Annotated in this window: 51 protein-coding genes (1 of these 51 running past the window's edge); 27 read left to right on the plus strand and 24 right to left on the minus strand. The window is 52.0% G+C overall.

Annotation, left to right across the window (positions count from 1 at the left end):
- Nucleotides 1-369: 369 nt before the first annotated feature.
- From BN348_RS02830 to BN348_RS02855, 5 genes are all read right to left on the minus strand, one after another.
- Complete coding sequence (locus tag BN348_RS02830; RefSeq protein ID WP_040196056.1) at nucleotides 370-1,731, minus strand: sodium-dependent transporter; 1,362 nt, start codon at nucleotides 1,729-1,731, stop codon at nucleotides 370-372.
- A gap of 299 nt (nucleotides 1,732-2,030) precedes the next feature.
- The gene (locus BN348_RS02840) at nucleotides 2,031-2,780 is read right to left on the minus strand and encodes a tRNA threonylcarbamoyladenosine dehydratase (protein ID WP_040196060.1); all 750 of its coding nucleotides are present in this window, start codon (nucleotides 2,778-2,780) and stop codon (nucleotides 2,031-2,033) included.
- A gap of 208 nt (nucleotides 2,781-2,988) precedes the next feature.
- Complete coding sequence (locus BN348_RS02845) at nucleotides 2,989-3,858, minus strand: hypothetical protein (protein WP_040196061.1); 870 nt, start codon at nucleotides 3,856-3,858, stop codon at nucleotides 2,989-2,991.
- Between the two features lie 15 nt (nucleotides 3,859-3,873).
- Nucleotides 3,874-4,581 (minus strand): class D sortase, encoded by a 708-nt coding sequence (locus BN348_RS02850; protein ID WP_052446656.1) that lies wholly within the window; start codon nucleotides 4,579-4,581, stop codon nucleotides 3,874-3,876.
- Nucleotides 4,582-4,704: 123 nt separating this feature from the next.
- Nucleotides 4,705-5,301 (minus strand): hypothetical protein, encoded by a 597-nt coding sequence (locus BN348_RS02855; RefSeq protein ID WP_040196062.1) that lies wholly within the window; start codon nucleotides 5,299-5,301, stop codon nucleotides 4,705-4,707.
- Nucleotides 5,302-5,524: 223 nt separating this feature from the next.
- On the opposite strand from BN348_RS02855, the gene BN348_RS14410 reads away from it, so the two are divergent.
- From BN348_RS14410 to BN348_RS02870, 3 genes are read left to right on the plus strand one after another with little or no spacing between them, the layout of a single operon-like run.
- A complete protein-coding gene (locus BN348_RS14410; protein WP_082020752.1) occupies nucleotides 5,525-5,800 on the plus strand; it encodes a YlcI/YnfO family protein in 276 nt (91 codons plus the stop codon).
- A 3-nt stretch (nucleotides 5,801-5,803) separates the two neighbouring features.
- Entirely contained in the window at nucleotides 5,804-6,517 is a 714-nt protein-coding gene (locus BN348_RS02865) for a YveK family protein (RefSeq protein WP_040196064.1), read from the plus strand.
- A gap of 4 nt (nucleotides 6,518-6,521) precedes the next feature.
- Nucleotides 6,522-7,340, plus strand: coding sequence for a P-loop NTPase family protein (locus BN348_RS02870; protein WP_040196066.1), 819 nt, complete (start codon nucleotides 6,522-6,524; stop codon nucleotides 7,338-7,340).
- Between the two features lie 665 nt (nucleotides 7,341-8,005).
- Here BN348_RS02870 and trpS read toward each other — a convergent pair.
- The 3 genes from trpS to BN348_RS02890 all read right to left on the minus strand — a co-directional run bounded on the left by trpS (nucleotide 8,006) and on the right by BN348_RS02890 (nucleotide 11,956).
- On the minus strand, nucleotides 8,006-9,037 hold the full coding sequence (gene trpS, locus BN348_RS02880; protein WP_040196069.1) for a tryptophan--tRNA ligase: 1,032 nt from the start codon (nucleotides 9,035-9,037) through the stop codon (nucleotides 8,006-8,008).
- On the minus strand, nucleotides 9,037-10,224 hold the full coding sequence (locus BN348_RS02885) for an aminotransferase-like domain-containing protein (protein WP_040196070.1): 1,188 nt from the start codon (nucleotides 10,222-10,224) through the stop codon (nucleotides 9,037-9,039). The genes trpS and BN348_RS02885 overlap by 1 nt, the downstream gene beginning before the upstream one ends.
- Nucleotides 10,225-11,065: 841 nt before the next feature.
- Nucleotides 11,066-11,956: a MerR family transcriptional regulator gene (locus BN348_RS02890; RefSeq protein WP_040196072.1), complete on the minus strand. Its 891-nt coding sequence runs from the start codon at nucleotides 11,954-11,956 to the stop codon at nucleotides 11,066-11,068.
- 317 nt (nucleotides 11,957-12,273) lie between these two features.
- On the opposite strand from BN348_RS02890, the gene BN348_RS02895 reads away from it, so the two are divergent.
- Nucleotides 12,274-14,598, plus strand: a complete 2,325-nt coding sequence (locus BN348_RS02895) for a SpoIIE family protein phosphatase (protein ID WP_040196074.1) — start codon at nucleotides 12,274-12,276, stop codon at nucleotides 14,596-14,598.
- 603 nt (nucleotides 14,599-15,201) lie between these two features.
- Here BN348_RS02895 and BN348_RS02900 read toward each other — a convergent pair.
- Together BN348_RS02900 and BN348_RS02905 are read right to left on the minus strand one after the other, a co-directional pair.
- Entirely contained in the window at nucleotides 15,202-16,053 is an 852-nt protein-coding gene (locus BN348_RS02900; protein ID WP_040196075.1) for a class II fructose-1,6-bisphosphate aldolase, read from the minus strand.
- Nucleotides 16,054-16,237: 184 nt separating this feature from the next.
- Nucleotides 16,238-17,089, minus strand: coding sequence for a DNA-3-methyladenine glycosylase family protein (locus BN348_RS02905; RefSeq protein WP_052446657.1), 852 nt, complete (start codon nucleotides 17,087-17,089; stop codon nucleotides 16,238-16,240).
- Between the two features lie 461 nt (nucleotides 17,090-17,550).
- On the opposite strand from BN348_RS02905, the gene BN348_RS02910 reads away from it, so the two are divergent.
- A complete protein-coding gene (locus tag BN348_RS02910; RefSeq protein ID WP_040196077.1) occupies nucleotides 17,551-17,832 on the plus strand; it encodes a hypothetical protein in 282 nt (93 codons plus the stop codon).
- 258 nt (nucleotides 17,833-18,090) lie between these two features.
- On the opposite strand, the gene BN348_RS02915 is transcribed toward BN348_RS02910, so the two are convergent.
- Complete coding sequence (locus tag BN348_RS02915) at nucleotides 18,091-18,675, minus strand: DnaJ-like cysteine-rich domain-containing protein (protein ID WP_040196080.1); 585 nt, start codon at nucleotides 18,673-18,675, stop codon at nucleotides 18,091-18,093.
- 316 nt (nucleotides 18,676-18,991) lie between these two features.
- Here BN348_RS02915 and rplU point away from each other — a divergent pair, with 316 nt between their 5' ends.
- From rplU to BN348_RS02940, 5 genes are all read left to right on the plus strand, one after another.
- Nucleotides 18,992-19,303, plus strand: a complete 312-nt coding sequence (rplU, locus tag BN348_RS02920) for a 50S ribosomal protein L21 (RefSeq protein WP_040196081.1) — start codon at nucleotides 18,992-18,994, stop codon at nucleotides 19,301-19,303.
- A 3-nt stretch (nucleotides 19,304-19,306) separates the two neighbouring features.
- Nucleotides 19,307-19,624, plus strand: coding sequence for a ribosomal-processing cysteine protease Prp (locus BN348_RS02925; protein ID WP_040196082.1), 318 nt, complete (start codon nucleotides 19,307-19,309; stop codon nucleotides 19,622-19,624).
- A gap of 4 nt (nucleotides 19,625-19,628) precedes the next feature.
- On the plus strand, nucleotides 19,629-19,910 hold the full coding sequence (gene rpmA / locus BN348_RS02930) for a 50S ribosomal protein L27 (RefSeq protein ID WP_040196083.1): 282 nt from the start codon (nucleotides 19,629-19,631) through the stop codon (nucleotides 19,908-19,910).
- A gap of 650 nt (nucleotides 19,911-20,560) precedes the next feature.
- Entirely contained in the window at nucleotides 20,561-21,832 is a 1,272-nt protein-coding gene (gene obgE / locus BN348_RS02935) for a GTPase ObgE (RefSeq protein WP_040196084.1), read from the plus strand.
- A gap of 27 nt (nucleotides 21,833-21,859) precedes the next feature.
- Nucleotides 21,860-22,255, plus strand: a complete 396-nt coding sequence (locus BN348_RS02940; RefSeq protein ID WP_040196085.1) for a Mini-ribonuclease 3 — start codon at nucleotides 21,860-21,862, stop codon at nucleotides 22,253-22,255.
- Nucleotides 22,256-22,505: 250 nt separating this feature from the next.
- On the opposite strand, the gene BN348_RS02945 is transcribed toward BN348_RS02940, so the two are convergent.
- Nucleotides 22,506-22,712 carry a hypothetical protein gene (locus BN348_RS02945; protein ID WP_040196086.1) on the minus strand — a complete coding sequence of 69 codons (207 nt, stop codon included), beginning with the start codon at nucleotides 22,710-22,712 and terminating at the stop codon, nucleotides 22,506-22,508.
- Nucleotides 22,713-22,889: 177 nt separating this feature from the next.
- On the opposite strand from BN348_RS02945, the gene BN348_RS02950 reads away from it, so the two are divergent.
- From BN348_RS02950 to BN348_RS12910, 3 genes are all read left to right on the plus strand, one after another.
- Entirely contained in the window at nucleotides 22,890-24,248 is a 1,359-nt protein-coding gene (locus BN348_RS02950; RefSeq protein WP_040196087.1) for an RsmB/NOP family class I SAM-dependent RNA methyltransferase, read from the plus strand.
- Between the two features lie 16 nt (nucleotides 24,249-24,264).
- Entirely contained in the window at nucleotides 24,265-24,735 is a 471-nt protein-coding gene (locus tag BN348_RS02955; RefSeq protein ID WP_040196198.1) for a glyoxalase/bleomycin resistance/dioxygenase family protein, read from the plus strand.
- Nucleotides 24,736-25,272: 537 nt separating this feature from the next.
- Nucleotides 25,273-27,387: a tetratricopeptide repeat protein gene (locus BN348_RS12910; protein WP_197068269.1), complete on the plus strand. Its 2,115-nt coding sequence runs from the start codon at nucleotides 25,273-25,275 to the stop codon at nucleotides 27,385-27,387.
- Nucleotides 27,388-27,464: 77 nt separating this feature from the next.
- On the opposite strand, the gene BN348_RS02965 is transcribed toward BN348_RS12910, so the two are convergent.
- The 6 genes from BN348_RS02965 to BN348_RS02990 form a co-directional block, all read right to left on the minus strand.
- Nucleotides 27,465-29,558, minus strand: coding sequence for a bifunctional 4-hydroxy-3-methylbut-2-enyl diphosphate reductase/30S ribosomal protein S1 (locus BN348_RS02965; RefSeq protein WP_320408659.1), 2,094 nt, complete (start codon nucleotides 29,556-29,558; stop codon nucleotides 27,465-27,467).
- Nucleotides 29,555-30,145, minus strand: coding sequence for a lysophospholipid acyltransferase family protein (locus BN348_RS02970; RefSeq protein WP_052446660.1), 591 nt, complete (start codon nucleotides 30,143-30,145; stop codon nucleotides 29,555-29,557). Before BN348_RS02970 ends, BN348_RS02965 begins: the two co-directional genes overlap by 4 nt.
- Nucleotides 30,145-30,807, minus strand: coding sequence for a (d)CMP kinase (gene cmk, locus BN348_RS02975; protein ID WP_040196088.1), 663 nt, complete (start codon nucleotides 30,805-30,807; stop codon nucleotides 30,145-30,147). Before cmk ends, BN348_RS02970 begins: the two co-directional genes overlap by 1 nt.
- 323 nt (nucleotides 30,808-31,130) lie before the next feature.
- Nucleotides 31,131-32,135, minus strand: coding sequence for an aldo/keto reductase (locus BN348_RS02980; RefSeq protein WP_040196089.1), 1,005 nt, complete (start codon nucleotides 32,133-32,135; stop codon nucleotides 31,131-31,133).
- Between the two features lie 106 nt (nucleotides 32,136-32,241).
- A complete protein-coding gene (locus tag BN348_RS02985; protein ID WP_040196090.1) occupies nucleotides 32,242-33,483 on the minus strand; it encodes a BaiN/RdsA family NAD(P)/FAD-dependent oxidoreductase in 1,242 nt (413 codons plus the stop codon).
- The gene (locus tag BN348_RS02990; protein WP_040196091.1) at nucleotides 33,470-34,354 is read right to left on the minus strand and encodes a MurR/RpiR family transcriptional regulator; all 885 of its coding nucleotides are present in this window, start codon (nucleotides 34,352-34,354) and stop codon (nucleotides 33,470-33,472) included. The genes BN348_RS02985 and BN348_RS02990 overlap by 14 nt, the downstream gene beginning before the upstream one ends.
- Nucleotides 34,355-34,454: 100 nt before the next feature.
- On the opposite strand from BN348_RS02990, the gene BN348_RS13815 reads away from it, so the two are divergent.
- The gene (locus tag BN348_RS13815; RefSeq protein ID WP_156136395.1) at nucleotides 34,455-34,784 is read left to right on the plus strand and encodes a hypothetical protein; all 330 of its coding nucleotides are present in this window, start codon (nucleotides 34,455-34,457) and stop codon (nucleotides 34,782-34,784) included.
- Between the two features lie 200 nt (nucleotides 34,785-34,984).
- Here BN348_RS13815 and BN348_RS02995 read toward each other — a convergent pair whose 3' ends face one another.
- Both BN348_RS02995 and dpsA read right to left on the minus strand, forming a co-directional pair.
- Nucleotides 34,985-35,560 carry a dipicolinate synthase subunit B gene (locus BN348_RS02995; protein WP_278247734.1) on the minus strand — a complete coding sequence of 192 codons (576 nt, stop codon included), beginning with the start codon at nucleotides 35,558-35,560 and terminating at the stop codon, nucleotides 34,985-34,987.
- Nucleotides 35,553-36,443: a dipicolinate synthase subunit DpsA gene (gene dpsA, locus BN348_RS03000; RefSeq protein ID WP_040196092.1), complete on the minus strand. Its 891-nt coding sequence runs from the start codon at nucleotides 36,441-36,443 to the stop codon at nucleotides 35,553-35,555. The genes BN348_RS02995 and dpsA overlap by 8 nt, the downstream gene beginning before the upstream one ends.
- Before the next feature lie 511 nt (nucleotides 36,444-36,954).
- Here dpsA and BN348_RS03005 point away from each other — a divergent pair.
- Nucleotides 36,955-38,961 (plus strand): CotH kinase family protein, encoded by a 2,007-nt coding sequence (locus BN348_RS03005; protein ID WP_040196093.1) that lies wholly within the window; start codon nucleotides 36,955-36,957, stop codon nucleotides 38,959-38,961.
- 227 nt (nucleotides 38,962-39,188) lie between these two features.
- Here the strand turns inward: BN348_RS03005 and BN348_RS03010 are convergent, their stop codons facing one another.
- Nucleotides 39,189-41,264, minus strand: coding sequence for an elongation factor G (locus BN348_RS03010; RefSeq protein ID WP_040196096.1), 2,076 nt, complete (start codon nucleotides 41,262-41,264; stop codon nucleotides 39,189-39,191).
- A 662-nt stretch (nucleotides 41,265-41,926) separates the two neighbouring features.
- The gene (locus tag BN348_RS03015; protein ID WP_040196097.1) at nucleotides 41,927-43,183 is read right to left on the minus strand and encodes an Ig-like domain-containing protein; all 1,257 of its coding nucleotides are present in this window, start codon (nucleotides 43,181-43,183) and stop codon (nucleotides 41,927-41,929) included.
- 400 nt (nucleotides 43,184-43,583) lie between these two features.
- Here BN348_RS03015 and guaA point away from each other — a divergent pair, with 400 nt between their 5' ends.
- On the plus strand, nucleotides 43,584-45,116 hold the full coding sequence (guaA, locus tag BN348_RS03025) for a glutamine-hydrolyzing GMP synthase (RefSeq protein ID WP_040196099.1): 1,533 nt from the start codon (nucleotides 43,584-43,586) through the stop codon (nucleotides 45,114-45,116).
- Nucleotides 45,117-45,315: 199 nt separating this feature from the next.
- On the opposite strand, the gene BN348_RS03030 is transcribed toward guaA, so the two are convergent.
- The gene (locus BN348_RS03030) at nucleotides 45,316-45,843 is read right to left on the minus strand and encodes a helix-turn-helix domain-containing protein (RefSeq protein WP_040196202.1); all 528 of its coding nucleotides are present in this window, start codon (nucleotides 45,841-45,843) and stop codon (nucleotides 45,316-45,318) included.
- Nucleotides 45,844-46,200: 357 nt separating this feature from the next.
- On the opposite strand from BN348_RS03030, the gene BN348_RS03035 reads away from it, so the two are divergent.
- The 11 genes from BN348_RS03035 to BN348_RS03090 all read left to right on the plus strand — a co-directional run bounded on the left by BN348_RS03035 (nucleotide 46,201) and on the right by BN348_RS03090 (nucleotide 55,312).
- Nucleotides 46,201-46,401 (plus strand): MerR family transcriptional regulator, encoded by a 201-nt coding sequence (locus BN348_RS03035; protein WP_040196204.1) that lies wholly within the window; start codon nucleotides 46,201-46,203, stop codon nucleotides 46,399-46,401.
- 1 nt (nucleotide 46,402) lies between these two features.
- The gene (locus tag BN348_RS03040) at nucleotides 46,403-47,479 is read left to right on the plus strand and encodes a site-specific integrase (RefSeq protein ID WP_040196100.1); all 1,077 of its coding nucleotides are present in this window, start codon (nucleotides 46,403-46,405) and stop codon (nucleotides 47,477-47,479) included.
- Between the two features lie 2 nt (nucleotides 47,480-47,481).
- On the plus strand, nucleotides 47,482-47,808 hold the full coding sequence (locus BN348_RS03045) for a plasmid mobilization protein (RefSeq protein WP_040196101.1): 327 nt from the start codon (nucleotides 47,482-47,484) through the stop codon (nucleotides 47,806-47,808).
- Nucleotides 47,808-48,959 (plus strand): helicase RepA family protein, encoded by a 1,152-nt coding sequence (locus BN348_RS03050; protein WP_478209977.1) that lies wholly within the window; start codon nucleotides 47,808-47,810, stop codon nucleotides 48,957-48,959. The genes BN348_RS03045 and BN348_RS03050 overlap by 1 nt, the downstream gene beginning before the upstream one ends.
- Nucleotides 48,960-49,250: 291 nt before the next feature.
- A complete protein-coding gene (locus BN348_RS03060) occupies nucleotides 49,251-50,357 on the plus strand; it encodes a plasmid recombination protein (protein ID WP_420885250.1) in 1,107 nt (368 codons plus the stop codon).
- Nucleotides 50,358-50,698: 341 nt separating this feature from the next.
- Nucleotides 50,699-51,016, plus strand: coding sequence for an ArsR/SmtB family transcription factor (locus tag BN348_RS03065; protein WP_040196107.1), 318 nt, complete (start codon nucleotides 50,699-50,701; stop codon nucleotides 51,014-51,016).
- A 130-nt stretch (nucleotides 51,017-51,146) separates the two neighbouring features.
- Entirely contained in the window at nucleotides 51,147-52,109 is a 963-nt protein-coding gene (locus tag BN348_RS03070) for a permease (protein WP_052446673.1), read from the plus strand.
- Between the two features lie 17 nt (nucleotides 52,110-52,126).
- Nucleotides 52,127-52,471: a thioredoxin family protein gene (locus BN348_RS03075; RefSeq protein WP_040196110.1), complete on the plus strand. Its 345-nt coding sequence runs from the start codon at nucleotides 52,127-52,129 to the stop codon at nucleotides 52,469-52,471.
- 290 nt (nucleotides 52,472-52,761) lie between these two features.
- On the plus strand, nucleotides 52,762-53,853 hold the full coding sequence (locus BN348_RS03080; RefSeq protein ID WP_040196111.1) for a DUF262 domain-containing protein: 1,092 nt from the start codon (nucleotides 52,762-52,764) through the stop codon (nucleotides 53,851-53,853).
- On the plus strand, nucleotides 53,840-54,523 hold the full coding sequence (locus BN348_RS03085; RefSeq protein WP_040196112.1) for an MAE_28990/MAE_18760 family HEPN-like nuclease: 684 nt from the start codon (nucleotides 53,840-53,842) through the stop codon (nucleotides 54,521-54,523). Before BN348_RS03080 ends, BN348_RS03085 begins: the two co-directional genes overlap by 14 nt.
- Before the next feature lie 513 nt (nucleotides 54,524-55,036).
- Nucleotides 55,037-55,312 (plus strand): hypothetical protein, encoded by a 276-nt coding sequence (locus tag BN348_RS03090; protein ID WP_040196113.1) that lies wholly within the window; start codon nucleotides 55,037-55,039, stop codon nucleotides 55,310-55,312.
- A gap of 263 nt (nucleotides 55,313-55,575) precedes the next feature.
- On the opposite strand, the gene BN348_RS03095 is transcribed toward BN348_RS03090, so the two are convergent.
- Nucleotides 55,576-57,671 carry the 3' portion of an ATP-binding protein gene (locus BN348_RS03095; RefSeq protein WP_052446661.1) on the minus strand. The gene runs 688 nt beyond the window's last position, so only the last 2,096 of its 2,784 coding nucleotides appear in the window; its start codon lies off the right edge, out of view; it ends in the stop codon at nucleotides 55,576-55,578.

A 57,671-nucleotide genomic window follows, 5' to 3' on the forward strand; every position in this document is an offset into this window, starting at 1 on the left:
AGGCGGCCGAAGGGGAAAGCGGGATATCAGAGGGGATTTTCAAGGGGGCCATCTGGCTAGGAGCGGCACAGTGTATGGCCCCCTTGAACGGCCTTTCTTGGTTACTTCTTTGGCCGCGCAAAGAAGTAACGACCACACAGCCAAGTGGCTCTTGGCAAACAACGTGAACCCGCTGAGATACAGTGGTACAACAACCACCTTGCCAAGGTGGCATGGCAACCTCAGCGAGATCACTGCGCCACAGTGGTACAACAACCATCCAACCAAAAGCGCACCAAGAAAAAAGCAAACATACTCCACGAAGATGTCAAAATAAAAAAGCGATGAACGAAGAATCGTTCATCGCTTTTGCTGTGCCGATATAAACCCTTACAGGGTAATAATCCCCAGATTGGACAGAATCGAAGACACCAGAACCGCGAGGATCGCGATCGGCGCCACATATTTGACCATGACGTTGAACAGCTTTTCCCTTCTGAATTTGGAGGAAAGCTTGACCTCGTCGGAAATCGACTTGACGCCGATGACCCAGCCGATAAACAGGCAGGTCGCAATGGCGCCCAGCGGCATCAATACCGCGTTGGTGAGGAAGTCGCAGAAGGTCAGGAAGTCCATGCCGAAGATCGTAAAGGACGACCAGATTCCATTTCCAAGCGAGGATGGAATGCCGATGACAAACACGATGAGTCCAAGAATCAGACATGCCTTGACACGGCTCACCTTAAACCGGTCGCAGACGCTGGCCACAATGACCTCCAGCAGGGACATGGCGGAGGTAAGCGCCGCAAACAATACCATCAGGAAGAACAGCGCGCCGATCAGATCGCCCATCGGCATGCTGTCGAAAACCTTCGGCAGGGTGTTGAACATCAGTCCAGGACCCTGGCCAAGCTCGGTCTGAGAGCCGCCGGAGAACGCAAAGACAGCCGGAATGATCATCAGGCCTGCCAGGAGCGCAACGCCGGTGTCGAAGATCTCGATATGGGAAACAGCCTTTTCCATATCCTCTTCCTTTTTGACATAGGAACCGTAGGTGATCATGATGCCCATCGCCAGCGACAGGGAATAGAAGACCTGTCCCAGCGCGGCCAGCACGCCTTCGACGGAGAATTTCGAGAAGTCCGGGATCAGGAAGTATTTTACGCCTTCCATCGCGCCCGGCTGCGTCATGGTATAGACGGCAATGACAATCGAAAGGATGATCAATGTCGGCATCAGCACCTTGTTGACGCGCTCAATGCCCTTTTTGACGCCGTTCAGGACAACGGCCAGAATCGCGATGATAAACAGCGCCTGCCAGATCAGCGGTTCAAACGGCTGGCCGATAAACCCGCTGAAGAACCCGTCGGTCGCCGCGCCCGCTCCGTTTCCGGTTGCGAAGGTGAACAGGTACTTGGCGACCCATCCGCCGATAACGTTGTAGTAGCCGACAATGATGGTGGCCACAGCCACGGCCACAATGCCAATGATGGTGTACTTTTTGTTGAGCTTCTTGAATGCAAAGATCGGGCTAAGCTGTGTCTTGCGTCCGATGGCGATCTCCGCCATCATGATGGTGAATCCCAAGGTTACCACAAAGATGATGTAGGTCAGCAGGAAAGCGCCGCCGCCGTATTTTGCAGCAAGGTACGGGAAGCGCCAGATATTTCCAAGTCCGACCGCCGAGCCGGCTGCCGCAAGGACAAAGCCCAGCTTGCTTGAGAATACACCTCGTTTTTCTTGAGTGCTCATGAAATCTCCCCTTCGTATAAAGTTCGCCTTTTTATTCATACATTATATCAAATATGATGCAGGAAATCAATCACAAAAACGAGTTTATTCCGGGAAATCTGTGGAATTTGGCGGATATTTGAGAAATTATGGCGTGTAAATAAGGATAACTTTTGAAGCTTGTGAAAGAAAAGACGATAGAAACGGCATACTCCTCTCTGGTATTGGCGAAAAAGACGGAGATTATGCAGGTTCCGGATTCGGCGGAATGCACCGATATCCGGCAGCAGCCTGTCCCGCGCTTTGCGATTTTGTACCGTTCAGCGGATGCCGGCCAGATCCTTCACCACCTCAGAGGCGGCGATCAGTCCCGCGACTGAGGGGACGAACGCGCAGCTTCCCGGAATCTGGCGTTTCCGCTGCCCGAAAGCGGCGCTGCCGGAAGCATCCGTACCGCTGGACAGCTCTTCGGAGGCGGCAGGCTTGAGCGCCTCTTCTTTGGAATAAACCACCTTTACGTGCTGGATGCCGCGTTTTTTGAGTTCCCGCCGCATCACCCGCGCCAATGGACAGACGCTGGTTTTTGAAATATCCGTCACCTCAAAGGCGGTCGGGTCCAGTTTGTTCCCGGCTCCCATGCAGCTGATGACCGGCACGCCGTACTTCTTTGCCTGTTCAATTAACAGCAGCTTCGAGGATACCGTGTCGATGGCATCCACAATGTAGTCAAGCTGGGAAAAGTCGACGAGCTCCTTGTTGTCGTTCAGATAGAAACAGGGATACACATCCACCTGCGCGCGCGGATTGATGTCATAGATGCGCTGCTTCATAACATCGACCTTCTTCCTGCCGATGGTGGAATGCAGCGCAATCAGCTGCCGGTTTAAATTGGTCATCGATACCACATCGTTGTCAATCAGATGAAACTGTCCGACCCCGCTGCGTGCGAGCGCTTCGGCCGTAAACGATCCCACGCCGCCGATGCCGAAGACGGCCACACGGCTTTTTTGCAGCCGCGTCAGCGCCTCTTCGCCCATCAGCAGGCCGGTTCTGGAGAATTCATGGAACATGGCGGTCATCCTTTCTGATAGTTCCTGTGCAGCAGAATACTTTTCTTATCTTGGTAACCGAAGCAAAAAGCGCTCTGTTTTTGCTCCGGTTATGGATCATCGTCTGCCTGTATAATAGGCAGATAACAGGAATTTCACCGAAAAAAACAGGTGCAGGATTACCTGTACCTGTTTTATAATTGGCAGAACATACACCTGCATACATCCGTCAGTTGTCGTCGGTTTTGAAATAGACCGGCAGCAGGATGGCAAGCGACAGCACCGTGATGACGATGCCGGTGACCAGCAGAGCGGTAAAGATCGTGCCGAAAACCGCCGCCAGATAGGTGTACAGCGGTTCAAACCGAATCGGGATGCGGTAGATCATATCGTTTGCAAAGACAAAGGCGGAGATCAGGATGCAGCTTCCGCCGCCGGCTGTCAGCGCGAACAGGTCATATCGAATCGACCGATGTGCTGAACGGTTCACGACGTGGATCAGCACGATAAACAGGATGAACAGCAGCAGCAGTACGCTTCCGCCGATATAAAGCGGCGTCTCGAACTTCGGCAGAGTACGGTAGACCTTCAGCATCGCGGAGGGCTGCAGGGAATCCACAAATTTCCGGCCGTATTGCTCGACGATCTCTTCCAGATTCTGTTGGACATCGGCTGTGATGGGAATCCCTTTTGCCGTAAGCTCTTCCTTGGCCGCCTCGGTCAGAGCGGACTTGAAGGCGTCGATATCGGCGTCATACACCTCGCCGTGCAGCGTCGCTTCAATCGACGCGTCGATGTCCTTGCTGACCGTTTCATTGCGCAGGGTGGTTTTGACGGTCTCTTCGTCAATGCCCAGCCCCAGCCCAATCTCGTTGAGCCCGGAGATGATGGCATTTTTAAAATTTTCGGTGTAATGGGTACCGTCCATGACCGATTCATGGAAGCTGGTGTTGGCAGCCAGAGAAGCCCCCAGCAGGCAGAGGATCGCGCCTGTCAGGCACAGATAGGCGAGGAATGAGAAGATACCGGAAACTATCCCCTTGGACCTGGAAACGGGCTTTGCCATAAACGGCGCATTGGTATAAGATCGCTGCAGCATGTGCGGCACCTCCTTTTAGGACTGCTGCGCGGCCGCCTTGATACGGGGGCCGGACAGATAGTCAGCATAGACAAAATATCGGTTCGAAACGGTGCCCAGCGCATCAAACGGATAGCAGGTGTACAGGATCAGCTGTTCCCGGTCTCTGCTCAGCGGATAGGCGTCGGAATCGTTCTTGTCATGGATGGAAACCGAGGATACCTGATACGCATATTGACCATAGGATGTGTCGATCCGGATGACGTCCCCTTCCGTGATGTTCTGCAGGCAGTTGAAATAGGTGTTGTTGTGCCCGCCTGCCAGAATGGTTCCGCCATATCCCGGGATAAAGCTGGCGGTGCTCTGCGCGGCCCCCTCATCGAGCGCGTTCATCGAATCCCCGAAGATCAGCGGCGCGTCCAGCCCGATGCGCGCGCAGGTGATCTGTCCGTAAATTGTCTCATAGGACGGAAACTGGATGGAGGACAGCTCCACCGTACCGCTGTCCGTAAGGGCGGTGTTGGCGCTGGAAACGACGCCGGACGCGCTGCCTTCACCACCATAGATATCATCGAGCCGGCCGCTGAAGTCCGGCCGCTGTTCGAGCAGGTAGGTATCCGCCAGCTCCAGCGGGTCGCCGATGGTCCATGTGCAGCCCAGATAGAACAGAGCCCCGCCCAGCAGGATAAAGATCACCGGCGTGAGGATGGACAGCACGATGTTCAGGATTGGATTGCGGTTCATGACATACACCTCCGTAAAACCGGCGGGCAGATGCTGGATGCCGCCGTGACGCAGTCAAAATGGTTCAGAATAAAATACCAGCCCGGTAAACATTCTACCGGGCAGTGTTTTGGGAAGATACGCTTAGGAATGAGAAGCCGCCCGTTTCTTTGCGATCAAGCAGACGCCGCCGGCAAGGAGCAGAACGCCGGCGATGCCGGTATACAGCATCCATGCATGCGAGGAGGCCTGTGTTTCGGAAAGGCCGGTGCTTTTAATGACCTCCCCGGCGGAAAACAGCTCTTTTCCGTTCGCGTCGGTGACCGAAATGTTCTGATCATCCACAGCCAGCTTGAAGCCAAGCGCCTTGAGGGCACGCTGTGCGCTTGCAAAAAGCGCGTCCTGATCATCCTTCGGCATGTCGGTCAAGCCTTCAAAATAGAAATCCCCGTCTTTAACAAGGTACTGCGCGTTGCGCGACAGGATTTCCTTCATGATGTCCAGTTCGGCCAAAACGGTATCCGCCTGTGCTTCGCTGATGTCGTTGGCCAGAAAGAAGTTTTCGGCCGTGTTTCGGTATGTCTGATCGATGGATACGGTGATGCTGCCGATGGTATAGGGTGCGTCCAATTGATCGAGTATGCGCTGTTCAGCGCTGTTGATACCGGCCGCAAAAACGGTGCCGGCACAGGATGCCGTCACCATTCCTGCCGATAACAACCCAATGAGGAATTTTTTCATAGATTTTACCATCTCCCATCCAATTCGTTTAGATAATATGTCGAATCTTTTCCTATCTTATCACAGATATCGGCACAAGTAAAGCTGAAATTATGAGTCTTTTATCACGGAACTTGAAATTCTGCAGGATGAAAGAAAAGTTTGTCTTTCAAAATGAAATACATATATCGTCTGCGATTGATGCAATAATAATTATATTACTATTGCATTGCGGGGTGATATGATGAGAAAATTTAGAATTCCTGCAATCCCTTCTACGACCAGTAAGTCCATTCGTTTTCCCAACAGCTTAATTGAAGAGGTGGAAGCTGCCATTGTGGGCAAGGACAGTACCTTTTCGGCGTTTGTGATTGGTGCAACGAGATGGGCGTTGGATAATTTGGACGATGGAGAAACCATGCCGTTTTATGAAAAGGGCCGGTCGCGTCACAATCCTGAGCAGGCCGGTCAAGGACTGTCAGACATCAAAGAAGAGGAACCTGGACAAAAGGAGCTGTAACGGATGGAACGGATGAATCTGGACAGGGTGGTCCGCCTGCTGATAGGAAAGGCATGGCTGATCTTCGTCTGCAGCGCGGTCTGCGCCGCGCTTGGATTTACGGCGGCCAGGCTGATACCCGCGCAGTATACCGCATCGATGACCATGTATGTCGCGGCGGGCGCGGATGCGCTCGAGGGCCACAAGGCCGGCGACCTGTCACTGTCCCAAAGGCTGATGGATTCCTGCATGGTGGTCATGCGGAGCCGGTCGGTTATGGAAGAGGTCGCGCAGGATTCCCATCTCGGCTACACAGCCGATGAGGTCCGCTCGATGACGCGGTTTGTCCCGGTACAGGACACCGAGTTCTTCACCGTGTCGGTAACCGGGCAGGATCCGCAGGATGTGCGTGCCATCGCGGATGCGTTCGGCGCCGTACTGCCCGAAGAGGTGATGCGGATTTACGCCGACGGCACCGTCAAGGTGCTCGAGGACGCGGCGACACCGGCACAGCCCTCGTTCCCGGACCAGAAAAGCTTTGCGCTGCTGGGCTTTGTGGCGGGATTTGTGCTGTCGGTGCTCGGTGTTCTGCTGGCGGGCAGGTTCCAGCGGTTTCTTCGCGAGCCGCAGGAGCTGGAACAGCAGTTTGAACTGGAGCTGGTCGCAGTTGTTGAAAATCCGCCGGCATCCAAAACGGACAGCCACGGTATGGAGCAAAGCGGCCGGGAAAGGCGGTGACGGAATGCTGACGGAAAAAGACAGACAGGCCTCCATGAAGGCTGGTTCCCGGATTCAGCAGGATGATGGGACCATCGGTGCAGAACGCGGTAATGCACAGCGGGATGATGGGGATGCCGGTGCGGAACGCGGCAATATACAGCAGAAAGAGAGATGGCGTTCTTTCCGAGAACAGCTTCGGAATGCCGAAAAGCATCAGGCGTCTGAGAACAGCGAAGCAAAGCATCAACTTGAATCGGTGCCGGCATCCATCCAAGGAGAGCGAAAAGAGGATGCATGGCCCGATGAATGGTTACAGGCATACAGACAGGCAGCAGACCGCCTGATTCCGAGGATGCTGAAAAGAAAAACACTGTTTCTCTGCCATATATCCAAAGATGACCGGGATGTATCCTGCTTAGCCGCCGCGCTTGCCCAAGCGGGTCTGCGGATGCTGTTGGTAGAAGCCAATATCCTGCGTGAAGCGGATGACCCGGTTGCCGCCCGATATCATCATACGGGGAATGGACAGGATACCTGCCAGACAGAGCACGAAGGCCTGGATATCGCTGTATTGCCAAGTGTGCGGGAGTCCCTGCAGGCATATACCCGTTTGTACAGCCTGGCAGACGATCTCGAAGGCTGGGAGCAGAGGTATGATGGGATCCTGATTCAGCTGCCCGCATCGGATGCGTTGGCGGAGATGCCATCCTTTTTGTCAGGACGGGACGTGCTGTTCGCTGTGAGGAAGGGAAAGACACGCTGCCGAGCGTTAAAGCAGGCCGTACAGCGTGTGCGGGAAGCCGGTGCCGCCTGGATGGGCGCGCTGTTTTTGACCCAGTAGAGCGGTTAAACTTGAACATTCCGGATTTTGGATGTTGAAAAGTGGATAGATAGGGGCAAATTGGGCCAAAATCGTAGAATTTTTCTATAAAGTCCGTAGAATATTACATGTACATCTCTTTGCATCTGTGATACAATTTAAACATCAGATCAGGGAAGAACAGACACAGAAAACCGCGTGACAGGCGGTGCGGCGTGGATAAGCCCCGATCGTCAAAATCGAGTAAAAGTACATATATAGATGATCCTTTTTTTCATTTTTTCCTAATTTCTGGTTTTTACAAGGTAACCGAGACAAAAGGAGGTACATCGATGTACCTCCTTTTGTCTCGTCTGAATTAAACTTGATTTGGTTTATTGATTTTTACGGATTATAGAAAACAATTCTCCGTATATGATATGAAGGAAAAAAGCGGCATAGATCCAGATGTCAGTTTGTTGTGACATGAAACGCATCTTCCTTCTGGAGTCTTCCATGCCGGTCCGAGCTTCTGTCAGGGCGGGAAAAAGAAAGTGTTCGCGGCCTGTTAAAGAAAGGGTATTTTCACGTTCGTGAAAATACCCTTTCATATGATTAAGGCGATAGATTTATTTAAAGAAATCCCTGCCTGAGGGAAGATGGGCGGTTCAACGCCTGCTTCATACCCTTGGGAGAGGTCCCGCAGTCTATTTGTTCGGCAGGAAGCCGACCTTTTTATAAACCTTTTCCAGTGTTCTGGATGAGATCATCAGCGCGCGTTCGGCGCCCTTCTGATAGCATTCCTTCAGATAGGCTTTGTCGTTCACATAGCGGTCGAAGTTCTCCCGCACCGGCCGCAGATGCTCCGCGACCACCTCGCCGACGGCGGTTTTGAAGTCGCCGTAGCCCTTGCCGGCAAAATCGTTGGCGATCTTCTCATAGCTGTCGCCGGTAATCGTTGAATAGATGGTCATCAGATTGTTGATGCCGTCCTTGCCCTCACGGAACACCACCTCAGTTTCAGAATCGGTGACCGCGCGCTTGAACTTCTTGACAATGGTTTCCGGTTTGTCAAGAATCGAGATGAACGCGTTGACATTTTCATCCGATTTGGACATCTTTTTGTCCGGCTCCTGCAGCGACATGATTCTCGCACCCAGCTTCGGGATGTAGGGATCCGGCATTTTAAAGGTGTTCGAGAACAGCGAATTGAACCGTCCTGCAATGTCGCGGGAAAGTTCAAGATGCTGCTTCTGATCCGCGCCGACCGGAACCAGATCGGCCTGGTATAACAGGATATCCGCCGCCATCAGCACCGGATAGGTGAACAGGCCGACATTGATGTTGTCGGGATGCTTCGCGGATTTGTCCTTGAACTGGGTCATGCGGGAAAGCTCGCCGAATTGAGTAAAGCAGGAGAGTACCCAGGTAAGCTCCGCATGGGTGCGGACATGGCTCTGAATGAAGCAGATGCACTTTTCCGGATCGACGCCGCAGGCCAGCAGCAGCGCAAAGGCTTCCATGGTGTTTTTACGCAGCGCCGCCGGGTCCTGCCGCACCGTGATGGCATGCATGTTGACGATCGAGTAGATGCAGTTGTATTCCTCCTGCAGTGTCACCCAGTTTTTGATGGCGCCGAGATAATTTCCAAGCGTCATCACGCCGGTCGGCTGGATGCCGCTGAAAATGACCTTTTTGCGTTCCGGGGCCACCGCAGTGTTGTTTTCAGCTGTCGTCATTAGAATCGCTCCTTTATGAGTTTTCCAAGGATCTCCACACCCTTGATGATGTTCTCATCCGACGGGGTGGAGAAGTTCATGCGGAAAGAGGTGGTCGGGTCGTCTTCACGCATCGTGAACGCATTGCCCGGCACAACCGCGACGTTCTGCAGCACCGCATCCTTGCAGAACTGCATCATATCGCTGCCCGCAGGCAGGGTGCACCAGATGAATAATCCGCCCTCAGGACGGGTATAGGTGACCTTGCCTTCAAACTGTGCGTCCATCTGTGACAGCATCAGCTGGCATTTGGCGCGGTAGATTTCACGCAGCTTGTCAAAGTGTTCATCCAGATCGCATTCTGTCAGGAATTTGTAGGAAATCAGCTGGGACAGAATGGAAGTATGTACATCGGCAACCTGTTTGGCGACAATGATCTTTGAAAGCGGCTGTTTGTTGGCCACCACAAAGCCCACGCGCAGACCCGGCGATAAAATCTTCGAGAAGCTGCCGCAGTAGATGACGATTCCGTCGGTGTCCATCGACTTGATGCTGGGAATATCCTCGCCGCTGTAGCGCAGGTCCCCGTATGGATTGTCTTCGAGAATCATGACGCCGTACTGTTTTGCCAGCGCGTAGACGGCCTTCCTCTTTTCAAGGCTCATCGTGATGCCGGATGGATTCTGGAAGTTCGGGATCAGATATAGGAATTTGGTATTGGGGTTCTCCTTGAGCGCCTGTTCGAGCTTGCCAACGTGAATGCCATCGTCCTCCATTTCCACGCCGACCAGATTGACATTGTAGGAGCGGAATGAATTCAGCGATCCGATGAAGGTCGGGCTTTCGCAGATGACGGTGTCTCCTTCGTTGCACAGGCATTTGGTAGTCAGGTCGACGCCCTGCTGTGCGCCGGAAACGATGATCAGGTCGTCGTCATCGGTGCCGACCTGATAGCGGGTGCGCATCAAATCCTTCAGCTTGTCGCGCAGCGGCGTGTAACCCTCGGTCACCGAATACTGCAGCGCGGTGATCGGGTCATTTTTGAGGATGTCAGCGGTGATGTCTGCGACCTTGGTGACCGGAAACGCCTGTGCGGATGGGTTTCCGCCTGCAAATGCGATGACGTTCGGGTCGGCCGTGAATTTTAAAATCTCCCGGATGACAGAAGGCTGCAGCGAGGAGATGCGGTTGGAAAACTGGTATTGCATGGTACATTCAGTCCTTTCTATTGACAGGTCCCGCAAAAAAGCGGGACAATCCATTTAACCAAGTAAAGTTTGATATTTTCTATTCTACCACAAAACGCTGAAATTTCAAATAGTGAATTTACGTATGATCACTGCAAACACATGATCGTGTTGAGATGAAAAAGGGGTATCCCTGCGATCAACAGGAAAAATGAGCATGAAAAAAAACCGTACAATTATGTATGCCGTCCGCACCACCTGCGGTGGGGCAGTCGCCTATGGCATTCTTCGATCGAGAAATCATTTACACAGTGGCTGCGGAAATCGGGATACCCGCAAAACCTGCCGTAGGGAACATAAACATCCGCTGCCAACCATTCAGGCACCCTGCCTTCTGGATGCCGTCCGCAGACGGCCGAAGCAGATAACGGTATAACATAGGGGGATTTTCAAGGGGGGCCATCTGGCCCTAAGCGGCACTGTGCATGGCCCCCCTTGAACGGCCTTTCTTGGTTACTTCTTTGGCCGGCAAAGAAGTAACTGCCACTACGCCAAGTGACACTTGGCAAACACAGTAAGACTGCTGTGCCACAGCGGTACAATAACCATCCGTTCAAGTGACACTTGACGGACATGGTGAATCCGCTGCAGTACAGTGGCGCACAGCCAAATGTATTGTTGATCGGCAAGGATGGGATGCGTATCGCTTTTTAAACAGGCAAGACCGCACGTTACGTGCGGTCTTGCCTGACATTTTATATAAAGACAGCCTATCGTGATGATATAAACAGCAGTGAAACCATATGATTAATCAACCTGTTTTATCAAATAGAATGAAGCAACGCATGCCGGTGAGACGGCATCATTCATAAATCTCCCTTGCCTGCGGGAACGCGTCGTAAAAGCGTTCATTGGTATGTTCAAGCTGCTGAACATAATCCTTATAGGACGGGCTGAGAATTTTCAGGTTGGTTAAAAAGCATTCCTGATAGCCGCTGCATCTTTGAAAGGAAAGCAGCATCTGTTCCAGCCGATATGCAGGGGAAGCCCTGTAAGCATCGGACAGCTTGTAGTCCAGATATGCCGCAATCTCATCGTGATGCTGTTCAAGATAACTGTCCGGGTCCTGCATCACCTGCGCCATCCCCTCGTGATGCTGCTGTTCAAGCGCAGCAGTACCGATCCCTCTGCCTGCTGTGAAGAGCGATTCCATAAATTCGCTCAACTCAGGCTCCAGATGAAATTCAACCGAATCGAGATAGCGAAGGATGCTGTGATACGCTTCCCGTTTCTCCCGGGTGTCGATGGGTTCATCCAGAAAGCGTCCGAAATGAAGAGCCAGAAACAAACCGTAATTGCCGGGAAACGACAGCACCAGCCGTTCCTTCATGGTAAACAGGTCCTCTTCATGCTGCTCCAGATAATCAAATTCGCGTTCTATATCGTAATCCTGCATGAGATGCTCCATACAGCCCTGCAGCGTCTGCTGCCGTTTGATCTTCAGATCGGCAAGATACCGGCAGCGTTCCAGCGCCGCGGGCTTGTCGGCGCTGTTTAAAATTTTATGGATATCCGGTATGCCGACCCCGCATCTGCGCAGGACGGATATTTCCTTCAGGACAAACAGGTCCTGTCCGCTGTAATCCCGGTATCCGTTCTCCAGAACGGCGGGGGAGATCAGCCCCTTTTCCTCATAATACTCGACCGCCTTTTTTGTGAGACGGCACCGTTTACAAACCTCTTTGATATACATCTTAAAACCCCCAATCGAATCTTCAGTCAATAAGACTATGATAAACCATCCCCCAGGGGGGAAGTCAAGTATCAATAGAAAATGATCGGTATCCAGCGGGACAAAAGCCGGTTTGTCTTCTTCCGATACGGAGAAGAATCGCAAGCTGTTTGGACGTAAGCAATAAAAAGTGGGGATATAGAAACAAAAACGCCTATTATGACATAATTTTCCTGATTCGATTCATATAATGGTAGGTAATGAAAAGATTTTATGGGTTGGCGGTAAAAATCGGACAACCCGCAGTGTAATAAAATGTCAGACGGGATGGTTGTGCGATGAAAAAGACACAGACAGTATCAGCCGGCGTCTTTGAGAGAGGCGCGGCATTTTTAAAGACCAGGGCGAAAACGATAGAGGCTCTGTTAAACGGCGTCATCGGCTTCATCATGGCCGGGTCGACGATGATCGGGAGTCTGGCGCCGTTCGGCGTCGCCTACTGTGCGGCATCCTCGGCGGCGGGCGGTGCGCCGGCCATTATAGGCGCACTTTTGGGATACATATTGTTTTCGGGCGCGGCGACCATGAAGTATGTCGCGGCGGCGGCGCTGGTCTTTATTCTGAAGCTGGTGTTTAAAAATGACCGGTCCCAGTCCAGCCCGGTCCTGCCGCCGGTGCTGTCGTTTATTTCCCTGCTGAGCGTGAGCATCGCCATCGCGTCGTTCGGCCAGATGAGCTTCTATAACACGATGCTGGACGCGGGCGAAGCATTCCTTGCGGCCGGCAGCTCCTATTTCTTTTACCGGACAAACCGGCTGCTGCAGAGCAATCAGTCCTTACACGCGCTGCCGACCGGAGATTTGTGTTGCCTGATCGTGACGGTCGGCGTCATGATCTGTTCGATGGTCTCCCTGCGGGTCGGGGGCTTCTCGGTCGGCCGGTCGGTCGCGGTGCTGCTGGTGCTGCTGTGCGCGCGGTATCTGCACGAATCCGGCGGCGCCATCAGCGGCATCATCATGGGCCTTACCGTTCTGCTGGCAAGCTCGGACAGCCGTTATCTGTTCGCATCCTACGCGCTGGGCGGACTGAGCGCCGGTATCTTCAGCCGGTTCGGACGCATCGGCTCGGCTTCGGCCTTTATCATCTCGAACGGGCTGGTCTTCGTATTCTCAAACGCCGTCACCGGCGGCTTCTCCCCGCTGTTTGAGATGTTCGCGGCCTCGGTCGTCTTCATGGTCCTCCCGTCGAAATGGACCGCCAAGCTGCGTCTTCCCGTTCGGAATGAAGCGGTGCTGGACACCGGAAACGTCAAGAACCTGGTACTGATGCGGCTGGCGTTTGTCTCCAACGCCCTCAAAGGGATTGCCGATACGACCCGGCAGGTCGCCGACAAGCTCTCGGACATCAACAGCCAGAATATCGGCGACGTCTACCAGAGGACGACGAACGTCTGCTGCAAGCAGTGCGGCCTGCGCTCCTATTGCTGGGACAAAGCGCACACCTCCATGGAGACCGCGTTTGACGACATCACCAGAATCCTGCGCCGGAACGGCCGGGTGGACCGCGAAAATGTGCCGGGATTTTTCAGCGAACGCTGCTGCAAGATCAACGAGCTGCTCGAGCTTCTCAACCGGAATTATACCGATTTCCTGAGCTCTGAGACCGCGCGGCACCGGGTTTCTCAGATCCGGTCGGTCATCACCGACCAATTCGAGGGGATGGGCGTCATGCTCTCCCAGCTGGCGGGGCAGTTCTATGAGATCAAAAAATTTGATCAGAAGACCGGGCTCGCCGCTGCTGACATCTTCCAGAAATATGGCTATGAGCTGTCGGGCATCAGCTGCTTTGAGGACGATTATGGACGGATGACCGTTGAAGCCGCCGTGCTGGCGCTTGATGAGAACAGCGAGGATATCTCCAACATCACGCTGGACCTGTCCGACATCAGCAACCGCATCTTCGACTATCCGTCCATCATGCCGGCGGACGGCTGCTGCAAGCTGACCTTCATTGAGAAGACCACCTTTGTTATGGAATTCGGTATGAAGCAGTCGGTGCATGAGGGGTACCAGCTCTGCGGCGACGCGTTTGAATGCTTCACCGATTCGACCGGCAAGGCGTATTGCATCATCAGCGACGGCATGGGCAGCGGCGGGCAGGCGGCCGTGGACGGCCAGATGACCGTGGGGCTGCTGTCCAACCTGCTGAAGGTCGGCTTCGAATTCGACGCGGCGCTCAAAATGGTCAACTCCGCGCTGCTGGTCAAGAGCGAGGAGGAGAGCCTCGCAACCATCGACATCACGGAGATTGACCTGTATACCGGGAAGACCCAGTTTCTGAAAGCGGGCGCCGCGCCGACCTTTGTGCGCAAGGGCGGCCGCAGCAAAAAGGTGCAGGCCAGCAGCCTGCCCGCCGGCATCCTGCGCGGCGTGTCGTTTGAACGCGAGACGATGGAGATCGGCGACAGCGACATCATCGTGATGGTGTCGGACGGCGTGATCGAATGCGGGGAGGACTGGATTCTGGCCGAGCTGGATCTCGATTACCACTGTACGGCCCAGGAGCTTGCGGACAAGCTGTCCGAGCAGTGCAAAAAGCGCCGCATCGACGGCCACGACGACGACGCGACGGTGGTCGTCATCAAGATCGAAAGGGGGATATAGATGCTCACCAGCTCATTTTCCCAGCTGTTTCTCCAATTGGACGTTGATGTCCGAGTGGTCTGGGCGTTTTTAAGGTCCCGCCTTGGCGGTATCCTGAGCGGCAGGGGCGCACGGTCCACGCGAAAAGGAATTCCGAAGAAGGACATCTTTCTAAATTGGCCGAACAGCGCATAGATTTTATAGAACCGCATCGGTACAGTTTTCTTGAAAAAACCAACCGTCACGCTGACGATGTGGTCCATTTTATGAAAATGCATGATATCTCCTATATAAAAGCATATTTATGGGGATACGGATGATACAGTCCGTTCCGGATTTGGAGATCAAGCGCCGGGGCCGCATAAAGGGCGGGATAAAACCTGTGAATCAGCGGGTTCCCAATGCCAACGAGGACGCCTGAACCGACTGCAGATGGCCGCTGTGCACGGGCATGAAAAGCCCCGCCTTTACAGATTGTCACAATGCCATTTGAGGGTCACACCACAACTGACTATTCCGCATGACAGATACCTCCTATATATGTTTGCCGCTTACATAAACGGCGATGCAAACAAAAAATCCTCCCTGTGAAAACAGGGAGGATTGCTGTCAAAACTAATCCGCTTACGCTTTGTTTGCGGAACCGAACATCTGAATTTTGCCGACAACGACAGCCTTCATGGCATCGCGGGCCGGGCCGCAGATCTTTCTCGGGTCGAACTGGCCGGGATCCTTCTCAAAGACAGCCTTGATGCCGTCGGTGAACGCCTGACGGACATCGGTGTCGATGTTGATCTTGTTGACGCCCAGGGAAACAGCCTTACGGATGCTGTCTTCCGGTACGCCGGAGGAACCGTGCAGGACGATCGGCATGTCGAGCAGCTTCTTGATCTCGGAGAGACGGTCGAAGTCGAGCTTCGGCTCGCCTTTGTATTTGCCGTGCGCGGTGCCGATGGCGATCGCCAGGGAATCGACGCCGGTTTCCTTGACAAAGCGGACCGCTTCATCCGGATCGGTGTAAAGGGCGTCCTTCTCGCTGACAGCGATCTGATCCTCTACGCCGGACAGACGGCCGAGCTCCGCTTCAACGGAAACGCCGCAGGCATGCGCAACCTTGACGATCTCTTTGGTTGCGGCGATATTTTCTTCCAGTGCAAAGTGGGAACCGTCGATCATGACCGAGGTCCAGCCGTTCGCGATGCACTGCATGATGGTTTCATAGGTGGTGCCATGGTCCAGATGCAGGACGACCGGCACAGAAGCTTCCTTCGCTGCCAGATGTACCATGCTGGACAGATATTTGATACCTGCATATTTGATTGCGCCCTCGGAGGTCTGCACGATAACCGGAGCCTTCTCCTGCTCGGCAGCTGCGATGACAGCCTGCAGAATTTCCATGTTGTTGACGTTGAAAGCGCCGACTGCGTAACCGCCCTGATTCGCCTGGTCCAATACCTGTTTACCTGTAACTAACATTTAATATTGTCCTCCTTCAGCAGATCACTCTGCGTCGATATTTTTGGCTGCTTTTAAGGAAAGCGGCAGTTTCCGGTGCCTGTCCGATACGGATCAGGCAAACGTTAAAAAATCCACAATCCTCAAACTACTATCTATTATAGCTTACGAATTGGCAAAAATCAAATAAAAACGAGAATATTTCTTATTTTTTCATAGATTCGAATCCTTTTCTTTCCGGGCTGGTCCGGATGTAATGAAACAAATACTGCTGCGCGATTCCGGCATGGGTTTTGCAGCAGCCGGGCAGGCCGCCCGGATACCACTCGGACAGCACCCGCTTGATCCAGACATCCTTCGGAAAGGCCTCCATCCGGTAATAGCCGTACAGCAGCACACAGTCCGCAACCTTGTCCCCGACGCCCCGGATGCTCATCAGCTGCTCCTTCGCCTCCTCGTAAGGAAGCGCCCGGAGCCTGTCGAGGTCGACGGCCCCGTCCGCCACCTTCTGTGCGGCGTCTAGGATGTACTTGGCCCGAAAGCCGCTGCGAAGCTCGCCGAGCTGCTCGAGCGTGAGGCCTGCCAGAGTCTGTGGCGCGGGGAAGGCATGGTCCTTTTCGCCGATCCGATCGCCGAACTGTGCGCACAGTCGCGCGATGATCCCTTTGATGCGTCCGATGTTGTTGTTCTGGCTGATGATGAAGGAGATCAGCACCTCCCACGGGTCCTGCCGCAGGACGCGCATGCCCGGGCAGTAAGCGCAGGCAAGGCGCAAGCGCTCATCCTCGGAAAGCTGCCGCTTGATCGCCGCGTAATCGGTATCCAGATCAAAATAACCGCGCCAGAAGCCTTCATATTCCTCCTTGGTGACGCCGTAAAGGATCAGCGTGTCCCCGTCTTTGCTCAGATGCACCGCCCGGTTCTGCACAATGCCCCGATAGCTTGCATCCTCAAGCCTTTCAAATCGGAAGCACTGCCCGCAGTCCAGCGTCTCATCCAGATCGAAATCCGAAACGGGGGAGATGCAGAGCTTCTTATCGGTTTCCAAATATTTCATATTTATAAACTGCTCCAAACTTGTATATTTTACAGTTAGTAATTATATCATCTTTGCGGAAAAAAAGCATGCCATAAATCCTCCCAACTTTCGACCGGCTTTTCGGTCAGTTTTGTAAGGGTTGGACAAAGAATTTGAAGCATTTTTGACAGGTAAATTCCTCCTGGAGTTTACATAAACCATATGGAAATCCCCCTGTTGAATTCCATATTCGGAAAATCAACATTTCAAACCGGCATAAACGCGAAGTTTTCCACTTTCTCCACAGAGTTTTCAACTGCTTCAACCGGGTTTTCCACAAATATTATGTAAACCTGGTGCAATACCGAGCGTATAGGAAAATTTTTGCAGGTTTTTTGCGGTTATTTTTGCATAGCCGCCGTCAAAGCTGTTCAAGATAGCATTGTAATGGATGAACGGTCCGATCGAGAGCAGTGATACTTTTGAAAGGGTGAACGTGCATGATAAAAGGCGTCAACAAGAATATGATTGAGATATCCAACACCGAAAACGAGTATTTCGAGCGCGCGATTCTGATTGTGCGCGAGGATAAGAAGTGTCTGGACAAAGAACTGCTGACCAGGCAGGCGAACGACTATCTGGCGGATATGTCCTACCGCAGGGACTGCGGTCTCAAAGAGAAAAAGAGACTGCGCGGGATCTGGGTGAAGGCCGCGCTGTTTTCAGTGCTCGGCGCCGGCGTAGTCTACGCCGTTGTGCGCCTCGTGTCAATGATGGCGTGAGTTTGTCCCGCAGCAGGCGGAGCCTTATCACAAACCCTGCTTTGCAGCGGGTTTTTCGATTCTTCGGAAGATCGGCTGCAGCGCAGGGCTGTTTTTGAAGATGCCCGGTCGTTTCGGGAACGTTATATCAAATAAAGCGAAACCAAGGGGAACGGATGTTCCGTCAAAAAGACCGGCCGTCTTTGCTTGTGTCACAAAACAAAGATGACCGGTCTTAGTATGTTATGCAGTTGTCAGAGTATCCGGCGGGCGGTTTTGTTACCTTCCGGTCCCGCCGCAGGCGTAGCAGATCTTTTCCCCATTTACGCAAAGCGGACAGGGTTCCTCAACTTCATACGTTCCGCCGCCACCGCCGCCGTAGTCCGGCGCAAATTCTATTTTTTTGACGGTTCCGGTCCCGCTGCAGTTGACGCAGTACCCCAGGCTTCCGGTTCCGCCGCATACCCCGCAGCTTCCCGTATTGCCTGATGGATAGCTGGTTTGGCCGCCGTTGTCATCTTTGCCTTTATCCAAAGTACCGCTGCCGCCGCAAACAAAGCAGCTGATTTTTCCAGGGCCTTGACAGCGCGGGCAGATGCCGCCCTGTACGTGGTTGATGCCGTCCCCCATACAGAAACCGCATTGGATCAGCCCTTCTCCGTCACAATAAAAGCACGGTTCGGCGACGGAGGAGTCCTCATCCTGATTCTCAGAAATATCAACCGGTATTTCCGATTCTGTAATGGAGCTTGCCGGTTCGGATGGGTATTCCCGGCTGTCGGAAAGGGACGCGCTTTTTGAACTGCAGCCCGGCAGCAGGGCAAGAGTCAGCAGGATAAGACCGAAGAAACAGACTTTCTTCATTGCTTTCACCTCCCAAAATTTTCACAGTTGTCTCTAATAAACGGTTCAAAAATATTATATCTTAGATAAAATTTCCGGTCAACGCCATGGATACTCAAAAAATATAGGGAGGCCGCGCTTTCAAATGGATGGAGCGGCGTGAATTTTGACAGGCGGTCTTGCATGCCCTTTAAAACAGCAGAGATACAGGGAAATGCTTGACAAAATACATCCCGTTATGATAAAATATATAAGCCGCATATTCAGGGCTCAATGAAAGAAAGCAATATGCTTCGCCCCGCAATAGCGAGATTAAGAAAGAGGCAGGTGCCTTACAATGTATGCAGTGATTGAAACCGGCGGTAAGCAGTATCGCGTCAGCGAAGGCGATATTCTGTACATCGAGAAGCTTCCGTTTGCAGAGAACGACACGATTGAATTTGACTCCGTTGTCATGGTCGGCAAGGATGACGAGATTATGCTCGGCAACCCGACGGTGAACGGCGCGAAGGTTTCCGCAAAGGTTCTTAAAAACGGCAAGGCGAAGAAGATCACCGTTTTTACTTACAAATCCAAGAAAAACTCTAAGCGTAAAATGGGTCACAGACAGCCTTACACCAAGGTTCAGATCGATTCCATCCAGGCATAAGCAATGATCCTGGCCAAGTTTCAAAAGAGGCAGGGCAGTTTGTACGCGTTTTCGGTTTCCGGCCATGCCGGCTATGCCGAAGCGGGCGGCGATATCGTCTGTGCAAGCGTATCTTCGGCCGTGCAGCTGACCGCGAATGCCGTCACCGAAATCGTGAAGGCGCGCGCAAAGGTTCAGGCGGAAGGCGATACCGTATCGCTGACGCTGTGCGAACCGATCAATCATGAGGCGGTCCATCTGCTGGACGCCCTGCGGCTGCATCTGCAGCTGCTGATGGAAGATTATCAAGATTATATGAAAGTAACAGTTTCGGAGGTGTAGTATTATGCTTAGAATCAATATGCAGTTTTTTGCACATAAAAAAGGTGTCGGTTCCACCAAGAACGGACGTGATTCCGAATCCAAACGCCTGGGCGTAAAACGTGCGGACGGACAGACCGTACTGGCTGGAAACATCCTTGTGCGTCAGCGCGGAACCCATATCCATCCGGGCGAAAACGTCGGCCGCGGATCGGATGATACCCTGTTTGCGCTGATTGACGGCAAGGTGCGTTTCGAGCGCGTTGGCCGTGACCGCAAAAAGGTCAGCATCGTCCCGGTTCAGTAAGGGACAAAGCAAGGGCATGAAACAAAAGGGGTTGTGTCAAGTGGACGGCGTCTGCCGCCAGTTCGGTTGACATGACCTTTTCTTTTTTGAAAGGCATCCATGGCAATGCTTTTGCGGGATGCAGAGATCGAGAGACTTTTAAAAGTCACGTTTTTGAAAAGCATCCGTATGGATCGTTTTATGGCAGTGTCGATCAGGGTGCTTTTATAAGCTGCGTTTTCGAAAGGCATCCGTATCATTGCATCATGCATGCAGCGGTCAAAATACTTTTAAAAATTATGTCTTTGAAAGGCATCGAGGTTTACTGTTTTTCGGCGCGGCTAAAATATTTGTATGCGGGATCAGCTGTGCTGTAAAGATGGTGTTGAAAGATACCGGCTGGCATCTCGGAAAGGAAACCATTCTTGCCGTATGCGTTTACATGGGCGTTTATGCGCCTGTCTGTCAGTGCCGGCAGCGGTATTGGAGAATACAAACACAGCGCTGAATGGCTGCCTTTCAAACACACAGGCCGAAGACCGGCAGGATAAAAAGGGGACAGACATTGTCTCCGGGTATAAGCGCCGGTATTTTTCGAACACTAACAAAAGACGGCGGCTCGCGGAGATGCTCCGTATGCTGTCGGTTCAGTGAAAAATGGCGGTGAAAATATGTTTGTAGATATCGTAAAAATCAGGGTGCAGGCCGGCAAAGGCGGGGACGGCGCGGTCAGCTTCCACCGGGAAAAGTATGTTTCGGCGGGCGGTCCGGACGGCGGAGACGGCGGTAAGGGCGGAAACGTCGTACTGCGGGTCGACACCAACCTCTCGACGCTGGTCGACTTCAAATACCGGAAGAACTATGCGGCCGAAGACGGCCAGAACGGCCGGGCGAACAGATGCTTTGGCAAATCGGCGGACGACCTTATCATCCGCGTGCCGAAAGGCACTCTGGTCAAGGAGGCCGGAACCGGCCGCATCGTGGCGGATATGTCCTCTGAAGAGGATGTCGTCATAGCAAAAGGCGGCCGCGGCGGCTGGGGCAACGCGCATTTTGCGACCCCGACCAGACAGGTGCCGCGCTTTGCGAAGCCGGGACTGCCGGGCGAACAGTTCGATCTGGTGCTTGAACTGAAGCTGCTGGCGGATGTCGGGCTGATCGGCTTCCCGAACGTCGGCAAATCGACGCTGATCTCGGTGGTCAGCGAGGCCAAGCCGAAGATCGCCAACTACCACTTCACAACGCTGGTCCCGACGCTCGGCGTTGTGCGTGTCGGACAGGACCGGTCGTTTGTCATGGCGGACATCCCGGGCCTGATTGAAGGCGCGAGCGAGGGCGTCGGGCTTGGACACGAATTTTTGCGCCATGTGGACCGCTGCCGGATGCTGCTGCACATCGTGGACGTCTCCGGCATGGAGGGACGCGACCCGATCGAGGATTTTGAGAAGATCAACCTTGAGCTGAAAAACTTTAACGAGGAGCTGGCTGAACGCCCGCAGATGGTTGCGGCCAACAAATCCGATCTGGCGGCCAAAGAGCAGATCGATGCTTTCCGCGCCTATATTGAGGAAAAGGGCATGGCGTTCTACGAGATTTCCGCTGCGACCAGGCAGGGAACCGAAGCGCTGGTCTATGCGATTTCCAGAGAGCTGGAGAAGCTGCCCCCCATCAAGCAGTATGAGGCCGAAGCGGTTCCGGAAAGCGAACTGCCGCAGAAGGGCGAGCGCGCTTTTACCATCAGGCGGGAGAACGAAACCTATGTTGTGGAAGCGCCGTGGCTGACGCAGGCGCTGAGCTTTGTCAATATGGACGACTACGAATCCTTGCAGTATTTCCAGCGTGTGCTGCGCGACAGCGGCATCATCGACAAGCTCGAAGAGATGGGCATCAAAGAGGGAGATACCGTCGACATCCTCGGATTCGAGTTCGACTATGTACGATAGAAAGGTGAGATCCATACGCAAGCTTTATTGAAAAATACCGAAAAGCCGTCGCAGATGAGCCCGCTCACACTGGCGTTCATCGGGGACGCCGTATACGAGCTGCTGGTCCGCGAGCGGATTGTCGGGGATGGAAGCATGCCGGTCGGCAGGCTGCACAGCATGGCGGTTGGAAAGGTCTGCTGTACCTTTCAGGCCAAAGCCTACGAGCTGCTGTCAGAGCGGCTGACAGAAGAGGAATATGCGGTCATGAAGCGCGGCCGGAACGCGAACGGCGCAAAGGTGCCGAAGAATTCCAGCCCCGCCGATTACCGCCGCGCGACCGGTGTGGAAACGCTGTTCGGCTATTTATATATGATGGGACGGCTTGAGCGCATCAATGAATTGTTCGAATTGATCGTGCAGAATATCCCGGAGCTGCTGTGACGGTGTGAAAAAACTCCCGCTTGTTCGATAACGGCGGGGAGCCGGGTTGATGAAGCGGCTCCGGTTATCCTGTATGCCGTGCATGGAAAGAGGGATGACACGGTGACGCGGATCACCGGAAAGAAGCAAACAGGGATTCACAGCAGATCGATTCAGAGGGCTAAACAAAGCAGCTTTAAAAAAAGCCGGTTTGGATATGGGAATTTCCATATCCAAACCGGCTGCTGTCCCCATGTGGAACAAATGCTGATTAATAGTTGCTGTTCTCGTTCTGCGAGTTCTGGTTGTTGCTGTTGCTGTAGTTGCTCTGGTTGTTCTTGTTGCTCGAGTTCTGGTTGTTGTTGCTGTAGTTGCTCTGGTTGTTCTTGTTGCTCGAATTCTGGTTGTTGTTGCTGTTGCTGTAGTTGCTCTGGTTGTTTTTGTTGCTCGAGTTCTGGTTCTGTTTGTTCTTAGCCATAATAAAAAACCTTCCTTTACTGTACAAGTCCGTTTGTTTGATACAATCATCATGCCGGTGACGAAAAGCTTTGCTTTTCACCGGGCATTTATAGTATTTGCAGACGGCTTGTTGTTATACCACTGGAAAGATTTTTGCATGGATTCACGCCATGGACAAAAGAAGGATGTGAATGCCTTGAGAGAATATCCCGCGGAATTTTTAAGCCGGATGCAGGCGCTGCTGAAAGAGGATTTCCCACGGTTTATACAGACCATGGACGAAGAGCCGTTTCGTGCGCTGCGGGTCAACACGTTGAAGTGTGATGTGGAAAAATTTTCAAAATTATCGCCGTTCGCTCTGCGTCCAACGCCGTTTTGTAAAGAGAGCTTTTATCTGGAGCCCGGGGCTTCGGATGTTGGACGGCATCCGTACCATCATGCCGGCGCCTATTATGTGCAGGAACCGTCCGCCTCGTCGGCGGCCGGGCTGCTCGAAGTACAGCCCGGCCAGAAGGTATTGGATTTGTGCGCGGCGCCGGGCGGGAAGTCCACGCAGCTTGCGGCGAAGCTGCAAAGAACCGGCCTTCTCTGGTCAAACGAGCTGGTCGCAGGCCGCGCGAAGATTCTGCTGTCCAACATCGAGCGGATGGGCATCCCGAACGCCGTCGTTTCCTCCATGCATCCGGATAAGCTGTGCGAGAGACTGCCGGGCTTTTTTGACAGGGTGCTGGTGGATGCGCCGTGCTCCGGCGAAGGCATGTTCCGCAAGGAGCCGGCCGCCATCGAAAACTGGAACGCTGAGAACGTCGGCATGTGCGCGGTGCGGCAGGGGAAGATCCTTGACAGCGCAGCCATGGCGCTGAGAGCGGGCGGGCTGATGGTCTATTCAACCTGCACCTTCTCGCTCGAAGAGAATGAGCAGACGATTGACAGCTTTTTAAAGAGTCATCCGTCGTTCGAGCTGGTCAACATCGATGCGGCGTTCGGCCGTCCGTCCGATGCATCCTGGATGGATTCCAAGCAGGATTTGTCCAGAATGCGGCGTATCTTTCCATCGGACGGCGGCGAGGGGCACTTTATGGCCAAGCTGCGCCGCAAGGATGGTGAGGAAGCGGGCTGTGCGCCGTATATCCTGCCAAAGCTTCAGGATGAGACGCTTGTGCTGGAATTCCTGCGGGACAACTTCCCGGAGATGGATACTGCAAGGATGGTAAACCTGTCCGGGATGGTTTACAGCCTTCCCGAAATGCTGCCCAACCTGTCCGGCATGAACATTCTGCGGGCGGGTATGCTCTGCGGGCGCATCAAGCCCGGACGGTTTGAGCCTGCGCATCACCTGTACACCGCATCGACGAAGGAACAGGCGCGGCAGGTGCTGGATCTGCATGCAGACGATCCAGATATCCGGCGGTATCTGCATGGCGAGGTGCTGAAGGCTCCCTTGCAGAAGGGCTACGCCATGGTCTGCGTGGATGGCATGAGCCTTGGATTCGGCAAGGTGAGCGGCGGTGTGATGAAAAACCATTATCCAAAGGGCCTGAGAATCCTTGGATAGAAAGGAGCATAAGATGATAAACTTTCAGTTGGCACTGCTTGCAGTGCGGGATGTCGAGGTATCCAAAAAGTTTTACCAGGACCTGTTCGATCAGGAGGTAGAGCTGGATTTAGGCAGAAATGTGACCTTCAGCGGCGGATTTGCCGTCCAGCAGGATTTCGAATGGCTGACCGGCATTGAGCAGGGAACGGCCGTTCAGCGTTCCCACAACATGGAGCTGTACTTTGAGGTGGATGATTTCGATGCCTTTATGCAAAGGCTGGAAGCTTATGGCGGCGTCGGGTATGTGCATCCGCCCAAAACGTACGAGTGGAAGCAGCGGGTGGTGCGCATCTATGATCCGGATTTCCACATCATCGAAATCGGGGAATCGATGGGGGTGATTGCGCGGCGGTATCTCGGACAGGGGCTTTCTGTGGAGGAGGTTTCCGCGCTGATTCAGCATCCGCCCGAATTTGTGCAGGCAGCTGCCCGGGGAGATGTCTAAGACGGATGCGGTTGATGCAATCGGCTCAATCAGCATGAAAAAGCTATCGATCAGGATAGGAAGAAGGGCCGGCACGGATGTGCCGGCCCTTTTGTTGTAAGCGAAAACCCCCGGCAATGCCGGGGGTTCCGAAAAAGCTTTAGCGGTGAGTAGAAAAAGTAGAGACTTAAAATAGGCAAAGCGAGAGCAATTATGCAAAATAAAAACGGCTATAGCAAAAGTATACGTTAGGGAGGTGTGACAGAGGCTAACATTAGGACGTGAACCGCGCTAACTAATATAAAAAGTCTGCCCGTCTGCAATTGTCTACCGGATATGAACCTTTGCGAGCGTCGTTCGTAATATGCGTCTTGAGACGCTGCCAGTATCATAGGGCTTTGCCCACATATGTAGAACCACCAGCTTAGCTGGTGGGTTCCTATTGACGTCAGGTTATCAACCGATGGGCGGCTCATGTGGTATAAGGAAATACCATTGACAAGGATTGTCAGGAATGATAAGATAAAGTGGAAACGGCGCGAAGCGGGGGAGTATGTCATGACAGAAAAAACAGAAGATATCCAACAGGTTTCTCTGAAAAGCCTGCTGCATACATTCAAGACCAGCGGCGACCGGTACTGCTTTATATTGGGATCCGGCGCATCGGTGGAATCGGGAATCCCAACCGGTCAGCAGCTTGCAAAAAAGTGGTATCAGGAGCTGCAGGAAAGATATACCGAGCAGGAGATCGCTCAATGGCAGGAAAAAATCGGTTTTACTGGCGGAAGTAAGGCGGCATACAGCAAGCACTACTTTGACATCTATCAGTTCCGGTTCCAAAACAGCAAGAGAGAGGGAAACCGGGCACTGATCGAAAGTATGGAGGACGCACATCCGAGCAGCGGATACTACCCACTGACAAGGCTGATGTCTGAAACCCGGCACAATCTGGTCATCACCACGAACTTTGACAGCATGACCGAGGATGCCCTGTTTATCTACACCGGCAAAAAGCCGATGCTGGTGGGCCATGAGGCGTTGGCACAATATCTGGAACCGACGATCAACCGCCCCACCGTTTTAAAAATTCATCACGACCTCTTTTTGGATCCGCAGAACACCAGAGAACAGATTGAGCAGGAACTGTGCGGCGAGTGGCGGGAAGCTTTGATACAGGCATTCAGATTCTTTACGCCGATTGTCATCGGCTATGCGGGCGGCGACCACACCTTAATGGGTCTGTTAAGGGATCCGTCTGTCTCTATCGAAAACATCTTTTGGTGTTACCGGGATGCCGATGAGTTGACCGAGAATGAAGACATCCGATCGATTGTGAAGCAGAGAGACGGAAAGTTTGTTCAAATCAGAGGTTTTGACGACATGATGTTCCGTCTTGGCATGCTGTATGAATATGAAAATCCCGGTGAGCGCCTTCGTAACGAAGCAGAGAACCGTTGTAACATGTATAATGCTCAAATTGCAGAATTTGAGCAGGAATTGAACGAGCGAATTGAATTAGATAAAGATGATCTTGACGCTCACAGTTCCAAGGCATATATTCTTTTACAGGATGGTAAGTACGAAGAAGCCGTTCAGGCTTATACGGAGATTATTGAGCAGAATCCTAATTATGTAGTGGCTTATTTTTATCGAGGAAATGCTTATTGCAATATTGAACAGCATAACAAAGCGATAGAAGATTACAGCAAAGCGATAGCATTGGATCCGCAAAATGCAGTCGCATTTAATAATCGAGGAAATGCTTATTGCAATATTGAACAGCATAACAAAGCGATCGAGGATTACAGCAAAGCGATAGCATTGGATCCGCAAAATGCAGTCGCATTTAATAATCGAGGAAATGCTTATTGCAATATTGAACAGCATAACAAAGCGATAGAAGATTACAGCAAAGCGATAGCATTGGATCCGCAATATGTAGCCGCATTTAATAATCGAGGAGTTGCCTATCGCAATATTGAACAATATGACAAAGCGGTCGAGGATTACAGTAAAGCGATAGAATTGGATCCGCAAAATGCAGCCGCATTTTATAATCGAGGAATTGCTTATGATGAAATGAAACAGTATAATAAAGCGGTCGAGAATTACAGCAAAGCGATTACATTGGATCCGCAAAATGCAGTCGCATATTATAACCGAGGAAATATCTATTGCAATATTGAACAGTATAACAAAGCGATCGAGGATTACAACAAGGCGATAGAATTGGATCCGCAAAATGCAGCCGTATTTAATAATCGAGGAAATGCTTATTGCAATATTGAGCAATATGACAAAGCAATAGAGGATTACAGCAAAGCGATAGCATTGGATCCGCAAGATGCAGCCGTATTTAATAATCGAGGAGTTGCTTATTGCAATATTGAGCAATATGACAAAGCAATAGAGGATTACAGCAAAGCGATAGCATTGGATCCGCAAGATGCAGCCGTATTTAATAATCGAGGAGTTGCCTATTGCAATATTGAGCAATATGACAAAGCGATTGAGGATTACAGCAAAGCAATCGAACTTGATCCACAAAATGCAGGCGCATTTTATAATCGTGGAGTTACCTATAAAAAAATAGGGAAACGCAAAAAAGCTAAAATGGACTTTGCTATGGCGAAAAAGCTTGAGCAACAAGATATAACTTACAAACAGAATTAAAAGAAGCCGTACAGTCTCACAAATGTGAAACTGTACGGCTTTTCGATATCTGTTTCCAGATTCTCCTTTAAAAGGGATTATTCCTCGCCCGGAACCTCTTCGATGGCAACAGCGTCTTCTTCAATGGCGTCCTGCGCCGCTTCCTGATCAGAGACGTCCTCTGCCTGCTGTTCCTCCATCTCCTTGTCCTCGATCAGCGCTTTGATCGACAGGCTGATGCGCTTCTTCTCAAGATCGATGTCGGTGATCTTGACCTCAACCTTTTCACCGATGGACAGGACATCCTTCGGCTGGTTGATCCGCTCGGTGGAAATCTGGGAGATGTGGATGAGTCCGTCAACGCCCGGCAGGATTTCAGCGAACGCGCCGAAGCTGGTGAGGGAGACGATCTTCGCCACGACGACGGAACCAACCGCATAGTCGCGTTTGAAGATTTCCCACGGATTGTCTTCGCTCTTCTTGTAGCCCAGCGAGATCTTTTTCTTCTCGGCGTCGATGCCCTTGACATACACCTCAACGGTGTCGCCGACATTGATCACCTCAGACGGATGCTTGATGCGGTTCCAGGACAGCTCGGAGATGTGGATCATGCCGTCCACGCCGCCGAGATCGACAAACGCGCCATAGGAGGTCAAAGATTTCACGGTGCCGGTGTAGACTTTGCCTTCTTCGACTTCTTCCCAGAATTTATCTTCCAGTACTTTTCTCTCTTCCTTGATGACCTGACGGATGGAACCGATTGCTCTTCTGCGGTTTTCATTGACCTCAAGGATCTTGAAGCGCACATTCTGCTTGAGCAGTCCTTCCAGCGGTTCAGACTTGGAAGCGGTGGCCTGGGATGCGGGGATAAAGATCCGCACGCCGTTTGTGACAGCAATAACGCCGCCCTTTACGACATCGACGACGACGCCTTCCAGAATTTCGCCGGTTTCAGCGGCTTTCATGACCTGTTCAAATCCTTCGATAGCGTCAACGCGTTTTTTCGAGAGCACCAGGATGCCTTCGACATCATTGACTCTCAAAACGATCAAATCCAGTTTGTCACCGACTTTTACGAGATCTTCGATTTTAGCGTTCGGATCCGCTGTCAACTCGGACAGTGGAACGTATCCGGCGTGTTTCGTGCCGATATCAATCTGCACTTCGGTTGGTGTGAGGCCAACTACTTCGCCGACAACCCTTTCTCCCGTATATGTACTTTTGAAAGATTTTTCCAGCTCTTTCTCAAAGTTAAAGTCTTCATCGAGATTTTTCAGATTTTCACTCATGTTTATTTGTACCTCCTTAATTATACAAGCCGGAGTGGAAGCCCCGGCAGTAAGACCAATTGACCGGACATTGTCGAAATCAATCTGTGTCAGTTCATCCGCCGTCTCGATCAAAACTGTCCGGCAGTTTTTTTCGCAGACTTCTTTTAATTTCGCCGTGTTCGAGCTGTGACGGCCGCCCACAACGATCATCAGATCGGATGTGAGCGATAGGCGGATCGCTTCGTTTTGACGTTTGGTTGTAGCACTACATATTGTATCAAAAATTGTGAGGTTTGTACATAGTTTTTTTGCAAAATCCGAACATTTTTCCCATTCCAGTGTGTTAAATGTTGTTTGGGAGACCATACACACATTTTTTTGTGCAATTTGTCGTTCGGAGTTCAGCAATTTTTCCAGTTCATCCTGATTTTTGAAGACGTGATATTCCCCTTTGCAGTGTCCGGCAATGCCGATGACCTCAGGATGGTTGCGGTCGCCGGCAATGAAGATGGTATCTCCCATAGCCGAACGCTCTTCAACAATGCGGTGGATCTTGGAGACAAACGGGCAGGTCGCATCGGCGGATTCGATTCCTCGTTTCTGCAGCTGGTCATAGATATCCCGGCCGACGCCGTGTGAACGGATGACGACCACGCTGCCCTCAGGCGCGTCTTCGACCTTTTCGATGATGTGTACGCCCTTGCTGGTCAGATCCTTGACCAGCTGCTGATTGTGGATGATCGGACCAAGCGTACAGACCTGCTTTCCCTGTTCCACGAGCTTGTAGACAAGATCTACAGCACGGTTGACGCCGAAGCAGAAGCCGGCGGTTTTTGCGGTGGTGATGTTCAGAAGAATCCCTCCCAGACGATTTGTATGGATATTGGAAGTCCGGCGCATCGGTCCGGCGGGAGCCGTCACATGTGCAGCAGGCCGAGCATCGTTTCTGTCAGCAGCTTGTTGGCCTGCCGAAGCTGTTTCGGGGAGGCCTCTGTCAGGCCGAGCTTCTCATGCGATATCATATCGCCGTACCGGATCACGACCCGGGTGCGGAACCGAAGCTTGCCCTGGAAGTTGACGGTGACCGGCAGGATATCCGCGCCGGTCTGCGCGGCGACCACCAGCGCGCCGGAACGCAGCCGCAGCAGCTCGCCGGTTTTCGAGCGGGTGCCCTCCGGAAAGATGGCAAACACCTTTTTGTCACGGATGACCGCTTCCGCCTTCTCAATCGCTTCGCCGCCGTCCTTGCCCTTTTCGACGGGGAAGGCGCCGAGCTTGGAGATCAGTGCGCCGAAAAATCTGTTGCGGAACAGCTCCTTTTTCGCCATAAAGTGCAGCCGCTGCCTGAGCCGGATGCCCACAAACACGGGATCGAGATAGCTGCGGTGGTTCGAACAGAGCACATACCCGCCGTCCGCCGGAATGTTCTCCAGCCCTTCAAAGGTGATATGGTACGCAACCTTGCAGAATCCGCGGGTCACGCCGCGTGCAAATTCATAAAAGCCCATTACAATCGTTCCTTCACTATCTTGGTCAATATTTCAATGGATTCCTCCAGATTGTTTTCGGTCGTATCGACCAGCAGCGCGTCGTCCGCCTGCCTGAGCGGCGCGATGTCCCGGTGCATGTCGTTGTAATCGCGCTGCTTCATCTCCTCCAGCACATCTTCATACCGGACCGATTCATCCTTTTCTGCAAGCTCTTTGTATCTGCGGCGCGCACGTTCCTCAACCGATGCGGTCAGGAAGATTTTGATATCCGCGTCGGGCAGGACTACGGTGCCGATGTCGCGGCCGTCCATGATGACATTCTGGGTCTTCGCCAGATTCCGCTGCAGGTCAAACAGGAATTCGCGGACCTTTGGAATCGCTGAGACATTTGAAGCATACATCGAAAGCTGCGGTGTACGGATCTTTTCGCTGACATCCTCGCCGTTCAGATAGACCTTCTGAACGCCGTTTTCATATTTGAGTTCGATCTTGATGCCGTCCAGCAGCGGCACAACCTGTTCGGGATCCTTGGGATCCTTTCCGTTGAGCTGGACGAAATAGCCAATCGAGCGGTAGAGCGCGCCGGTATCGACATAGATAAAGCCGATATTTTTGGCGACGCCCTTTGCAATGGTGCTTTTTCCGGCGCCTGCCGGTCCGTCAATGGCAATGGATTTCATGTGGATTCCTCCTCTGTATCTGAAATAGGCGCTGCTGCGTTAATATGTGAAAAAGCTCTGAAGAGGCGCTTGTTTCATAGGATATCGGTCTTCAGGGCGTTTCTCTCCGCCTAGGGGGGAAGGAACGCGCTGCAACCTGTGTTTTCATGTTAACTTGACAAAGCCTTGAAATATGCGGAGATTGACGCTGTTCTGCACAGAACAGCCGTTTTACGGCATCTTTTACTGTGAAAACAAAAAGCTGCCGCTGCTGAATTCGTAGATGAAGTCATGCGGCGGTTTGTTCCGGATATCGAAAGATTCAGGAAGACGCATCTGGATGATCAGGACAAGCTGATCTCATCGATGGCCTGCAGCTCCTCGTCTGTGAAATCGAGATGGCCGATGATGGCGAGGTTGTCGAGAATCTGCTGCGCTTTCGACGCGCCGATCAGCACGCTGGTGATCTCCTCGTCGCGCATCACCCAGGAAAGCGCCATCTGTGCGAGCGTCTGTCCGCGGCTTTCGGCAATCTCGTGGAGCATGCGGATCTGCTTCATGCGCGTATCGGTCAGCTGTTCAGGCTTCAGGAAGCCGCCGCCCTTGCTGCCTTTTGCGATCCGGCTGTCCGCAGGGATCCCGTTCAGATACCGGTCGGTCAGCAGCCCCTGCGCGAGCGGGCTGAACGCAATGATGCCGCAGCCGTTTTCCGCCGCAAAATGCTTGAGCCCGTCAAACTCAATATGCCGGTCGAAGATCGAATAACGGCTCTGGTTGATGACGAACGGGCAGCGAAGCTCCTTGAGAATCTTCATCGCCTGTGCGGTGTGCTCCCGGTCGTAGTTCGAGATGCCGGCATACAGCGCCTTGCCGCTCTTGACCGCGGTGTCCAGCGCCATCATGCTTTCTTCCAGCGGCGTATTCGGGTCCATGCGGTGGTGGTAGAAGATGTCCACATACGGAATACCCATACGCTTAAGACTCTGGTCCAGGCTGGACAGCAGGTATTTACGGCTGCCGCCGTCTCCGTATGGGCCGTCCCACATGATGTATCCGGCCTTGGTGCTGATGATCAGCTCGTCGCGGTAGGGCTTTAAGTCCCCGGCCAGAATCCGGCCGAAGTTCTCCTCCGCGCTGCCGCGCTCGGGCCCGTAGTTGTTGGCGAGGTCGAAGTGCGTGATGCCATGGTCAAAGGCCGTCAGGCACAGTTTCCTCATATTGCCGAAGTTTTCATAGGTGCCGAAGTTGTGCCACATTCCCAGAGATACCAGCGGCAGCTTGAGGCCGCTGTTCCCGCTGCGGCGGTAGAGCATGGTTTGGTAACGCCGGTCGTCCGCGGTGTACGGCATCACAATCCCTCCTTTAATCCTGATATAATTTATATTGATTTATGCTGAGAACGTTTGAAACCGCTCCGGTTTATTGAAACGATGAATCCGCCCGATGGCGGGCAGGTCAGTCCTGCAGCACCGATTCCCCGGCCAGAAAGCCGGTGGAGAACGCAATCTGCAGGTTGTAGCCGCCAGTATAGGCGTCCACATCCAGCACCTCGCCGGCGAAAAAAAGCCCGGGCGTCAACTTGGATTCCATCGTTTTGGGATTCACCTCGGAAACCTTGACGCCGCCGCTCGTGACGATTGCCTCCTCGATGGGGCGCAGCGCCGCGGGCGTCAGCGGGAAGTGCTTGATCAGGGACACAAGCGCCCTGCGCTGTTCCCGCGTGACCTGATGCACCTTGGTTTCAGCATCGATTCCACTTTCCTTCACTATAACCGGAATCGCCTTGCGGGGCAATAAATCCGACAAAGAATTCATAAAATCTTTATTCTTGTATTTCTCGAAATCCCGCAGCAGACGCGCGTCCAGCTTCTCTTCATCGAGCGCGGGCTTGAAGTCCACCGTGATGCGGTAGTCGGCGATGCGTCCCGCGTCCATATGGGAGCTTGCGCTGAGGATCAGCGGCCCGGAAACGCCGAAATGCGTAAAGAGCATCTCGCCAAGCTCCTCGTAGACGGGCTTCTTCTTTTTGGGGTCGACGACCCGCACCGTCACGTTTTTCAAGGAAAGCCCCTGCATCTTCCTGCAGTAATCCTCCTTAGTCACGATCGGGACCAGGGAGGGCTGTGCCGGGATCAGCGTATGCCCAGCCTGCGCGGCAAAACGATAGCCGTCGCCGGTCGAGCCGGTCAGGGGATAAGAGACGCCGCCGGTCGCGATGATAACCGATTTTGCGGCAATTCTGCGGCCGTCCGCAAGGATGACGCCGCAAAGATCACCATCCTCAAGCCAGAGCTCTTTTACCGTTTCCGTCCGTGTCAGAACGCCCTGCCGGCGCGTCCAGGAAGACAGCTTCTCCACCACGTCCGACGCCCTGTCCGAAACCGGGAAGACCCGGCGGCCGCGTTCGACCTTCAGGGGCAGCGGCAGGGCTTCGAAGAAGTCCATCACGTCCTTCGGCGAAAAGCGGGAAAGCGCGCTGTACAGGAAGCGGCTGTTGGTACGGACGCTGCGTAGAAATTCCTCCACATCGCAGTCGTTGGTCAGGTTGCAGCGCCCCTTGCCGGTGATCAGCAGCTTTTTGCCGGCCAAGCGGTTCTTCTCCAGCAGCAGCGTGGAAAGCTTTCTGGAGGCGGCGCGCCCGGCTGCGAGCATGCCGGCGGCGCCTGCGCCGACGACGATGACGTCAAATGATTCCATCCGATTGATTCCCCTCTATCTTTTCATATACGTCGTAGTCTTCCCAGATCTGTTCCAGTTTTGCGAAGGATTCGGAAATCTCCTCGCGTTTGGACAGGCCGACCGCCACGATCAGCGCGTTGATCAGGCTGAGCGGGGCCGCCAGCGAGTCGACGAAGGAGACCATATCACTTCTTGCGAGCAGCACGCTGTCCGCCTTCTCCACGAGCGGGGAGGTGCGGCTGTCGGTGACCGCGACGACCTTCGCCTTTTTCCTGGAGGCATACTGCGTCGCCTGCACGGTGCGCCGCGAATAGCGCGGAAAGCTGATGGCGACCAGCACGTCGTTTTCATCAATGCGCAGAATCTGTTCGAACATCTCGCTGACGCTCGAGGTGCTGACCAGCCGCACATCCCGTAGAATCAGGTTGCAGTAGAAGCTCATAAACTGCGCGAGCGCGGCGGCCGAACGCACGCCGATGATGTAGACCTTCCTGGCCCGCGTGATCGCCTCGACGGCGCTGTCAAAGTCGGCGGCCGAGGTTTCCTCCAGCGTGCGGCGGATCTTCTCGATATCGAGGTTCAGCACCTTCTGCAGCACGTCCTCGTTTCCAATCTGTTCATTGGTGATCTCCATGCGCTGCACGGCGGTCAGCTTGTTCTGAATCAGCTCCTGCAAAGCGCGCTGCAGCTGCGGGTAGCCCTCGAAGCCGACTTCCGAAGCGAAGCGCACAACGGTGGATTCGCTGACGCCGACCGCCTCCCCGAGCTTGGCCGCGGTCATGAAGGCCGCCTTGTCATAATGGTCCACGATGTATCTGCCAATCAGCTTCTGTCCCTTCGAAAAGCCGTTCATCTGGCTTTCTATATATGCAAGCAAATCTCTTGCCATGCCGTTTTATTCCCTCCGTTATTCCTGCGGTTCCGCCGCCGGGTGCCGTGCGGTCCCGCCATTCTGCTTATATATATCCCTCTGCCGGGGTCTGATCCTATTGTATAAAAAAATCGGTGAAAATGCAAGTCATATTTCTAAAACTTGCATTTTCACCATGATAAATATATATGAAGAAAAAGGAGAGAAGACAATTTACGGAATAACCGTCTACTATGATAGATTATCCGTCAAAAAAGTGGAATTACAAAAGAGACGATCGGCCGCTGTAATCGGCTATCCATCAAAAAGTGGAATTCCAGAAGATACAATTGGCCGCTGTAAACAGTTATCTATCAAAAAAGTGGAATTCCAAGAGAGTCAAACGGCTGTTGTGACCTGCTATCCATCAAAGAAGTGGAATTACAAAAGAAACAACCGGTTGCTGTGATTGATTATTCATCAAAAAATGGAATCCCAAAGGAGTCAACCAGCCGGTGTGACCAATTATCTGTGAAGAAAGGGAATTACTAAAAAGACAACCGGCCGCGTCTGCCGGATGTCCGTGAAAAAATAACAGCACCGGCCGCGTGCCGGAGGACTGTTCAAAAGCTTTCAGTTGGATGGACTGCCGGAGCAGCTGTAAAGATGTCAGCAGTAAACTGGCTGCAGCTGCGCGCCCTGCAGGGCGGATTCGACGGCCGGCAGAATCTGCGTGAAGTCAGCGACGACCGAAGCGGGCTTTTTGATGGGATCGTCCTGGCACATCGGAACGAAATAGACGTTGCGCGCGTTCATCAGCTGTCCGATGTTGCGCGCTGAATTTGAAAGCGCGTCGTTGGTCGACACCGCGATCAGCAGCGGGCGCAGGTTGCGCAGATGCGCCTTTGCAGCCATCGTGACCGCCGTATCGTTGATGCCGTTTGCCATCTTGCCCAGCGTGCTGCCGGTACAGGGGGCGATCAGCATCAGATCGAAGAGCTTTTTCGGGCCGATCGGCTCCGCGTCCACGATCGTGTTGATGATGTTATGGCCGCAGATCGATTCGATCCGCTCCACGAAGTCGGCCGCTTTGCCGAAACGGGTATCGGTTGTGCTGCTGTATTCGGACATAACCGGCATCACATCATAGCCGGCGTCGACCAGCACCTGCATCTGCGGGATGACCTTGGAGAAGGTGCAGAAGGAGCCGCACATGGCAAAACCGAGTTTGATCTTATCACTCAATGATCAGTTCACCTCTTTCCTCGATGACGTTCATAATGGTGTCTTTGATGATCTCGCCCGAGGTGATCGGAGCGGTTTTGCCCGGCAGGGACAATGCCCAGATTGTCTTGATGCTCAGGTTCTTTGCCTTTTCAAAATCCACGCCGCCCGGTTTGGACGCGAGGTCGATGACCAGGCACTCGCGCTTGAGCCTGGAGAGGATGTATTCATCCAGGATCATGGCCGGGACGGTGTTGAAGAGGATATCAAATTTATGGGCGTGATGCTTGAGCTGAGAGATGTGGATGGCTTCACAGCCGAAGACCTTGATCCAGGCAAGGTCGCCGTATTTCCGGGCCGCGACCGTGATGTTCGCGCCAAGCCCCGAAAGGATCTTGACCAGCGCCTTGGAAATCCTGCCGTATCCGGTGATCAGGCAGTTGGAGCCGTAGATGGTGGTCGGAAGCTCCTGCATCGCGATGCCGACGGCGCCCTCGGCCGTCGGGACCGCGTTCATAACGGCGAACTCCTCGCGTTTCAGGTAATCGAAGTATTCAATGCCGCGGACCTGGCAGAAATCTTCCATCTGCGGAGTCAGCCCGCCCGAAAACAGCAGGCTTTTCGGCTGGATGTGTTCGAAGATTTCCTTTATGTACACCTTCCGGTCTGACAGCGGCGTGTTGATGGTCAGGTTGTCGAGCGTGGACAGCAGCGGCAGCACGACGATCTCGCTGTCCGCAATCGCGGGGGAGATGTCATTCGTTCGGATGACGCGGTCCGACATATCGATGTCCCGGTCAAAGAACATTCCGTATACATGGTATCCTTCGCTTGCCAGTGAGGAGGCAAGGCTGGCCTGCCGCAGGTCACCGCCCACCACGGCAAAGCTTCTGATTGTTTTCATTAGCACCATTCCTCTTTCCGAAATCTTTACCGCTCTCCCGGCGACGATGTCTGCGGGTGCGTTCTTTATGAAATGACTGGTTTTCATGCCTCTATATCCTATGAATCTCGGATAATTCTCGTTCATGCCCGCAGTCCCAAACAGAATGGCGCTTTTATTGGATTGCATGTGTATTTTGAAGATATCGGCGGGCGTTTCCGCTGCTTTTGCGCGGCATGGGGGAGAATCGGGGAAATGCATCATTTTTTTCATCCGGAAGACCATATGCGCCAAGTTTGCATGGAAGAACACACGAATCGTTCAAAATGGATTCACATGTATATGCTTCATTTAATCTATAGCCATAAAATATAATATGTTCACATTTATACAACAAATAATCATATAAATTGCGAACGAAAAGCCGTATAATGAGAACAGTCAGATGTAAAAAGGCCCTAGTCCAATTCGAAGATAAGCGGCAGCGGACAAAGCGGGCCTCAAAATGAAAAAGATATAAGAGGAGAAGGCTATGAAAAAGCAGATCAAAAAAGCGCTCAGCATCTGCCTGGCAACGGCGATGTGCGTGTCCATGTTCTCGATCTCCGCGCTGGCGGCTGACAACGACGGCGCGGGCCTGCCGGCAATATCGGCATCCAATACCGGGGACGGCGTGACATTTGAAAAGGGCGCTGTCAATCTCAGGCTGGACAGGGAGGAGACTTTGAAGGTTCAGCTGACCGGATCGGTATCCGCCGGGGACCTTGTGTTCTCCAGCGGCGATGAAGCGGTCGTCACGGTGGACCAGAGCGGCAAGCTGACCCCGAAGAAGATTGGAAAGGCGGCCGTCACGGTGCAGTCGCAGAAGGATGCGTCGGTCAAAGCCGAATGCGAGGTCACCGTCAGCAACGGCCTGCCGATGCTGTTTGTCAATCTCGACGACGGCAGGCAGATCGGGGAAATTCAGAAGGGCGACGGCCTGGATGCGACCATTCGCATTGAAGCGGGCGGCCTGTACGACAAGGACGTCAACCTTGAGGAAACCCCGATGGTGATTGCGGGACGCGGCAACTCCACCTGGGGCGCGCCGAAGAAACCGTATAAGTTCGAATTTGATTCCAAAACCAAGGTGCTCGATTACAAGAAGGCGAAGAAATGGGTGCTGCTTGCCAACTATTATGACGTCTCCCAGATGCGCAACTACATGGTCATGTATGCGGCGCAGTACTTCACCAACGTCGGCTTCGCGCCGCGCGGCACCTTTGTGGACCTGTTTGTCAACGGAAAATACAATGGCACCTACCTGCTGTGCGAGCAGGTGGAGATCGCCGAAAACCGCGTGGACATCGACAAGCCGGACCCAAGCGTTGTGGACGGCAGCTATCTCTTCGAGATCGATGAATACGGCGACACCGATGAGCGGTATTTCTATCCGGGCTTCATGACCTATTCAAACAACTACTGGGCCCAGAACCTGAATTCCAAGGTCAACATCAAAAAGCCGAAGGTCAAGGATATCACCGAAGAGCAGTTCGAGTTTGCGCGGGATTATGTGACCAGGGCTTCCCAGGCTGTCAAGGACGGCAACTATGAGGAATACATCGATGTGGATTCGCTGATCGACTGGTATCTTCTGCAGGAATTCATGAAAAATAAGGATTCCGACTTTTACAAGAGCTGTTATATGTACAAGAGCGCCGGCAGCAAGCTGTTCATGGGCCCGATTTGGGATTTCGACCTGACCGGTGCAAACGGCAGGTTCGGACACTGGCTGCCGTGGAATGTGGATTCCCCGGAAGAATTCTGTATGCAGGAGTCCAGCTGGATGCGCACATTGTTCAGCTATGAGAAATTCGAACAGCAGGTGAAGGACCGCTGGGCCGAGCTGCGGGATAACGGAACCATCAGCAAATTCATCGAGGCGATCGATGCGGCGAACGAAACGCTCAGCTACGCGATCTATCAGGACGACAGGCTTTGGCACACCATCGGCACCGACCCGATGTATGGAGATGCCTCCAAGACCTTCCCGACCTACGCGTTGGAGGTGGCGTTCCTGCGCGATTGGCATGAGAAGAGAATCGCATGGCTGGATGAGGCGTTCGGTTACGACCCGAACAAGGACGACGGTATCATCGGCAGCGACACGTTGCCCATCGACCGCGGAAACGGACTGATTGCGGGCATCGACAACGGAACCACCGTGAACCAGCTGCTTGAGAAGATTTCAGCCCCGGGCGGCGAGGTTAAGGTCCTGCAGGCGGACGGTTCCGTATACACCGGCAAACGGCTGGGAACCGGCATGAAGCTGCAGTCCATGCTGAACGGCGCGGTGGCGGATGAACTCACGATTGTAGTCAAAGCGGACATGACCGGCGACGGCATCGTCAACATCTTCGACCTGCTGCAGGTCAAGCTGGCGATTCTGAACGGAGCTCAGCTGGAACCCGCATACTTTGCGGCGGCGAGCCTGTCCGGCAAGCCGACAATCAACTTGACGGACCTTCTTCTGATGAAGATGGTCATTCTGGGCAAATAACCGTGTTCTGTTACATCCATAAAAGATAAAGAAGAATGTATGTCGATAGGGAAGGGCGCATCCGAAAAACTCGGATACGCCCTTTTCATCTGTAATGGTTCAAACTGCAACCATTTAAGGGGATGGTATAGTCCTGCCGATGGCAACGGGATTTTCTGCATGGAGCAAAAGAAAAACGGGATGGCGAAGATTGTCCGCCATCCCGTTTTTATAATATGGATGATTATTTATTCTTCCGCTGCAAGCGCCTTCGCCTTCTCAATGACCTCCGCCTCCAGCTGTCCCGGAAGCTGCTCATACCGGGTGAATGCAAAGGTGAAACTGCCGCTGCCCTGCGTCATCGAGCGCAGAAGCGTGGTGAAATCGTGCATCTCACCCATAGGGACTTCGGCTTCGATTTCGGTTTGGCCTTCGCTTGCCGGGTTCATACCCAGCACGCGGCCGCGGCGTTTGTTGAGCTCTCCCATGATATCGCCGGTGTAGCTGTCCGAAGCCAGCACCTTCAGATTGCCGATCGGCTCAAGAAGCACCGGGGAAGCCTGCGGCAGTCCGGCCTTATAAGCCAGAGACGCCGCCGTTTTAAAGGACATTTCGGACGAGTCGACCGGATGGTAGGAACCGTCCACCAGCGTCGCCTTCAGGCCGACGACCGGATATCCGGCAAGAACGCCTTTTTTAATGGAATCGCGCAGGCCCTTTTCAACCGCCGGGAAGAAGCCTTTCGGGACGCTTCCGCCGAAGACCTTCTCTTCAAAGACCAGATCTTCGCTGTCGCAGGGTTCAAATTCAATCCAGACATGGCCGAACTGGCCGTGTCCGCCGGACTGTTTCTTGTGCTTGCCTTCCACCTTGACCTTCTTGCGGATGGTTTCGCGGTATGGAATGCGCGGTTCGTCCAGCTGGACCTCCACGCCGAATTTCGCTTTGAGCTTTGAAGTGACAACATCCAGATGCTGTTCCCCAAGTCCGGAAAGGATCTGCTGATGGGTTTCCGGATTCTGTTCAAAGAGGATGGTCGGATCCTCTTCCTGCAGTCTATGTAATCCCTGTGCAATCTTGCCTTCATCGCCTTTGGCCTTCGGCTTGATTGCCATCGAAAGGGTTGGTTTCGGGAAGTTGGTTTCCGCGAATTGAACGAGACGGCCCGGGTCACAGTAGCTGTCGCCCGTGCAGGCGCCCGTCAGCTTGGTCACAACGCCGATATCGCCGGCAGAGATCTGTTTGACCTCCTCCTGCTTTTTGCCCTTGACGATCATCAGCTTGCCAAGGCGTTCCGGCTGTTCGGTGCGGACGTTGACCGGTGTCATGTCGGCGGTCATCTTTCCGGCGACCACCTTGAAGTAGGACATCTTGCCGACGAACGGGTCGGCTACGGTTTTGAAGACGTAAGAGGCAAACGGCGCTTTTGCATCGCATGGAATCTCGATTGCATCGCCATTCTTGTCGGTCGCAACCTCGGCCGGCATCTCCTCGGCGGATGGGAACATCTTCGCGACACAGTAGAGCAGCAGGTCTCCGCCCTGCATGTTGACCGAAGAGCCGCAGAATACCGGGTAAAGGCTTCCGCCCTTGACGCCGTCATGCACGCCGTGGATCAGCTCATCCTCGGTAAAGCTCTCGCCGGAGAAGAATTTGTCCATCAACGCATCGTCAGTTTCGGCGACCGCTTCGTTGATGGCGTTGCAGATTTCTTCATATTGACCGCCCATATCCGGCATATCGATGGTGGAGGTATTGCCTGTTTTGTCGTAGGCGAACGCCTTGTTGTTGATGACATCGACGTATGCCTTCACGCTGCCGTCCTCGACATGCGGGACAACCACCGGGCAGACGCCTGCGCCGAATTTTTCACGCAGCTGATCAAGCACTTTATAGAAGTCGGCGTTCTCCGTATCCATTTTGGAAATGTAGAATGCGACGGACTTGTGGTTTTCGACAGCGGCCTTATAGGCCTTTTCGGTGCCCACATGAATGCCGGAACGCGCGGACACGACAATGACGACGGTATCCGCAGCACGGATGCCCTCATACAGGCCTCCTGCAAAGTCGAACAGTCCCGGGGTATCGATGATATTGATTTTGGTATTCATATATTCTAACGGGGCAATGGCAGTGCTGACAGAGATTTTTCTCTTGATCTCCTCCGGGTCAAAGTCACAAACGGTGTTTCCGTCCGAGATCTTTCCGAGCCTGTCCGTCGCTTTTGCCCGGAACAGCAGTGCTTCGGCCAAAGATGTTTTGCCGGAGCCGCCATGCCCCGCCAGCGCTATATTTTTGATTTTATCCGGAGTATATTCTTTCAAAGTATACCTCCCCTTTCTAATATTAGATGCGATATTGTGGTGATATCTGCAGAATTGCCACAATGCAGCCAGGACCGCCGCCGTGGTGAGGAGCCGGATGATAGGCGCATCCGGTCTGTCATGTAAAAAGGGCCTGTCCCGACAATTGTTGCAATTTACACAAAAATATCTGGATTTTAAAGGATATTCGACCGGAGTGATAACAGAAAAATCCAATTATCCGGTCTGCAGTTTCATCACTCAAGCACTATTATATATAATTTCTACGAATTATTCAATATAGATAGAACAAAAATAGTGATTTTTGTTGTAAAAAATATTCGCTGCGTTTTTGTGCACAATCACTAAAAAGAGGGATGCGCAACCTGTTGGAAACGCACAGAAACATGTTTGCAGGTCAGTCTTGATGGAAAGCGGCTATGGTTTTCCCGTTTTGGCCGGTTTCAAAATTCTGCCGCAGAAGTGATACCAGTGTTTTTCCAGTTTGCTGATCTCCTCTATACAGAGAGCGGCAGCTCCTATACATCTGAGTATAGGAGCTGCCGCTCAAGCCAAGAAACTGTTATTAACGCTGAAAGGTATAAAGTGCTTCTTTTAATAAAATCATCGGATTTCATAATCCGCCAATCTTAATACATCCATCATCATAGCACCTGAATCGTTCAGCGCACCTTGTCGTGGTACTTTTTGAGCTGCCAGAGCAGGTCCGCTGAAAAGTCGCGGGTAAGCGCGGCATTCGGTCTCGCAAGATTGTCCGGCAGATCGATCATGCGGTAGGCGCACAGGTCGATGTAGGACTGCAGCGCCCATTCCGGGATATCCCCGGTGTCGTCGTAGTTGAGGTTGTATCCGCTGACCTTCTTGATGGCCGCGGCGCGGTTCGTCAATACAACGGCTTCAGCGCGCGTGATGACCTCGTCCGCGGCAAAGCTCGATTCGGTGATGATGCCCTCTTCAACCGCTTTTTTAACATACGGCTTTAAATAGGGGGCGATCTCCCCATCGTTGGCAAGGCCGGTGTTCACACAGGCGGGCAGGTTCTTTTCCCGTCCGGTCACGCCCAGCAGCATCAGGACATATTCATAGCGTTTGACCTGGTCGGCCGGACGGAAAAGCCGGATGGAACCGATCTGCTCCCCCTGAACAAGTCCGTGCTCCAGCAGCTTGGACGCCGCGTATGCATAGGTGTTGTCGGACATATCCGCGTAAGTGCAGGTTTTGTTCTGCTCCTCGATGTCGATCTGCATGACCGCCTCTTCGGAGTCGTTGCCCGCGGCGTCCACGGCATAGAATTGGAAGGTGTCCTTGCCGCTCATGCCATAGAACGGCGTGTAGGTAAAGCTGAGCCCGTCAAATTTGATTTCGCCCTTCTGTGGTTTCTGGGAAAGCCGGATCTGCAGGGCGTCATTCTCGGCATCGAAGGCCGATACGCGTCCGCGCAGCGCGGTGGCGGAAAGCGTGCTGAACGAGGCGTTCTCAACGCGCGGAGGGGTGTTCACACCGGTTGACACCAGCATGCTGATGGTCGCGCGCACATTCTCGCTGATCTTGGGGATGAAGGAGAACGTGCAGTTGCCGGCGTCCCCGGTCGATACGAAAGTCAGCTCGTCGATGTCGCCGCGCGAAAGCTGCTCGTAGTTCTGAACCTTCCGGTCGCGGCAGTACAGCACGCCGTCCTTCTCGTCCGGCAGCGCGGTGATCGTGATGCCCTGCAGCTCGCCGGCCGGGAGCTGCAGCTTTTTCTCCATATCCTCGGCGGAAAAGGCATAGGTTTTACCCTGCTGAAAGCTGACCGCCGCGGTGCGCTGCGTCTGCGGGACGGCCGCCGGAACGGAAAACAGGTCCCATGCGCCGACGCTGGTCGCAAGCAGGATGGACAGTACCAGTGTCAAAACGCCAACGCGATATCTGTGTTTCATAGGAAGATACCTCCATAAAAGTAATCGGACTGTTATAAAAAATTGAGCCGCAAAACGGCACGGGCGAATATGCTGAAGCCTGAACGCATACAGGAAAACGGAATACAGGCCGGCAGTCTCCAACTCACCCATTTTTTCAATCAAATGAAAAAACGGCTGAACGATGTCAGACGTATGCTATATGGTCCGAGCTTTCCGCATCTGCCCTGTGCTAATTGCGCATCATAAGATGATCCTGCCTATATTTTCTGCATGCGAAACGCAAACATACCCGGTTTTTCTCAGAAAAGACAGAAAAATCGATCGAATCCGAAAATTCATGTTTCAAGGCTTGTTTTTTTACAGGAAAAACCGCATAATAGTATCCGAAGAAAATTAGTAAGGGAAGGTAGAAAGATAGATGAAGCATCAGAATGTTTTGGTTTTGGATTTTGGCGGACAATACAACCAGCTGATTGCACGGCGTGTCAGGGAATGCGGCGTGTACTGCGAAGTGCATCCGTATAACATGCCTGTCGGGGAGATCAAAAAGATGAACCCGATCGGCATCATCTTTACCGGCGGACCGAACAGCATCTATGCGGAGAATTCCCCGTCCTGTGATCCGCGGGTATTCGAGCTGGGCATTCCGGTGCTTGGCATCTGCTACGGCATCCAGTGTATGGCGCATGCGCTCGGCGGAACCGTACAGTCGGCCCGTGCGCGCGAATATGGAAAGACCAATACGGTTTACAATACAGACAGCGCACTGTTCTCCGGCCTGCCAAAAGAGGGCGTGTCCTGGATGAGCCATACCGATTACATCGAGACGCTTCCAGCAGGCTTTGAAGCGGTCGCGCACACAAACGAGTGTCCGACGGCCGCCATGCAGCACGTAGAGCGGATGCTCTACGGTGTACAGTTCCATCCGGAGGTCATGCACACCAAAAACGGCATGCAGATGCTGCACAACTTCCTTTATAAAATATGCGGCGCGAAGGGCGATTGGTCGATGCAGGACTACAAGCAGACCGCGATCCAGGACGTCCGCAAAACGGTAGGAGATGGCAGGGTGCTCCTCGCGCTCTCGGGCGGCGTGGACAGCTCGGTCGCGGCCGAGCTGCTTTCCCAGGCGGTCGGCAGCCAGCTCACCTGCATCTTTGTGGATCACGGCCTGCTGCGCAAGAACGAGGGCGACGAGGTCGAACAGGTCTTCGCGAACAGCGGCATCCATTTTGTGCGCGTGGACGCGAAGGAACGTTTTTTGCAGAGACTTCGCGGCGTATCCGACCCGGAAACCAAGCGCAAGATCATCGGCGAGGAGTTCATCCGCGTGTTCGAGGAGGAGGCCAAAAAGATCGGAACCGTCGATTTCCTCGCGCAGGGCACCATCTATCCGGATGTCATCGAGTCCGGCGCGGGCGACGCGGCGGTCATCAAGAGCCATCACAACGTCGGCGGACTGCCGGATTATGTCGATTTCAAGGAGATCATCGAGCCGCTCAGACTGCTGTTCAAGGATGAGGTGCGAAAGCTCGGCGAGGAGCTTGGACTGCCGGATTATCTGGTCTGGAGACAGCCGTTCCCGGGTCCGGGTCTGGCCATCCGCGTCATCGGCGATATCACCGAGGAGAAGCTTGAAACGCTGCAGGATGCGGACGCCATCTTCCGCGAGGAGATCGCGAACGCAAAGCTCGACCGGGACATCCATCAGTACTTTGCAGTGCTGACCTCGATGCGTTCGGTCGGCGTCATGGGCGACGGACGCACCTATGACTACACATTGGCCCTGCGCGGCGTCACCACCAATGATTTTATGACCGCGGACTGGGCGAAGATCCCGTATGAGGTGCTGGAAAAGGCCAGCAGCCGCATCGTCAACGAGGTGAAGAACATCAACCGCATCGTGTATGATATCACGAGCAAGCCGCCGGCTACGATCGAGTGGGAATAAGAAACGCAGCCCGCAAAGCCGCATAAACAGGCGCTTTGTGGAGGCGAACCCCGCCGTTTGATAGCAGATTGATAGCAGCCGCCATTTTACCGCTTACTTTTTTCACTCCCGTGTGACAAGCGGTTTACAGGTGAATATCCTTATCCATGAAAAAAGGTCTTGCCGACTTTCGCAGTTGGCAAGACCTTTTTTGCTATTTTCAGGGTTTTGATTGCTTCTTGAAATCTTCTATCAGCATATCGCTCAATCCTTGTGAAAGCACCCTTGCCCGCCGTTGCGTGGTATCAAATTCGGGATACCTGTACCGCCACTGGTCGTATTCCTCTTTGGTTATCTCCCCCGCTTCCAGCTTCGCGGCCTGCTGCCGCCAAGCGTCGAGCATCTTAAACATTTCCTCATAGGTGCGTCCTTTGGCCTTATCCAGCCGGATACAGAGTTCCCCGTCAATCTCCCCTATTTTCAGCCCGCGTAAATCTTCCAGCGCAAATAATGTGTGCATCAGGCCGACGTTGCTGTCGATGTCGGGAATGTCAAGAGCCTGCGGCGACACGTCCAGCGTTTGAGCAAGGGCGGCGGTCAGGTCGGCCTTTGGCGTTCGGGTGCCGGATTCGTACTGCGCCATGCGCACGTCGGCGGTCTTTTCTGGAAAGCCCACCGCACTGCCAAGATATTTCTGCGTCATGCCCCGCAGGTTTCTAAAAAAATGAATCCGTTCGCCAATTGCCATTATCGCCACTCCCATTCTACATTTCCTGTCGAATATAGTATAGCATATCTGTTTAAGTATAGTCAAGAGAAAACTAAGCAAAAAAGTTAAGAAATTCTCTTGCAAACCCCTTGACTTAAACTTTAATGTTTAGTATAATGGAATTAAGCAAATATGCTTAGAGAACCTTGAAAATTGAATGACCGTCCGAATGGGATACCCTGCCGGGGAAGTAGCGCCAAGATGCCGAAAGGCGAAGCGTACCAAGGCAGAGAGAACGCCGCAATATTTGGGGCAGGAACGACAATCGGAGGAAGCGGCAAACTCCAATCAAGCCCAAAGAGGGTAATTTAACAAAAAATGGAGGAGATAACACAAATGGCTGGAAAAATGTTTATGCGCGTGGAAGAAGTGGCTGAGGAGCTAGGCGTTTCCGTGGCCTATGCCTACAAGCTGATTCGCTCCATGAATGAGGAATTGAAGAAAACGGGCTGCATCACCATTTCAGGCCGGATTGACCGGAAATTCTTCTATGAAAAATTCTATGGCACACGGGGCCAAAGCGAAAGGAGTTGCTAACATGGCGGCTTTCAAAAATAAGGACAACGGCATATGGTATGTCCAGTTTCGTTATACCGACTGGAAAGGAGAACGGCAGCAGAAGTTGAAGCGCGGTTTCCCCACCAAGCGGGACGCGCTGGCGTGGGAACGGGAATTTCTGATGCAGAAGCAGGCCGACATCAATATGACGTTTGAAAACTTCGTCCAGCTCTACGAACGGGACATGAAGCCCAAATTGAAGCTGAACACATGGCTGACGAAAGAGAGCATCATTCAGAAGAAAATCCTGCCCTACTTCAAAAGTCGGAAGCTGTCGGAAATCTCCGCCAAGGACATTATGGACTGGCAGAACGAGATGCGGGAACTTTCCGACGAAAGCGGTAAATCCTACTCCCCGACCTATCTGAAAACCATACATAACCAGTTGAGCGCCATTTTCAACCACGCGATCCGCTACTACGGCCTGCAAATCAATCCAGCGGCAAAGGCCGGAAACATGGGCGTGGAGGAACGGCGGGAGATGTTGTTCTGGACAAAGGACGAATATCTGAAATTTGCCGACGCCATGATGGATAAGCCCTTGTCCTATTATGCGTTTGAAATGCTCTACTGGTGCGGTATCCGTGAGGGGGAACTGCTTGCCCTGACCGCCGCCGACTTTGATTTCCAGGCGGAAATGGTTTCCATTAACAAATCGTATCAACGCTTGAAAGGGCAGGACGTGATTACCACGCCCAAGACCAAAAAGAGCAACCGCGTTATTAAAATGCCTGAATTTCTCTGTGAGGAAATGCAGGACTATTTGAAGATGTTTTACAGCGCCGGGACAGATGAACGTATCTTCCCCATCAGCAAGCACTATCTGAAACACGAGATGGAACGAGGCTGCAAGGCAACCGGCGTCAAGAAAATCAGAATCCACGACCTCAGACATTCGCACATCTCATTGTTGATTGATATGGGATTCACGGCGCTGGCGATTGCCGACCGGGTGGGTCATGAAAACATCGACATTACTTACCGATACGCCCATCTGTTCCCCACGCGGCAAACAGAGATGGCGGACAAACTGAATACAGAACGGAAAGGGGCTTAACTATGTCGCTCAAAAACAGGGACAACAAGAATCGCTGGCGCAACAAAACGGTCGCGTTCCGGGTGTCGCCGGAAGAAGATGAACAAATCGAGATTGCTGTCCGGCTTTCCGGCCTCACCAAACAGGACTACATCACACGGCGTCTGCTGTGCCGTGATGTGGTGGTGCAGGGTAATCCAAGGGTTTACAAGGCCCTGCGCGACCAGCTCGCCACTGTGCTGGAAGAACTGCGGCGCATCGGAACCGGTGAACCGGTCAGCGATGAACTTTTAGAAACCATTGAACTGATTACAGTCACGATGCAGGGCATGAGGGAGGATTGCGAATGATTATTACCGAACAAGCAAAAACGACTGCCCTTGTTCCGTCTGTTGGCGCAGGCGGAGGACAGCCGATTCCGAAAATCACTGAATCCAGTATATCAGAGACGTTTCAAGAAAACAATCCCTCAGATGAAAACATTGACGAAATTTTGCGGCAGATGCAGCGATACAATGACCCGGCATATCTGCACACGGTTTCCATGAACGAGCTGTACGAAAATATCTATCAGAGCAGGCCGCCAATTATCGACGGCCTGCTCCATGCGGGAACCTATCTTTTTGTAGGTGCGCCCAAGGTGGGCAAGTCGTTCCTCATGGCGCAGCTTGCCTATCATGTCAGCACCGGGCTTTCCCTTTGGAAATACCACGTCCATAAAGGAACTGTCCTCTATCTGGCGTTGGAGGACGATTACAGGCGCTTGCAGGAACGGTTATATCGTATGTTTGGAACGGACAGCACGGAGAACCTGCACTTTGCCATCTGTGCAAAGCAGCTCGGCGCTGGCCTCGACGAACAGCTTGAAAAGTTTGTCCGGGAGCATAGCGACACAAAGCTCATTATCATTGATACCCTGCAAAAAATCCGGGAGGCGGGTGGCGATAAGTTCAGCTATGCTAACGATTATGAAATCGTCGGGAGGCTCAAACAGATCGCTGATCGCAGCGGCGTCTGCCTCCTGCTGGTACATCATACCCGGAAACAACAGGCGGACGATAAGTTTGACATGATTTCCGGCACCAACGGCCTGCTCGGCGCTGCGGACGGTGCGTTTCTGCTTCAAAAGGAAAGACGGACGGACAATGCCGCCGTACTGGATATTTCGGGGCGCGACCAACAAGACCAGCGGCTTTATCTCACAAGGGACATGGAGAGGCTGGTGTGGCAGTTGGAACGGACAGAAAATGAGCTGTGGAGAGAACCGCCCGACCTGGTACTGGAAGCCGTGGCCGCGTTGGTGACATCGGACAGGCCGGAATGGAGTGGGACAGCCACGGACTTAACGGCGGCGCTGCGAGCCGACATGAAGCCTAACGCGCTCGCCATGCGGCTGAATATCCGGGCGGGCAAGCTACTGAACGATTATCATATCCAGTATGCCAGCGTCCGAACCCACGCTGGCAGGAACATCAAGCTCACGCTTTTGCCCCAAGCGTGACGACCGTGACGGCTGTGACGGCCTTATGGGGAACGGGTACGGTGTTGGAAACATCGTCACGGTCGTCACGGCTGTCACGGACAAAAGTTTAGGCGGGGTACAGGGCGCCCTTTTCAAAGGGCGGCCCTGTTGGGGTGGTTGCCCGCAGGCAACAGGGGCAACGCCCCTATTCCCCCTCGGAGAGCGCAAGGGCGCTTTTGATGGCGTAGCTGTCAAAAGTGCTTTTGCGTTACTTTCGCAGAAAGTAACAAAGGCCGCCGCATCAGCGGCGAAAAAGGAGCGTGATAATGTTTGCGTAGGACAATCAGCGGTATGGTCGGGAAAGGTTCGCTGACCCACAACAACCGCGATTTTATCGCGGAGAATATCGACCGCAGCCGAACAGCCGACAACATCACTTACTTGCATGAGGATTTACGCACTGTCTATACGGAACTGTTTGGCGCGGCGCTGGAACGCTATAACGCCAAACAGAAACGAAGCGACCGGAAAATAGCTGATTATTACGAGCATATCCGTACCGGCAAACAGGAGAAGCTATTCCATGAAGTCATTTTCCAGATAGGCAGCGTCAAGAATACCGCTGTCGGAACGCCAGAGGGAGAGCAGGCCAAGGCGGTGCTGGACGAATTTATGTGCAGTTTTCAGGAGCGCAATCCCCATCTCCGCGTGTTCTCGGCCCACCTGCATATGGACGAAGCGACGCCGCATTTACATATCGACTTTGTCCCCTTTACCACCGACAGCAAGCGTGGATTGGATACGCGGGTTTCCATGAAAAAGGCGCTGGCGGCCCAAGGCTTCGAGGGCGGCAGCCGGGGCGACACAGAATTTAATCAGTGGATTAACGCAGAGAAACAGACGTTGGCGCAGGTCATGGAGCGTCACGGCATTGAGTGGGAACAGCTTGGCACACACAATGAACATCTGTCCGTTTTGGATTTCAAAAAGCAGGAACGACAAGCGGAAGTCATGACGCTGGAACAATCCATTGCCAAACTGCAAAAGCAGCAAGTAGACATAAAGGCCGTCGAAAATATTGATGCCAAAAATGTCCCTCTTTCCTCTAAAGTTATGCTGGAACGGCAGGATTACCAAATGTTGCTGACAGCGGCGCAGAAATATGTCGTTCAAGAAAAGAAAAGTGGCAGACTGGAAAAGCTGCTAAAGGCCGCTGAAAAGACCATAGCGGACCTAAAAACAAAGCTGGCGGGCGTCATACGGGAACGCGATGAACTGAAATCTATCCGTAGTCAGTTGAACGTTGGGAAGCTGGAACAGGAGAATTGTGAACTGCGCCAATCCGTAAAATGGTATCAGTCCGTACTTGAACAGCAAGGTCTTTCCCATATGTTTGGGAAACAAAAACAGCAACGGCAAGTGACACAACAGCGTTGACGCTCTGCGGGCAATAAGGAGGCTATTTTTGGGGGTACAGGTCATAGGATACAGCCCCCCCTTGATATGCTCTCGTGAAGTCGCATGGATACTGGCTTTGCAAGCGTCAAAAGCGTGACATTATGGCCAGTTGAACCCAAGGGGTTAAGGCAAGCCTTAACCCCTTGTCTGCTCACCAGCGCAGGCTCCAAGCCCTGTCAACGGCGGCGCGGTACGCGCCGTTCATCTCGACCGTTGACGGAGTTTGGGGCCTGTGCTAATTTTTTTGAATTTATGGTTGACAAATGAGCCAGAAGCGCATATACTAATCATATCAAGATAATTTGATGTGAGGTGAACGCATGGATACGACACATCAAAATAACGCCAAAGTGTTTAAGTCTCTCTGTGACCCAAAGCGACTTGCCATTCTGGAGCAATTACGCAGCGGCGAGAAGTGCGCCTGTGTCCTGCAAGAGCCGATGGACTTAACGCAGTCGGGCCTTTCCTACCACATGAAGATACTGTGTGATTCCGGCCTAGTGGTAAGCCGTCAAGAAGGCAAATGGACGCATTACCGATTAAGCGCAACCGGCAGGGAAAAAGCGGTGAATCTGTTGCTGGCTCTTACTACGCCTACTACGGAGCGGGAGGGTGATTATACACAACGCGATAAATAAACGCCATCTGAATTGGGATGGCGTTTCCTTCAAGACAACACATCAAAAATTATTGATATGTTGTCCAACAATTTGAAAGCGAGGTCTTGTTGTGGGTATTTGGGATTTCATTCAAAATCAAGTTCTTGGCATGAAGTGGCTGAATGAGCTAATCGGTTTGGGCCTCTCGGCCTTGGGGCTGGACGTGGGCGGGCGCATCGGCGGCAGCGTCCAATTCTTTATTTATGATGTGCTGAAAATCACGATTTTGCTCTGTTTCCTGATTTTTGCTATTTCTTACATTCAGAGCTACTTCCCCCCGGAGCGAAGCAAACGTATTTTGGGGCGATTCCACGGTATTTGGGCGAATATCGTTTCCGCGCTGCTTGGAACGGTAACGCCGTTTTGTTCCTGTTCGTCTATCCCGCTGTTCATTGGTTTCACCAGCGCGGGGCTGCCCCTTGGTGTGACGTTCTCCTTTTTGATTTCTTCTCCGATGGTGGACTTAGGAAGTCTGGTACTTCTTATGAGCATTTTTGGAGCGAAAGTCGCCGTCATTTATGTGGTGGTCGGCCTCATTATAGCCGTGGTAGGCGGTACGATTATAGAAAAACTGCATATGGAAAAACACGTTGAAAGTTTTATTCTTTCTGCGGGCGGTGTGGATATTGAATCCCCTATCCTTACGAAGAAAGAGCGATTATCTTTCGCAAAAGAGCAGATGCTTGGAACATTCAAAAAGGTCTTTCCCTACATTCTGGTTGGCGTCGGTATCGGCGCGGTGATTCATAACTGGATTCCGGAAAGTTGGATTGAGGCCGTTTTGGGTAGCAACAATCCTTTTGGCGTGTTTCTTGCAACGTTGGTGGGCGTCCCTATGTATGCAGATATTTTCGGTACAATTCCTGTCGCGGAGGCTCTGCTTTCTAAAGGCGCACAGCTTGGCACAATCTTATCTTTTATGATGGCTGTCACCACTTTAAGCCTGCCGTCTATGATTATGCTTCGCAAGGCTGTCAAGCCGAAACTGCTTGCCCTGTTCATTGGCATCTGTACCGTTGGCATCATCATTGTCGGTTATCTGTTTAATGCGTTCCAATTCATACTAATTTAAAATAGGAGGTATTTTCGATGGGACTGTTTGGAAAGAAGAAAGAGGAAACAAAAGGTTGCTGCTGTGGTGGCAACTGCAACGCTGACACAATGGCGCAAGCGGAGGCTGCAAAGGCCGCCGCTGGTGTTAAGGTGTTGGGAACTGGCTGCGCGAAGTGTAACGCGCTGGAGGAAGCCGCCCGCGAGGCTCTTTCAGAATTGGGAATGGATACAACCATCGACCATGTGACAGACTTTACGCAGATAGCCGCCTACGGTGTAATGTCCACCCCGGCGCTGGTCGTAGATGGGAAAGTAGTGTCATATGGAAAGGTACTGAAAAAAGACGAGGCAAAAGCCCTTATCCAGCAAGTACGGAAGTGATGATAATATTGCATTGTGTCCTATAAGGTGCTATACTGAATCCAACAAAGACGCGCAAACCACCAGAATTAACGCGACAATTTTACCTTTGATATTTGGCCCCTGATAGATTTTTGATAGCAAAAGTCCCAAGACCCCTTGGGATAAGGATAACTGGTATCATATCCTATCAAATGGAATCAAATTCGCTAAACAAAATTGTTTAGAATCGACTTTTATTTGCCGAGTGGGAATAACGTTGCTTGTATTGTGACAAATCTAAATTATAATTAGTATTTAGAGGAGCAAAAATGAATATCGAAAATTTAATTGAAAATGTAGATAGTCAAATAATAAAAATAAGGACTAAGAGTTTGGATGTATCATTTAATGAGCTTTATGATATGTATCAAAATCAAGAATTAACCATTTCTCCAGATTATCAAAGAATGTTTAGATGGGAAGAAGAGAAACAATCGCGTTTTGTAGAGTCATTAATACTGGAAATGCCAGTACCACCTATTTTCGTAATCGAAACTGATGATGGAATTTATGAGTTAATTGATGGGTTACAAAGAATTTCTAGCTATCTTCATTTCAGAGGAGAGAAGCTAGGGAATAGCAAAGATGATTATTTGATTTTGCAGGGGTGCGATATTGTACCAGACTTAAATGGTTTAAAATTTAATGATTTACCTAAAGCACTCCAGATTAAGTTAAAACGAAGCTTTGTGCGAATGGAAGTTATAAAAAAAGAGAGTGAAATTGCCTTAAAATATCACATGTTTAAACGTTTAAATACGGGAGGTGAATTATTATCTGCCCAAGAAATAAGGAATTGCACAATAAGATTATTAGGATCAAAAGCGATAGATTTTTTAGAAGATTGTAGTCAAAATAATAACTTTAAATCAGTAATAAGCCGAATTGGAGATGACCGTTTCAACATACGAGATGACCAAGAGTTGGCATTAAGATTCTTTGCGATAAAAAATGATATTGATAACTATAGGTATCCAGTAACAGAGTATTTAACTAGATATCTTGAAAAAATGACTAAAGATGAAATTGCTTTTAATTATACAAAAGAACAACATATTTTTAAACATACATTTAAATTTATAAATGATCATTGGGGATGTGATGCGTTTTCTGGAAAAACTGGAAATGGAACAGTTCGAAATGAGTTTGTTTTATATTATTTTGACGGTATAGCTATTCCTTTAGCTACCATGATTGACGAGATTGAAAAATCTAATTGTATAGGTAAAATAGTAGAACGTATAAATGATCTTAAGTTTGGAGATGAAATTAAATCTTATAAAACTGGAAGCGTAAATGGAATTAAAACTCGAATTCGATTGTTTACGGAGGGAGTGAGAGAAGTACTTGACGGCAAATGAGCTGAGAGCAAATCTTGAGACTGAGCTTGCATGGCGTCAAGAAGAACTAGCCTTTTTTAAAAACCAATTAAGTAATATTACTGATTCAGAAAAGGAACGTTATAGAAAAAGCTTGGTTCTCATTCTTTATTCACATTTTGAGGGTTATGTTAAAATCAGTATACAAACATATATTCAACATCTTAACTCTCTTTTACTCAAACGAAGGGAGGTTAATACCAATCTATTAGTTACAGGAATGCACAAAGAGTTTCAGGCATATGATAATTTAGATAGAAAATGTGAATGTTTTAAAAGAGAATTACCCGAGGATTCTAAGTTGCATCGTTTTTTTAGAAGAGTTGATTTAATGGAAAAGATTGAAGAGTTTAAGTTGGAAATATTGTCAATAGATGATCAGATAATAGATATAGGATCAAATTTATGGTATATTGTATTACAAAAAAATTTGTATAAAATCGGTTTGCCGGTCGATTTGTTTAAAGAATATAAAAGTGATATCGATGGTTTGGTGAATAGGCGTAATTCAATAGCGCATGGGAATTTTCGTTCTGGTGTAACAGAACAAGAGTACGAAAAGTGGGAAAGTAAGACAAATATAATTATGGAAGATATTACACGTTGCCTATATGACTATGCTAAGAATAAAAAATATTTGTCTAGTTATTGATGTTGATAATTTAACTACATTTTTTAATAGGATTAATTTCTACATAGTACATATTCTAAACATTAGAATTTTGATAAGTGTTAAAGAGGCAGATATTCTTCCGAATATCTGCCTTTTTTATCTCCACCCATTGACAAAATGGTCGGACTTATTATATAATAATTAATACAGACCTATTAAAGGAGGTGTCATTCTGTACGTAGGTAAAAAAAGAGGTCCGAAAACTGATAATCCCAAAACTTATAAGGTCACAGTGAAGCTGGATCAAGAGTCAAAAGACATTCTTGACGGTTACTGTGAACAGGAAGCGGTGTCCATTGCGGAGACCGTAAGGCGCGGGATTAAACGTATGAAGCCTGACCTCAAAAAATGAAGGAAGCGGCTGCCCCTCACAAAGCAAAGCCACTTCCTAACACCGCAATCATCTAAAAAGATGTTACAGCGTAAATATTATACCATGCGCTGTAATTTCTTTCAAGGGGGTTTGCACGACATTTGAAAGGAAGATATCCTATGACGAACAGCAAAGCATGGAATGAAATTGTGGAAAATTTGATGGAACGCGCGCTCCAAGAGCACAAGGAGACGACGGAATACCAGTATTACAGGCAGCGGAGTAGGCATCTGGATGAGATGCTGACCACCAATCTGAGACAGGAGGAACGGGAATTCGTCGATGAAATCCTGTTCGAGATCAGTGCAAGCTACGAGCGCCAGATGGAGGTGCTCTACCGCCGCGGCATGCAGGACGCCGTCTGGATGCTGAGAAACCTCTGGATGCCCGTTTAACCCATCGCATCAGCTCGGCGGATGCCGCCATAAATCTCCCGCGCGTAACTTTCAGCCATATCAGAAAACCCGCATTCCGGCAGTTCTGCCGGAATGCGGGTTTTTTATCGATTCAGCTGATCCGCAGGACCGCCCGAATATCCTGGAGATGCGGTGCGGACCTTGCGGAACTGCCGGACAGGGGATTCCCTGTGACTTTGTATTCCGCTTTTTTGGAAGGAAGAACATCTTGGCCTATGTATCACAGGAAACGGCATATGAATCTAGGCATCGTCCTGCCCATTCCGATTTCGAAGGTGGCTTCCGATCACCTCATAGAGCTGGTCGATCTCAAACGGCTTCGGGATGAATCCGTTCATGCCGGCATTCATGGCCTTGTCCTGATCCTCCTTGAAGGTGTTGGCGGTCATCGCGACAATCGGGATCGTTTCAGCGTCGGGATGGCCGCAGCAGCGGATTTCCCCGGTCGCCGAAAGTCCGTCCATGACCGGCATCTGGATGTCCATCAGAATCAGGTCATAATACCCGGCGGCATGCTCTGTAAACATTTCGACGGCAATCCGGCCGTTGGCGGCGCGTTCGATCTTGACACCCTCGGTTTCCAGCATATAGGAGACGATTTCGGCATTCAGGTCGTTGTCCTCCGCCAGCAGAATCCTTGTGCCTTCGAAGCTGCAGGAGATTTCGGAGGATGCCTGCTCTTCAAATGGCTCAGCCACTGGCAGCCAGACGCTGAAATAGAACAAAGAGCCTTCGCCCAGAGTGCTGTCAACGGAAAGCTCCCCGCCCATCAGCCGCACTAGGTTGCTGCTGATGGCAAGTCCCAGCCCGGTACCCGGCTGTCCGGTTTTGCTGGTGCCGGAGCCCTGCTCGAAGGACTGGAAGATGCGCTCCAGATCCTTTTGATCGATGCCGGTTCCATTATCCTTCACACTGAAGAACAGTTTGGCCTGTGTGTCGTCCGATTCGAGCTCCTTGAGTGTCAATACAATTTCTCCATCCGGTCCTGTAAACTTGACGGCATTGGACAGCAGGTTGAGCACCACCTGCTTGATGCGCAGCCCGTCGCCCAAAAAGCATTCGTGCTGAAGCTCGCACTGGATGATCAGGTGAAGCTTCTGCTTTTCGGTCTGCACGCGGATCATGCTTTCCACATCCTCGATGAGTGTGCGGGGCTTAAACGGCGCGGGCAGAAGCTGCATCTTGCTGCTTTCAATTTTGGACATATCCAGAATGTCGTTGACCAGAGACAGCAGGAACTGTGAAGAGGACTTAATCTCCTCCAGATGTTTCTGGAGTGCCGGCGGCGCGTCCTGGGAACGCAGTGCCACCTGTGTCAGCCCGATGATCGCATTCATCGGCGTCCGGATTTCATGCGACATCCGTGACAGGAATTCTGATTTTGCCTTGTTGGATTCCTCGGCTTTTTCGAGCTGGAGCTGCATCACGCGGCTCTTCATCTTAAACCTGCTGAACAGCAGGAACACCAGCGCGGCTAAGAAAAGAAAAGCGCCTAAGATCGCGATGAAGGCGACCGGGTTGGAATAGATGATGGACTTGAGACTCATCGTCGATTCGCCCATCGATGTCATGTTGCGGGAGACAATGCTGTCCATCTCTGAGGCGGGGATACTGTTGATCGCCTTGCTGAGGATGGAGAAGAGCTGCACATCCACCGGCTTCGGCACGGCGATGGACACCTCGCTTTTGGTGGAAGCGGTGGCGACGATGGTCACCTGCGTGTAAAAGTTCCGGTAATACAGCTCCTCGACAAAGGAAGACGGAATGAAGGTGACGTCCGCCTCGCCCTTCTCAACGGCATTGAGACAATCGGCAGGGGTCGGATAATAGCGGACCTCCCTTGGCGTGATTCCATCCGGAACGTTTCGGCCCGCAACACAGGCCAGAATGATGTCGTCGGATGGATATTGCGAAGCTTTGTTCTTGAGGATGACATCATCCAGGCTGAGATAATTTTTGGTCAGGACCATATCTATATTCTGCGCCAAATATTCTTCATCCAGGAAGGAGCCGATAATGTCCGCCTTTCCCGAGACTGCCAGGTCAAGCATTTCCTGATAGCTGTTGGCGTATACAAATTCAAACTGCAGGCCTGTCTGCTGTGAAATGAGCGCAAAGGTGTCCTGACAGATTCCTTTTTGCTTCCCTTTTTTGATGTAGCTCAGCGGATACCGGTCATTCATCAACGCAACCCGCACCGGTTCCGCCTTTTCGATATACGCACGGTCCTCGTCCGAGAGCGTGATGGTGTTGTCATAGTAATCCGGGAAATATTTGGCCTGTGTCTCCAAAGCGAAGTTTGGATTCGCCGTATAGATGTTCGTGATGGCGTCGTCCA

The organism is Candidatus Soleaferrea massiliensis AP7, from assembly GCF_000820765.1.
GTDB lineage: Bacteria > Bacillota > Clostridia > Oscillospirales > Ruminococcaceae > Soleaferrea > Soleaferrea massiliensis.

Excerpts from the sequence above, each read along its gene's own strand:
- guaA (WP_040196099.1), top strand. The coding sequence starts at position 43,584 with ATGAAGCATCAGAATGTTTTGGTTTTGGATTTTGGCGGACAATACAAC.
- BN348_RS02910 (WP_040196077.1), top strand. The coding sequence starts at position 17,551 with ATGATAAAAGGCGTCAACAAGAATATGATTGAGATATCCAACACCGAA.
- obgE (WP_040196084.1), top strand. The coding sequence starts at position 20,561 with ATGTTTGTAGATATCGTAAAAATCAGGGTGCAGGCCGGCAAAGGCGGG.
- BN348_RS02840 (WP_040196060.1), bottom strand. The coding sequence starts at position 2,780 with ATGTTCCATGAATTCTCCAGAACCGGCCTGCTGATGGGCGAAGAGGCG.
- BN348_RS03070 (WP_052446673.1), top strand. The coding sequence starts at position 51,147 with ATGAAGTGGCTGAATGAGCTAATCGGTTTGGGCCTCTCGGCCTTGGGG.
- BN348_RS03045 (WP_040196101.1), top strand. The coding sequence starts at position 47,482 with ATGTCGCTCAAAAACAGGGACAACAAGAATCGCTGGCGCAACAAAACG.
- BN348_RS12910 (WP_197068269.1), top strand. The coding sequence starts at position 25,273 with ATGACAGAAAAAACAGAAGATATCCAACAGGTTTCTCTGAAAAGCCTG.
- BN348_RS02870 (WP_040196066.1), top strand. The coding sequence starts at position 6,522 with ATGCTGACGGAAAAAGACAGACAGGCCTCCATGAAGGCTGGTTCCCGG.
- BN348_RS02905 (WP_052446657.1), bottom strand. The coding sequence starts at position 17,089 with ATGAAATATTTGGAAACCGATAAGAAGCTCTGCATCTCCCCCGTTTCG.
- BN348_RS02990 (WP_040196091.1), bottom strand. The coding sequence starts at position 34,354 with ATGGCAAGAGATTTGCTTGCATATATAGAAAGCCAGATGAACGGCTTT.
- dpsA (WP_040196092.1), bottom strand. The coding sequence starts at position 36,443 with ATGAAAACAATCAGAAGCTTTGCCGTGGTGGGCGGTGACCTGCGGCAG.
- BN348_RS02830 (WP_040196056.1), bottom strand. The coding sequence starts at position 1,731 with ATGAGCACTCAAGAAAAACGAGGTGTATTCTCAAGCAAGCTGGGCTTT.
- BN348_RS02985 (WP_040196090.1), bottom strand. The coding sequence starts at position 33,483 with ATGGAATCATTTGACGTCATCGTCGTCGGCGCAGGCGCCGCCGGCATG.
- cmk (WP_040196088.1), bottom strand. The coding sequence starts at position 30,807 with ATGAAATCCATTGCCATTGACGGACCGGCAGGCGCCGGAAAAAGCACC.
- BN348_RS03035 (WP_040196204.1), top strand. The coding sequence starts at position 46,201 with ATGGCTGGAAAAATGTTTATGCGCGTGGAAGAAGTGGCTGAGGAGCTA.
- BN348_RS14410 (WP_082020752.1), top strand. The coding sequence starts at position 5,525 with ATGAGAAAATTTAGAATTCCTGCAATCCCTTCTACGACCAGTAAGTCC.
- BN348_RS02895 (WP_040196074.1), top strand. The coding sequence starts at position 12,274 with ATGAAAAAGACACAGACAGTATCAGCCGGCGTCTTTGAGAGAGGCGCG.
- BN348_RS03005 (WP_040196093.1), top strand. The coding sequence starts at position 36,955 with ATGAAAAAGCAGATCAAAAAAGCGCTCAGCATCTGCCTGGCAACGGCG.
- BN348_RS03030 (WP_040196202.1), bottom strand. The coding sequence starts at position 45,843 with ATGGCAATTGGCGAACGGATTCATTTTTTTAGAAACCTGCGGGGCATG.
- rplU (WP_040196081.1), top strand. The coding sequence starts at position 18,992 with ATGTATGCAGTGATTGAAACCGGCGGTAAGCAGTATCGCGTCAGCGAA.
- BN348_RS03090 (WP_040196113.1), top strand. The coding sequence starts at position 55,037 with ATGACGAACAGCAAAGCATGGAATGAAATTGTGGAAAATTTGATGGAA.
- BN348_RS03015 (WP_040196097.1), bottom strand. The coding sequence starts at position 43,183 with ATGAAACACAGATATCGCGTTGGCGTTTTGACACTGGTACTGTCCATC.
- BN348_RS02885 (WP_040196070.1), bottom strand. The coding sequence starts at position 10,224 with ATGCAATACCAGTTTTCCAACCGCATCTCCTCGCTGCAGCCTTCTGTC.
- BN348_RS02845 (WP_040196061.1), bottom strand. The coding sequence starts at position 3,858 with ATGCTGCAGCGATCTTATACCAATGCGCCGTTTATGGCAAAGCCCGTT.
- BN348_RS02900 (WP_040196075.1), bottom strand. The coding sequence starts at position 16,053 with ATGTTAGTTACAGGTAAACAGGTATTGGACCAGGCGAATCAGGGCGGT.
- BN348_RS02925 (WP_040196082.1), top strand. The coding sequence starts at position 19,307 with ATGATCCTGGCCAAGTTTCAAAAGAGGCAGGGCAGTTTGTACGCGTTT.
- BN348_RS03065 (WP_040196107.1), top strand. The coding sequence starts at position 50,699 with ATGGATACGACACATCAAAATAACGCCAAAGTGTTTAAGTCTCTCTGT.
- BN348_RS02980 (WP_040196089.1), bottom strand. The coding sequence starts at position 32,135 with ATGCCGTACACCGCGGACGACCGGCGTTACCAAACCATGCTCTACCGC.
- BN348_RS03080 (WP_040196111.1), top strand. The coding sequence starts at position 52,762 with ATGAATATCGAAAATTTAATTGAAAATGTAGATAGTCAAATAATAAAA.
- BN348_RS02945 (WP_040196086.1), bottom strand. The coding sequence starts at position 22,712 with ATGGCTAAGAACAAACAGAACCAGAACTCGAGCAACAAAAACAACCAG.
- BN348_RS02970 (WP_052446660.1), bottom strand. The coding sequence starts at position 30,145 with ATGGGCTTTTATGAATTTGCACGCGGCGTGACCCGCGGATTCTGCAAG.
- BN348_RS02865 (WP_040196064.1), top strand. The coding sequence starts at position 5,804 with ATGGAACGGATGAATCTGGACAGGGTGGTCCGCCTGCTGATAGGAAAG.
- BN348_RS02850 (WP_052446656.1), bottom strand. The coding sequence starts at position 4,581 with ATGAACCGCAATCCAATCCTGAACATCGTGCTGTCCATCCTCACGCCG.
- BN348_RS03075 (WP_040196110.1), top strand. The coding sequence starts at position 52,127 with ATGGGACTGTTTGGAAAGAAGAAAGAGGAAACAAAAGGTTGCTGCTGT.
- rpmA (WP_040196083.1), top strand. The coding sequence starts at position 19,629 with ATGCTTAGAATCAATATGCAGTTTTTTGCACATAAAAAAGGTGTCGGT.
- BN348_RS02855 (WP_040196062.1), bottom strand. The coding sequence starts at position 5,301 with ATGAAAAAATTCCTCATTGGGTTGTTATCGGCAGGAATGGTGACGGCA.
- BN348_RS03040 (WP_040196100.1), top strand. The coding sequence starts at position 46,403 with ATGGCGGCTTTCAAAAATAAGGACAACGGCATATGGTATGTCCAGTTT.
- trpS (WP_040196069.1), bottom strand. The coding sequence starts at position 9,037 with ATGACGACAGCTGAAAACAACACTGCGGTGGCCCCGGAACGCAAAAAG.
- BN348_RS02890 (WP_040196072.1), bottom strand. The coding sequence starts at position 11,956 with ATGTATATCAAAGAGGTTTGTAAACGGTGCCGTCTCACAAAAAAGGCG.
- BN348_RS02915 (WP_040196080.1), bottom strand. The coding sequence starts at position 18,675 with ATGAAGAAAGTCTGTTTCTTCGGTCTTATCCTGCTGACTCTTGCCCTG.